The organism is Clostridia bacterium, assembly GCA_014360065.1.
Taxonomy (GTDB): Bacteria; Bacillota; DSM-521; order Neomoorellales; family JACIYF01; genus JACIYF01.
Genome location: JACIYF010000008.1, coordinates 1 through 48,674, shown reverse-complemented (window position 1 = coordinate 48,674; position 48,674 = coordinate 1). Strand labels below are relative to the sequence as shown.

Here is a 48,674-nt window from a genome sequence, read left to right as displayed (position 1 = left end):
ATGGATGCCCGAGGCCGGCAACTGAGACAGGAGGTCGAATTTGCCGGGAAGTCCGCCGGAGCTTGAGGCCGAGCGCTAGTTTGGCCCGTGAGGGTTTCTGGAGCGAGCGTAAGCCAAAGCAGGCTGAAAAGTGGGGATACGCCAGGAGGCGGAGCTTGAGTAACGGACGAGTTGCAACTTCCAGCACACGGTCCCATTGGTCAAATTGTCCATTCCATCTGACCTAGCTTTGGATGGTGCAGGTTCATCCCAATGGTATATACTATCCACCCCTCAGGTCCCCCAAGGCAGCAGATTGGTATATGATGGCCGAACAAGCCAACCTTTTGCGCATTATCACTGGCCAGCTCCAGCATTCGTGCGCTGCTGGGACGGTATATTGGTAGCCATTAGAAAGGAGCGAGTAGCTGATGTTTAGCTATCGCGATCAACAATAGCGTCAGCTAGGCTTAGCATCAATTCCTTGGCCGGAGAATCATATGCTAGATCACACAGGTATTCTTTGGCTCTTTGAACACTTAGGTAGGCCTGCTGGCGACACCAATCCAGAATACCTGAATCTTGTAACATACACCTTAAATCGTACAGTATGGACTGAAATAGTTGGTGACTCTCGCCTTTTTCCTTTGTATCCCGCCATTGTTCAATCAAGCATCGGGCCTTGCTTCCCAACTGGTCATGGCTCAGCAATTTAATTATCGGGAGAGTCATTATGCCTCGCCACAAATCTTGTCCGACTGACTTTCCAGTACGAATTTGGGGAGACGCTATATCCATGATGTCATCGGTGATCTGAAAAGCGTAACCAAGGTACGTGCCAAATTGCCCCATTTTTTGTTCTTCTGCGGCCGACACACCACCAATTCTCGCAGCTAAACTACAACTAGCAGCCAATAGTGAAGCAGTCTTTTTTTCGATGCATTGCCAATAATCCTGCTCACTTGCCCCAAGATCGAAAGTTTTGATCGACTGTGCAATTTCCGCATCACACATCTGACGTATAGCGCTAGTTATTAGTTCAAGAACATTGTATTCATGATAACGGGAGAATACCTCAAAAGCTGTCGCAAAAAGGTGGTCGCCGGCAAGAACAGCCACATGATTGTCGAACCTACTATTCAAACTGGGCTGGTTCCGCCTAGTACTAGCGCCGTCAATAACATCATCGTGTACCAAAGAGGCCAGGTGAACCAGCTCGATGGCAGCTGCCAGATCAACAGCTATGGCGCTGTTAACGCCGTATAGGCTGCTGGACAAAACCACCAGGACTGGCCTCAGACGTTTACCGCTTCTAGAGACAACATAGTCGATTACCTCAGCGGTTGGTCCTGTTACCCCTGCTAAAAGCTCTCTTATTTGTCGATCAACTTTCGCCAAGAGCGGAGAGATTATGTGGTCATTCTCCAAAGCCGCCCAAAAGCTATTTGGCGCCAAGCCCATTTGCCATTGCAATCTCCAGTCTTAGTTTTCAGAAGCTGATACTCCGTTACCTGTGATCGAACCAAACATTCGACTAAGTAGCTCCTGGGCATAGTATTGCCGAAGCCGGTAAGGGCTTATCCGAGGTGGGTCAAGGAAATATGACTGGAAATGGAGGCTAGCTTAAAAGGGAGGCAACCAGAGCCACCAAGAATATGCCGTCAAAAACCCCAGCACCACCGATACTTACCACTTGCGCCTCGAGCTTCCGGATGGCTCTCAAGTTTAATAGATCCGCTCCAATAAGCGTCCCTAGCGCTCCCGCAACATAAGCTACCGGTGCAGCGTTACCGGGCGATATAAGCACGGCGGACAAAGCTGCGACCAGAGGAGGAATAAAGGTAGGCAGGGAGATCCCCACCCCCGGCACTACCCGGGCCAAGGCTTTAGATACTAAAGTAACGACTAGGACTGCTACAATAGTTCGTCCTAGCGGGGCTCGGGTAAGGAGCAAGTAGAGAGAAAAAAGAACTGGGATAATTGCCCCTCCTACGTTTATACATAACACTTGATAGCGCACTTGAGGCGGGTAGTAAAAGAAAAAAGAAAAGAAAGGAATGGCCTCGGGCTGGCGGTAGGAAACCCGGCGGCGAGAAATAGGGATATTGATCAGGCCGCCAACAACCGAGGAGGTCAAAAGCAACAGCGCCCCACCGGCAGACAATCCCAGCCGCGAGAAAGAAAAAACGGCCAAGTTTAAAAAAATGGAAGCCAACAACATGGGAACGACCAGAAAGAGAAAGAGCAGAGGCCAAAGCAAAGCGGCTACACCTCTTTGGACTGACTAGTAATTCCTCGCAGATTTATCTCATTGTAGCACTTATGGCCTCGAAGCAGAACCCCATCCCATTGTTAATCGTTGCATCGAGGGTTGGCCGCAATTGATGTTTTGGCAGGCCCCATGGCCTGCCATTTTATGTGAACGGCGGGTCTGGTAGGCCGAACCTAACAAGGTTTTCTACTTGATTTGTTCCGCCGATTCTAAAATCCCTTCTAAACGTATCCGGTGCCGCATCAAGTACTGGCGGACCCTGCCGGCAGAGCTATTAAGAATCTGGCTTTGCTCTATACCTGCAGCCATGGCAACTTCCACTGCCCGGCCACAGACGCCCACAGCCGAAAATATGTGGGCATCACTATTTAATACCACCTGCCCGCCGTGCTTCTTGACCAATCGCGCCATTAGCTCACATCGCGATTTGCTGCCAGGCCGACTAACGGAAAAAGAGTTATTATTGATTTCCAGGGCCTTGCCCAAAGCTTTGGCCACCAATACTATTTTCTCCAAGTCGACCGGGTAGTCTGGATTGCCAGGATGGACAATAAAGTGGACATAAGGGTTTCGTAAGGCAGCAATCATAGCCCACGTATTCTCTTCGATGGAGCCCCGAACGTAGCCAGTACCATCGTGGAAACCTGCTCCCACCCAATCCAACTCTCTTAGCAGCCGTTCTGGCATATCCAAGTGGCCATCTTTATCAATTATGTTTGCTTCTACACCCTTGAGGATTTCCACTCCAGCTATACATCTTGGTACTGCCCGCAGGTTAGTAAAATAGTAATAATGCGGTCCCCCCGGCATGTTGAGCCCATGATCGGTGACCGCAAGGATCTTTAACCCCTTTTCCGCCGCCGCTTCTGCCATCTCCTTAATGGTACTGTAAGCATGACCACTGGCTACCGTGTGGGTGTGAAGATCGGCTTCAAGGTGCATATGCATTCCTCCTGAAAGCCCAGCCAAATCTTAGCTTCATTATACTAACCGGGTTCGTTTTTTGGACTAACTACCCCTTATTTTGTGGTTAAGTTTTCGTTAAAGGCTCTCTGTCTAGATGAACTGAATAACTGCCATCACTATTATTCCAGCGACTAGGGTTATCAATAAGTTTTGACTCACCCAAGCCACCACCATAGTCGGTAGTGCAGCCAAAAGGTAATGGTTGTTAGCTGTCAAGTCTAAGTGTCCTTGGGGCATAAGGAGCAAAGGCGCCAACAAAGAAGACAGTACTGCAATCGGTATAAAGCCTAACCACCTTTCTACAATTGGCGGTACCTTCCAGCGGCTCAGCAGAACTAGGGGCAACATCCGGGAAAGATAAGTAACCACCGCTGCCCCAACAATCACCATCACTACTCCTTTTGACACTCTTTATGCCCCCCTTTAGTAAACCAGCGCTGAAGAATTACTCCCAAGGTAGCGGCCACTACGGTCCCACCTAAAATATTCCAATTACCGCCGACCGCCACAGCTATCCCTAGAGAAACTAAGAAAGCTACCACTGCCACCACTACCCGTAAGTGTAGCTGAAGGCTTTTATTCCGACTAGGGCTCGCTTCTACTTTGGTTTTTTCCGATGAGGGAGGCCTTATTTGCATTAGTAGAAGCGCAATAAACATGGATGCCAGCGCAAAATCAAATCCATACCGGGACGGATCGCTCCAAAAGCTTCCTACCAAGCCGCCAACCAAGGAGGATAGAACCCAAGAAAGATGAGCCCCTATGTTTAGTGCCAAGTGAAGTTTTGGACTGGCCTGGTGATTAGCATAATAGTTAAATGCTACTGCGTATGTTTCATCGGTTATTTGCCCAGCAATAACACCCAAAAACCATGATGGGCACCTCCGTAAGTACGGCGCTAGAGAAGCACTAAATAACACATGGCGCAAATTAACTAGGAACACCGTTGAGATAATACTTGAAGGCGGAATGCCGGCGGCAATCATGCCTACGGCAATGTATTGAGCAGATCCTGCGTATACAAATATAGACATAGCCACTGTTTCTGTAAGGTTGAGTCCAGCATTTCGCGCCAACACTCCGTAGGCAAAACCCAACGGCATATATCCTAAAGCTACTGGCACTGCTAGAGCTAAACCCTCAAACCAAGGGTTGCTACGAAACGTCCCCGCCCACAAACCTCCAAATCCTCTCCCTCAGAGATTTAAGAATAGCTGGAAGTGAGAATGGCTACATGGCGGTAGTATACCAGATACCAACTGCTTATCCAACCCGAAACCTGCCGCTGACGGCCAAAAAAAGGGCCTCCCAAGGGGAGGCCTATGTTGGTGGGGTGAGAGTTTAGCATTTTTAAACCACGTATTTACCAGCCTCAATAACCTTCTCGGCAATTTGCCGTTTAATACCAATGACATTAATGGGCGAGTGCGCAGTCAACCTCTCGATAGTAGCTATTCGTTTAGCTAATGTTTCAGCATCAGCCTCTATTGCCGCCATACCGTTTTTGGCGAGGGTAGCGATTCTTGGCAAAGCATCATGAACATATGCCTTGGTATAGGCAATCTTCAAGCTGGCAGCCTCTTCCCCATCGCGCTGGATAGCTTTTAATGTCCTTAATAAGGCGCTTTCCATGGCAAATAGCTCGATACCTATGTCTCCTAGGAGTCGTAGGATCTCCTGTTCTTTTTCCAGGGCAGTTCCAAACTTCTGCACGGCATTTCCTGCAACCATCAACAGCACCTTTTTAACTCGATCAGTCGCAACTTTTTCTTCCCCTAAAACGCTGCCATCCGGTTCCGCTGCCAGGGCCGCCCTAATGTCCTCGCCCAAGCGACCAATAGCTCCCATGAGGTCAAGCTCGCCTTTCATAGCTTTACGTACCATGGTGCCAGGAATAAGCAAGCGGTTAACCTCATTTGTACCTTCGAAGATGCGGTTGATGCGGGCATCACGGTAAGCTTCTTCGACCGGGTATTCGTAGGTGTAACCGTATCCGCCAAAAATCTGAACTCCTTCATCAGCCACATAATCTAAGGTCTCAGAGCCTAACACTTTATTGATGGAGCATTCAATAGCGTAGTCTTCAATAGCCTTCAACGACTGTTGGCCCGCATCCTCTGCAGTCACATCAACAGTATGCAATTTAGCATCGATCAAACCGCTAGCACGGTAGACTGCGCTCTCAGCTGCATAAGTTTTTATGGCCATATCGGCAATTTTCTCCCGAATTAACCCGAACTGGGCGATAGGAACACCAAATTGTACCCGCTCTAAAGCATACTTTACTGCTAGCTCGATTACCAGCTTACAAGAACCAACACAACCAACAGCTAGCTTTTGACGCCCGATGTCAAGAATGTTGAAGGCAACTCGGTAGCCGCGGCCAACTTCAAACAGGACGTTTTCTACTGGCACTTTAGCATCCTCAAAAATCAAGGAACAGGTAGAAGAACCTTTGATGCCCATCTTGTGCTCCTCGGCACCAATACTAAAGCCCTCGGTCCCCTTTTCTACAATAAAGGCAGTGAATTTTTCACCGTCGACCTTGGCAAACACAATAAATACATCAGCAATGGCTGCATTGGTAATGAATTGTTTGGTTCCATTAAGGATGTAATACTTGCCATCAGCACTTAAAGTAGCCTTGGTTTTGATATTCATAGCATCCGATCCAGCGCCCGGTTCGGTCAAAGCATAGGCTGCAATTTTCTTCCCCTCGGCCAAGTCAGGCAAAAAGCGCTGTTTCTGTTCCTTATTCCCAAAGTAGACTATTGGTAAACTACCAATTCCCGTATGAGCCCCAAAGGTAACACTATAAGAACCTCCCCCGTATACCAAGTACTCCGTAATCACCATGCTGCTAATCTTGTCAAGCCCTGAACCACCGTATTCTTCTGGTACATCGGCACCCAAGAGCCCTAACTCACCTGCTTCGCGAATAAGCCGCTTTAACAAATCGTAATCCTTTTCGTTAATTTGGTCGCGGTAGGGCCATACCTTCTCGAGGGTAAAGTCCATGGTGGTCTTGGCCATCATTTTATGTTCGTCAGTGAAATCTTCCGGGGTAAAGACCTTTTGGGGATCGGGCATTTCCAGTAGAAAACTTCCGCCCTTGATGATGTCTTCGTCAGCCATTTTGGTCCTCCTCTCAACATTAGGAGCCGGCCGCTGCGGGTGGCGGGCTAACCTCCGCAGCGGCTACCCCTGCAAATCCGGCGTTCCGGCAAGCGGGCTCTAATTTTTAGTTGATCCCCCGCTCGGCCTCGCCGGCACCGGAATTCCCTCCTCTTCTTAACTCCTAGATCCGTTCGAATATCCCAGCTGCACCCATCCCGCCACCAATGCACATAGTCACCATTCCATAACGAGCGTTTCTCCGGGCCATCTCGTTGAGGAGACTCACAGTCAGTTTAGCACCAGTACAACCCAGGGGATGACCTAAAGCAATGGCCCCGCCATTGGGGTTGATTTTATCCATGTCAAGTCCTAAGATACGAATTACTGCCAGGGACTGGGCTGCGAACGCCTCGTTGAGCTCAATAATGTCGATCTGGTCTACGGTTATTCCTGCCAGCTTAGCAGCTTTGGGAATGGCTACCGTGGGTCCGATGCCCATAACATCGGGGTCCACTCCACCCACCGCAAAGGAGCGGAAAACCGCCATGGGTTTGAGGCCTAATTGCTGGGCTTTCTCGGCCGACATCACCATCACCGCAGCCGCAGCATCATTGGTCTGGGAGGAATTGCCAGCGGTAACAGTTCCGCCTTGCTTGAACACGGGTTTGAGCCGGGCTAGAGCCTCCATGCTAGTATCCCGGCGAACACCTTCGTCAGTGTCAAAGACGATTTCCTTGGTTTCCACCTTGTCGCCGATAAAGTCAAATTGCTTGACAGTCAAGGGGACAATCTCATCCTTAAACTTGCCTTCGTCCTGGGCCTTGGCTGCCTTTTGATGTGAGGCCAAGGCAAAAGCATCCTGGTCTTCGCGGCTAATATTGTAGCGCTCCGCTACTCGTTCAGCCGTTAGACCCATACCCATATAAGCTTCAGGCAAGTTCTCTGCCAGCCAGGGATCAGGTACCTGCTTATTGCCACCCATTGGCACTAGGCTCATGCTTTCCACGCCACCAGCAATGCAGATCTCGGCAAAGCCACACATAATCTTTTCGGCCGCAATGGCAATAGCTTGTAAACCTGAGGAACAGAAACGATTTACAGTCTGGCCTGGCACGGAGGTGGGCAGCCCGGCTCTTAGTACCAGGATTCGCGCCAGATTCATGCCCATTTCCGCTTCAGGAAAAGCGCAGCCAATAATAACGTCATCGATTTCCTCGGCCTTTACAGCCGGTACCCGCCTCAGGAGGTCTTGGATTACAGCTGCCCCCATATACTCCGGCCGGGTATGCCGCAACGTTCCTCGGGGTGCCCTCCCGACCGCGGTCCTAGCCCCAGCAACAATAACCGCTTCTCGCATGTTATCCCTCCTATCGTCTCAAACCAGGTAGCCGATCTCTGACTCAACTCATGCTCAATTTCGGAGCGGTCTGTTGTTCATCAGCATGTATTGCATCCGCTCTTGGGATTTAGGCTCCCCGACCAAGCTCAGGAACGCCTCCCGCTCCAGATCCAGCAGGTACTGCTCGGTAACCATGCTCTTATACGGGATAAGCCCGCCACAGAGCACATAGCCAATCTTCTCGGCAATCTTCACGTCATGCTCAGTGGCATAACCACCCCAGTTGAGGGTCCTTACAAATACCTTGCAGGCAGCATAGCCAGTCTCGCCAGCAACCATGATTTTCTTAGGCTCTGGAGGCACAAATCCCATTTGCGCCATAGCTAGCACTGCCTGTTTGGCATCGTGGATTAAATGATCTCCGTTTACCGATACTCCATCGCTTTTGCGGAATAAGCCTAGTTTCTGAGCTTCCCTGGCACTGGTGGCCACCTTGCCCATAGCGATAAGTTCCATAGCTTTAGCTACGTAAGGAATAATGTCGACGTTTTGAACTCCTTCCGGAATTCCTTCCATCATCCGAATTAATACTTCCTTATTGCCGCCCCCACCTGGCAATAACCCTACGGCTACCTCTACCTGCCCAACGTAGGTTTCGGCATCGGCCTGGACTCGGTGGCAATGCAGGCAGATCTCACAACCACCGCCCAAAGTCATGCGGAAAGGAGCGGCTACCACCGGCTTCGAGAAGTACTTGATTGCCATGCATGCGTCCTGGAAACTCTTAACCGTCTTTTCTAGCTCATCCCAGGCGCCGTTTTGAGCCGCCACCAGTACCAAGAAGAGGTTGGCTCCGACGCAAAAGTTCTTGGCCTGGTTGCCGATGACCATCCCTACAAAGTTTTTGTCCACTTCCTCCAGGCTTTTCCATATCATCTCAATGAAGTCGGCGGTTATGGCTTGGTTGGGGGAATGCATCTCCAAGCAAGCAACCCCATCGCCAAGATCAATCAGGCTAGCATCCGAATTCTTTATAATTTCCTTGTTCTGTTCCTTGAGGTGAGGCAAAATAACGACTTCGGGCAAGAAAAGAACCGGTTGATAGGACCTAGTCCGATGATCGAAGTAGTATAGTTTTCCGTTTTCCTTTCTATAGAAGCTGTCATATCCCGAGTCGAGAAGGGTCTCAACCAGCGGCGGAATGGTCTCGCCTTCACTCCGCATCCGGTCGAGCGTTTTTCTAACCCCTATCAGATCCCACTGTTCAAAGGGTCCCAGTTCCCAAGCAAAACCCCAGCGCATGGCTCGATCAATACTGACAATATCATCAGCAATCTCCCCCACCTTGGAGGCTGCATATAGGGCTGCTTTTTTGGTGACAAACCAAGCAAACTGGCTGTATTTATCCTCACCCCAGATTAGAGTATTGAGCTTGTCCTTCATATCGCTTCGAGCTTTGGCAGCCGAAACGATATCCAGCTTGGCCTTTTCTCTGGGACGATATTCCAACGTGTTATAATTTAGAGCCAAGGTCTCGCGTCCCGCCTCAGTCTTTTTACGCTGGTAAAACCCTTTGCCTACTTTATCCCCAAGCAGACCAGCATCCAGCATTTTTCTCAAAAGCTCTGGGACCTCAAAAGCTGCCTTCTCAGCTGGGTCGCTGACACCATCATGAACGTTGCCAGCTACATGAACAAAAGTATCTAACCCAACCATGTCCAAAGTCCGAAAAGAAGCGCTGTTGGGATGACCCATCACTGGGCCCGTCAAGGCATCTACCTCTTCGATAGTCAATCCTTGCCGGATCATTTCCCGGATAGTCTCGAGCATGGCAAAGGTACCAATGCGGTTAGCAATGAAGTTAGGTGTATCTTTGGCAATCACAGTTCCCTTACCCAGCACCTTTTGGCAGAACTCACTCATGAATTCCATTACTTCCGGCAAAGTATCCTGGCAAGGGATAAGTTCCAAGAGCTTCATGTAGCGAGGCGGGTTGAAAAAATGAGTCCCCAGGAAGTGTTGCCGGAATTCCAGCGACCGGCCCTCGGCCATAGCATTGATAGAAATTCCTGACGTATTGGAGGAGACAATGGTCCCGGGCTTCCGGTACTTTTCTACCCTCTCGAACACCTGCTTCTTAATGTCCAGCCGTTCTACTACCACCTCGATGATCCAGTCTACTTCCCCTAGCCATTCCATATTGTCCTCCAAGTTGCCAGGTGTGATTCGATCAGCATATTCAGGTACATACAATGCTGCTGGCTTGGCCTTAACGACATTCTCCTTCCCAGCAATTGCAAGGCGGTTTCGGAAGGCAGGACTTTCCTTGCTGAGTCCCTTTTTCTTGTCTTCTTCGCTAAGTTCTGGTGGTACAATATCCAAGAGGTAGCATGGAATGCCTACGTTGGCAAGATGCGCGGCTATGCTAGCGCCCATTACTCCAGCGCCCAGTACCGCAACCTTCTTGATCTTACGCCCCATCACTTGACCTCCTTTTACATGGAAGTTTAGATGTACAGAAAAGTCTTTCCTCCGTACAGTTTCTGGACTATTGGTCTATTCATCCCTCCCCCACCGGTAACAATTTTGTTCTTATCATCACAGCTGTAAGCAAAGGTAGATAGCACTTACAATCAGAAACTCGGTCCTGGTGAATGAGGATTCATTCAGATTAATACGTTTTAATTATACGTAAATTTGCGTCTTTGCGTCAAGACATAATTAAGCCATTTTTATAATAACTCTTTTGGCCCCAGTCTGTGGATCACAGGCTAGCCCAACGTATATAATGGTACTTGGTACGCTCACTCTTCTTCGCCCTTGGTCATAACGGAAGACTAGTAGGAAAGGAAACGTCTTATGGAAACGCCTTCCCAGAAAACAGCCAAGATAACCGTCGATAGATTCGAAGGTGATTGGGTAGTAGTAGAATACCGGTCTAACTGTTTCAATCTTCCTCGCCAGCTACTCCCAGCTGGGGCAAAAGAAGGCCATGTCCTGGAAATAACGTTACTAATAGACCAAAAGACCACTGCCGCCAAGAGATTAAAGGCAGAACACTTGCTAGCTTCACTTTTCCAAAAGTAACCGTTACAAGGATGGTCAATTTGTTTGCGAACTTATGTAAACCTCGAACGACGGCCTGGATGATTCTCGCCCTCCTGGTAGCCCTAGCTTTTGGTCTAAGCGGGTGTCAAGCTCTAAGTAACAGTCCGTCACCCCAGGGCAGCTTTAAGCCCGCAACGGACTTGGCTGATTTGCCTAACAATCAAGGCCAACTTCGGGTTACGTTTCTGGACGTTGGCCAAGCCGACAGTATTCTGGTTCAGTTGCCTAACCAGAAGGTGATGCTGGTTGATGCCGGTAGCAATGAGGACGGTCCAAGGGTAATAAGTGAGTTAAAAAGAGCCGGGGTAAAACAAATTGACTACTTGGTAGGTACGCACCCGCATGAGGACCACGTCGGGGGAATAGATGACGTCATCCGAGCATTCCCAATAGGTACTGTAGTAATGCCCAAAGTACCTCATACCACTGACACTTACTTGGATGTGCTCCGGGCATTAGAGGCAAAGAAGCTGAAGGTCGCTCCGGCCGGGGCTGGGTTAGTACTTTTAAACGAACGCGTGCCTTTAAAGCTACCCGCCCAGAGCCCTGTCAGTGGCCCCCGTGACCTTCTGCTAAGGGTCCAGCTGCTGGGACCAGTAGGTTCGAAGTATGAAGACCTCAATAACTGGTCTGCTGTTGTCCGCGTCCAGTACGGGGAGACAGTGTTCCTGCTAATGGGGGATGCCGAAGCTACCGCCGAAAGTGAAATCCTCGCCGCCGCCAAGGCCGCTCGCTACGGATTTACTAGCCGAGATCTACGGGCCAACGTCTTAAAAGTCGGTCACCACGGCAGCAGCTCGGCCTCCACCAAAGCCTTTTTGGAGGCAGTGCAGCCGGAGTATGCGGTCATTTCTGTAGGAGCACATAATGATTATGGGCACCCTCATCGAAAAACTTTAAGTCGCATCCGAGCCATGGGAACCCGGGTACTGCGCACAGATGAGGACGGAACCATAGTTTTCCTTTCTGACGGCAGAAAGCTTACCTATACAGTCAGCCAATAGGCCTTTAGGCCGTGGTGTTTTCAATGCGTTCCAAGCCACCCATGTAGACCCTCAGGACTTCGGGAACAACTACTGAACCGTCTTCCATCTGATAATTCTCCAGAATGGCCGCTACCGTCCGTCCAACTGCTACACCGGAGCCATTGAGCGTATGCACAAATCTTACTTTGCCACGCTCCTGGTCTCGGTAGCGAATGTTGGCCCGACGGGCCTGGTAGTCTTCAAAATTGCTACAAGAGGAGATCTCGCGATAATCGTTGCTAGAAGGCAGCCATACTTCCAAGTCATAAGTTTTGGCCGCAGAAAAGCCCAAATCCCCGGCGCACAGCGCTACCACCCGATAAGGGAGCCCCAGAAGCTGCAGCACTTCTTCCGCATCTTGAGTAAGTTTCTCCAGCTCCGCATAAGAATCTTCCGGCTTGGTGAACTTGACTAGTTCCACCTTATTGAACTGGTGTTGGCGGACAAGTCCCCGAGTATCACGTCCTGCCGCTCCCGCCTCAGCCCGAAAACAAGCGCTATAAGCCACGTGATAAATAGGCAAGTCTTCCTCGCTTAAAATCTCTTCCCTATAGAGATTAGTAACAGGAACTTCAGCAGTAGGAATGAGAAAGTACTCGGTTTTTTCTACTTTAAACGCCTCTTCCTCAAATTTTGGCAGTTGCCCGGTACCGATCATGCTGTGGCGATGCACCATGAAAGGCGGAAAAATCTCGGTATATCCGTGCTTCTGGGTGTGGAGGTCGAGCATGAAATTGATTAAGGCTCTTTCTAGGCGAGCCCCATCCCCTTTGCTAAAGCTAAAGCGCGAACCGGTCACCTTTCCCGCCCGCTCGAAATCTAAAATATCAAGCGCCTCGCCGATTTCCCAGTGCGGCCGAGGGGGGAAGGTAAACCTCCTCGGCTCGCCCCAGTAGCGGATCACTTGATTATCCCGATCCGATGCACCATCTGGTACCGTCTGGTGCGGAATATTAGGGATCCTTAGCAACTGCTGGCGTAGGCTCTCCTCAATCTCACCAATTTGGTTGTCCAGTTGCTTTATACGCTCGCCCACCTCGCGCATCTGTTGGCGCATATTATCGATCTCAGCTTCAATCTCAGGACGCTGGGTTGGATCTTGGTCGTATTGCTTTTTAAGCCGGGCAATCTTTTGCGAAACAAGGTTGCGTTGGCTCTTTAACCTTTCCGCTTCGACCAGCAGTTCCCTTCTTTTCGCATCCTGCTCCAAGAACCCGTCTAGGGCTACAGTTTCGCCCCTGCGCTTTAGAGCTTGACGGACTATTTCTGGGTTTGATCTTATCATTTTAATGTCCAACATGTCCCCAGCCTCCCTCGCGCCCTAAGAAACCTTTTCTACAAGTAAACATACCGTACACCGAACACCCCTGGTATTTTCTTTATCTCCTCCAAAGTGGCAGCCGGTACCGGTGAGTCCAACGATAAAAGCATAACCGCGCGCCCACCAATAGTCTTCCGTCCCACCTGCATGCCGGCAATGTTAATATCGTGGGCACCAATGAGATTGGCCACAGGGCCAATAATCTTGGGTTTATCAATATGAGGCACCACCAGCATATGACCCTGCGGAACTGCATCTACGCTATAGCCATCAATCCTGACTATTCGAGGCTCTTTATTGCTAAGCAAGGTTCCAGCAAGTGAGCGCTCCTCACCTTCCTTGCCCTTAACCACCAAAGTGATTAGGTTGGCAAAGTCCTCCATTTGGACTGATTTCTTCTCAGTAACCAAAAGGCCCCGGCTTTTCGCCACTACAGGAGCGTTAACATAATTTACCGCATCCTGGAGCATAGGACGCAAAAAGCCCTTAAGCAGAGTATTGGTAATAGGGGTGGTTTCCAAGGAAGCCAATTCACCATTATATCGAACCTCAATAGCCTGGATATTGTCTTCCACAATTTGGGCCATGAACCGCCCTAATCTCTCTGCCAAGTCTAAGTACGGGCTAATAGCTGCCATTAATTCCGGTTTCACCGTGGGAATGTTGACCGGGTTTTTAGCTGGTTCGCCCCTGAATACTCGCAAGAAGTCTTCAGCCACTTCTATGGCCACACCCACCTGGGCTTCCTCGGTCGAAGCACCTAAATGGGGAGTCACCACTACCGAATCCATCTCAAACAGGGGGCTATCGGTGGCCGGCTCATGTTCAAATACGTCAATGGCGGCTCCGGCTACATGCCCCGACTTGAGGGCCTTAACTAGGGCCTCTTCGTCGATAATTCCACCCCTGGCCACATTCAGAATTCGAACCCCCGGTTTAGTCTTAGCTAATTGTTCTTCTCCAATCATATGAAAAGTGCTAGGGCTTAAAGGCAGATGAACTGACAAGAAATCAGCCTCGGCTAAGACTTCTTCAAAAGAAACCAATTTTACTCCGATACGCTCTGTCCATTCTTGAGAAACATACGGATCATAGCCGATGACTTTCATCTCCAAGGCTCGGGCCCGCTTGGCTACCTCACTTCCGATCTTACCCAAGCCGATTATTCCCAATACCTTGTTTCGGAGCTCTACCCCCATGAATCGCTTTCTTTCCCATTTGCCCATGCGCAGCAAACGATCAGCTTGGGGAATGTTGCGAGCAAGCGCTAACATCAGACCTATAGTGTGCTCCGTAGCGGCAATGGTGTTGCCTTCAGGTGCATTTACTACCACTACCCCCTTTTCAGTAGCGGCAGAAACATCTATGTTATCGATGCCTACACCCGCTCGACCAACAATCTTCAACTTGTTGGCCGCCTCAAATATCCGCCTAGTTACCTTAGTCTCACTGCGCACGATCAGCCCGTCATAATCGCCGATGATGCTGACCAACACGTCCTCGGGCTGTTTAGTCCGGACTTCTACCTGTACTCCCGCATTTCTCAACATTTCAATTCCCTTATCAGAAATAGGATCGCTAACTAGCACCTTGAAGCTATTCATATCAGCCATCTCGCTCCTTCAGCAGTTTCTACCGGATAAATGATCTGGTTAAGCACTTTTTCACAAATTGCTAATTGCTTTGGGCTATTACTTCCTGGGCTGCCCTCACCCCTGCTCCTCTCTCAATGGTTAACCCGCACTCCTCAAGGACTAGTTCCAGCGCCGCTATGGCAGCTAGCAAATCAGTAACCTGCACGTATCCTAAGTGCCCGATGCGAAAAGTAGTATCTTTAAGTTTACCTTGTCCGCCGGCGATAACTACGTTGTACTTCTCTCGCATCAACCTAGTAATAGTACCAGGACTAATTCCTGACGGAGCCCTAACTGTAGTCACGGCAGGAGAAGCTACTGCATCGGAAGCAACTAGCTCGAGTCCCAATGCCCTTACCCCAGCTCGAACCATAGCCCGATAGAGTGCATGGCGCTCCTGCGCCTTGCTTAGCCCCTCCTCTTTTAGCATCTTTAACGCCTCATAAAGCCCGTATATAGTAGCTACGGCTGGCGTAAAGGGGGTTTGCCCAATGCTGTAGAATTCCTTATAAGCCTTAAAATCAAAGTAGAAGCGGCTGTTGCGACACGCCTCTATCCGTTCCCAAGCCCGGGAACTAACGCTAACCATGGCCAAGCCTGGCGGGATCATAAAGGCCTTTTGAGCTCCGGTTATGACAACATCTAAGCCCCACGCATCGGTTTTGATGTCAGCGGCTACCATACCGCTTACCGAGTCCACAATCAACAAGGCCGGATGATCCCCGCGGGCTTTGCTGATGGCTTCCAGGTCATTGAGCACGCCAGTCGAGGTCTCATTGTGCTGGACCAAAATAGCTCTGATCTCATGACCCTGATCCTCTGCCAGCCGCCGAGCAATATCATCTGGATTAGCAGCCGTGCCCCATGGGTAGTCTAGTACTTCCGCTTGTACCCCATAGGCTTTGCAAATCTTGGCGAAACGCTCGCCAAAGGCACCAATACTGATTACCAGCGCCTTATCCCCTGGGGAAAGGGTGTTAGCCACGGCCGCCTCCATGCCGCCCGTCCCCGAGCAGGTAAGGATCAGTACATCATTTTGAGTCTGAAAGATCTCCTTTAGCTCCCCCGTAATTTCCTCCAGCATAGCCTTGAAAGCTGGGCCCCGATGGTTGATCATGGGAGCACCTATGGCGCGCAACACCCTAGGGGGAATCGGTGTAGGGCCCGGCAATAGGAGAATCTGGCTTTCTGACCTTGCTGTCCCCATTTTAGATCTACCTCCTTTAGTTCAAAAACCCCTCGCCCCATACGTAGGGACGAGAGGTTTTCTCCCGCGGTACCACCCTCGTTGACCCAGGCACAAGCTACCTCAACCTGGATCCCCTCTCGATGCATAACGGACATCACCGGATAAACTTATTCCCTCTCCAGGGACTTCGTTTTCCCCTTTGGGGTGCCTTTCTGCAGGCTCGGGTTGGTTTGCACCAGCCACCAACTCTCTGCTGATACCGAGTCCGTGCTTACTCCTCCCCAGCATCGGGTTCACCCATGAATTTAGCATAGATGATAACATATTTAACTACGATAGACAACGCCGAGGAATAACTCGGCGGCCAACCTTTCCAGCTTTTCCTGCAAGGCCTACCCTGGCCCCTTAACCTCTCGACTGGTCTTCCCTATGTTCTTTAATGACTAAATCCCCCACCTTGCAGCCAATATCTCGAGCAATTATCGGACACTTAGCCTTGAGCAAAAAGAAGATATGCTGCTTGGCATCGCTGAGAGTCTCATAATTGGCTTGCCCCTTGGCAATAACCAAATCAACCATTTCAAATCGGCGGCGGAATTCTGGTGAGCAGTCGGCTAGGATAGTTCCCGGAGCGTCAGATCCGTTATCAATAACTGGATACTGTTCAGTTATCTCTGCTGCCTTGGCATCCTCCATGGTAGCATCATTTAAAGTTGGGCGCCCTTTGACCACCACCGTGATGGCGGGCCGGCCTAGCCGCTTGAGCTCACCCAGTAGCAAGCGGTCAAAGACAATTTCTCCCGCATTATCAGCCAGATATAAAATTGTTTGGGCTCTGGCTGCTGCCTCCCGAAAACGATTCAGTGCCACTTGATCCAGGTCAGCCTGGAAACACTCTTGGACGGCCTCAAGAAAGGTGTCAACCTTCAAGTCCGCGTTAACGCCAAAATCAATTACGTTTCCAATAATAGCTATTCGAACCGCAGCTCCAAATCGATCATCGGCCTGCTCGACCCGGCTTTGGAGCTCGGGATAAATGGATAGGGCAAGCTTGGTGAAGTCCCGTTTTACCTGGGCATACGGGTCTACCTGATTGACAACTGAAACTAGCTCTCCCTGCACGGCCTGGATTGCAGCAGGAGGAGGCTGGCACCAATCAATCTTGCTTAAAAGAAGGAGCACTTGGCGAAGCACTTGTTCCTGAATTGCAACATCCTCGGTAACCAACCTGGTTCCGCCCAAGGCTTGGCGAATTATACAAGGAATACATTCTAGATCCATCTGCAAGTAGTCCAGCTCCCCTTCCGTACAAAAAGCTCAGGAACCAACCGGCGAGATCATAGCGGCGCTAGCAATGACTACATCGGTCCACCCAGAGAATTCTTCTTGGGTGAAGGCACCAGTTAGGACGCCTACCGTCAATCCTACCCCTGCTGCCTTCCCCATCCGCATATCCAGTATTGAATCACCCACTACAGCACACTCATGCGGGCTAATGCCTAAACGACGGCAAGCCAGCTCAACCATGTCAGGCGCAGGTTTGCCATCTGATACTTCATCGCGGCAAGCGTACGCGGTTATATAGGGATCCAGTTTAGCTGCTACCATGAGTTGCCGAGCGCGCTCAAGGCTGTCGTTGGTAGCTAGGGCTACTTGGCACCCTTCCTCGGCCAGTCGCCGCAGCATTTCCGGTACTCCGGGAATGGGTATTGCCTGCCACTCCACCCCCAACTCCTGATCGCATGCAGAAAAGGCCTTTAGCACCTTATTCATGGCTTCGTCCCAAGGTAACCCCAGGTCTAAATATAAGACCGTGCTTACCGCTGCAGCCGTTTGCTCCCGAGTACCCAGCACGATGGGACTACGCCTCATTACCCAGCACTTTTCTCCAGCCGTAGCCCACCCCATAGCCTGCGCCACCCGCAAAGATTGTTCAGGTCCTAGCGATATTTCGCGACTCAGAAATTCCAAGCGTCGCTTAATTAAACGTGGCCAGATGGCAAAAGTATCGAGCAAGGTTCCATCTTTGTCAAAGATGATAGCTTTACATTCATGGAAGTATGTTCCAAACCGTATTAAGGCCATGTCCACTTTCCACCAGTTCCAACTTTCATGGCAGTAATTGACTTGCCATCAGCGGTGGGCAACCTCTAAGCTTGGTTTGGATGCATTTGAATCGGCAGTGTCGGGCATGTCACCCCGCAACAGGGAAATGCCAGCCGCTACCAAGCTTATCACAAACGATATCATGAAAGCTAGGTGTAGACTATGAACAAAGCCACCAACAGCCGCCTGATCTACAGTTATCCCCGTATGGGCAAAGAGTCCTTGCATAACTTGGGCATTAACGGAGGAAGCCGTTAGGGCCATGGTCATGGCTATGCTGACCAGCATACCGGCATTGTTCATCATGGTGCGCGTTCCCGCGGCTATGCCTCGCCTTTCAGCCGGGACAGCCCCCATAATAGCGTTGGTGTTGGGAGAAAAGAATAGTCCCGATCCTGCCCCCATTATTAGCATCCAGATTACGATTTCTGCCATGGAGGTCGTAGGCTGAAGTCGAGTCAGACCTAGGAGGCCTATGGCCGAAATAGCTAAGCCAGCTGAGCTTAGCCCTCTTGAGCCTAAGCGATCCGATAGCATTCCACTGAGCGGACCTACTACCATCATTACCAACGCAAATGGAGTCATGGCTATTCCAGCCTGGAGGGGCGACAAGCCCTTTACCCCCTGAAAGAAGAAAATCAGCAAAAAAGTAACTGCCCCTCTGGCTAAACCATTTAAGAAGTTGCTGGCATACGCTGCCGCAAGAAAGCGGTTTCTGAAGAGCGTTAGATCCAGCATAGGCTGATCCACACAGTTTTCAATCCAAATAAACAAGGCCAGCAAGCCAAGCCCGACCAACATGGCTGACACAATGGGAAAGCTCAGCCAGCCAATCATGCTGCCAAAAGTCAAGCCTACCAGAATAGCCAGTAAACCTAAGGTGAAGCTTATCGTCCCTGGCCAGTCAAAGCGTTGGCCCTCCGGTAAACATACCAACTCTCGCAGCCGAGTGCCTGCCCAAACCGTCCCCAATACACCTAAGGGAACGTTAAACCAGAAAACCCAACGCCAACCCATGGAGGTAAGGAACCCTCCCAGAATCGGCCCTACCACCGATGCGGCCGAAATGACCATAGCATTTACGCCCAAAGCCTTACCCAGCTCACCCCTAGGAAAAGCATCGGTAACGATGGCGGTACTATTAGCGAGCATTAGAGCCCCACCCACCGCCGATAACGTGCGCGCCACCAGCAGCTCGGTTCCAGTACGAGCCCACCCACCCAAGAATGACATTAAGGTAAATATGCCAAAGCCCCATACATACAAGCGTTTTCTGCCAAATATGTCTGCCACCCGGCCGATGGATGGGACCAGAATAGTTATGGCCAGCATGTACCCCATAATGACCCAGATTACAACTTCCATGCTTGCGCGCAATTGGTGAGCAATTTCTGGCAAAGCGATCATCAGGGTGCTACCGTTTAAGACCGATAGCAGTGCACCCACAGTAGTACAAGATAGAGCTATCCACTTATAACCTGGCCCTACCCTTGAGCCAATTTCTTTAGTCAATCGTTACCCCTCCTTCCGCACAGTGATCAAAAAGAAGCTTCGAATACGAAGCATTAACTGAATGCATATCCTAGAGTAAGTGGTACGTCATGTCAAGGGCGTCGGTTTGCAAGAATTAAGCTTGCCGGACCTGCAAGCGGCGAAAACGGTTGACGGCTGCTGCTATTTCAAAGCGGCGAGGCATAGCGTATTCGCCGGGATGCTGACCCCGAAAAGGGGAAATAATTTCTAAACCATGATCCCGACAGTCTTTTAGGAGGGCATCCAAAACCTGGCTCAAGGTTCTACTGCCATCAATGTAGTGACGGTCCACAGCATAGCGTATCATGGCCGCAATGGCGTTGGCCTGAGCTGGGTCCACCAGTTGTTCTAGGTTGCTTAAATCCAGCTCCTCGTGCCCCCAAAGCACCACATCTGTTCCCTTGGCTTTGACTTTGTGCCGGGAGTCCAAACCAAAACTAGCTGGCAGCGGAATGCGCGACCTAACGGACATAGGCTGGTTGGGTTCAAGCTGGCGGCCAGTAGGCTCAAGTTTTGCCACTTCCCGTGCCCGATCAGTAACATCGTAAGGCAAGAAGTTTTGCATCATTAATACCCGGTCAGCAACATCTAAGTAGTCTCCAGCCCCACCGATAACTAGGATGCTAGAGACCCCAAAGTTGTGGTATAGCTCTCGTACCCGGTCAATAAAAGGCGTGATCGGTTCGTTGTTCTTTGGTACCAGCCGCTGCATCCTGCTATCCCGCAACATAAAATTAGTGGCGCTAGTATCCTCGTCCAGAAGTAGCAATTTAGCCCCAGCTTCTAAGGCTTCGATAATGTTGGCAGCTTGGGATGTGCTCCCGCTGGCGTTGGGAGTAGAAAAATTTTCAGTGCCTTGACCAAAGGGTAAGTTATTGATAAAGGAGCTAATGTCCACACCGCTTACGCTGCGTCCGTCTTCAGCTCGGATTTTCACAGCATCGCCCACGGTAATCGCCAACTCACGCCCATCACCAGGAATGTGATTATATACCCCACGTTCAATAGCCCTTAATAGGGTAGACTTGCCGTGGTAGCCTCCTCCCACAATTAAGGTAACTCCGGCAGGTATGCCCATCCCAGTCACCTCGCCCCGGTTAGGAAGCTTCAGGCTGACCTTGTATTCCTCTGGAGCACGAAACGAAATAACTCTCCCCTGGCGCAGAGGTCGGTCGCTAGCACCACTTTCCCGGGGCAATATCGATCCGTCGCCAATGAAAGCCACCAAACCCAACTTTGGCAATTGGCTCCGCACGAACTCGGCATCTTCTACGTTTTCTACGTGCTTACGTACTTGTTCGGCGGGTAGATTACGGTAGAGCAGGCTAGCTTCCACCAATCTCGGAACTAGGTCACAAAGGATGCTAATGGCCGCCCGCCCCAAGATGCGCCGCCCCGCCGCCGGCAAACCAACTACAAATCTTGCCTCAACCATATCTTCAGTGACGCGTACCGAAGTCCTCTCGAGCACTTCCTGGCCACAGCGTTGGATGGAAACCATACCGCTATGACCGGTACCCTGGCGATTCCCAGCACTTCGTCGAGAGATCTCCGCAAACGCTCTGGTGAGATAATCCTCTAGACCCAAACGCCGCGCGCGATTGGCCCAAAGTTCCGCCGGAAATCCTGCTACCCTCTGGCTAACGCGGGCCCTAAGGCGCGACGGCGGCGCAAATGGGTCGCTCTGCGCATGGTCAACATATAACGTAAAGAAACCAAAGTCATAAGCCCCCTCAATATCCTGGTAAGCTTTATAACCTTTGCCATCAATACTGGCTAGCCGTAACCTCAAGTCTTCGCGACCGGATATCCGCACCAGCTTGCCCTCTCCTTCCGCCTATTTGATTAACTGCAGCCAGTTACTATTTTAACCAAAATTACCGGACCAAAAGAAAGGCCCCGGCCTCCTGTACCGACCAGGGCCATTCTTGCCCTTAAAGAACGCCACAATTAAGTTTTATCTGCCCTTACCACCAGCCACCTCGCGCAGCGGTTTATCCTCTTCCCCAATAGGCATAAACCGATTCGCCAGCTTGCGTAATACTTCCGGCATGGTGGTATATTCCATCTCCCCCAACCCTAAACGGTGGGGCTCAAATGGGCCCAAGCGCCTCAGATAATCAGCGACTTCATTAGCAGTTTGGCGAGCCCGATCAAAGGCCGGATCAGCAAAAAGATCTTGGGGCCCGACCAGCTTGCCATTGGCAATTTGGAACCCTAAAGCTACAACCCGGGGTGGGCCATCAAAGCGAGTAGGTGTGGATTGATCTACCGATACTGGCATCAATGGCCCATGGTGCGAACCCCGCATCCATCCTGCAACCAGGTGAGGGAAACTGAAGGGTTCTAGAACCTCTCCTAAAGCAGGAAGACCGCTCTGGCAGCGAACAATTAGCACCGGGTCGTCTTTTCCCACGTAACGGCCAGCCATAAGATTGAGACGCTGGGTGCTAGAGCTAGCAGCAATTTCGCCGTTCTTAGTGTAGACTGCCTTAATACAATAATGCCCAGGAGCACCTATGAACACCAATAAGTCATAAATTTCCTCCGGCGTGTTAAACAGCACTTTTTGGCTATTAATTAAGTCATGTACCTCAAAGCAGAACCCTTCGTGCATTTTGGGATCTATAACTAATCCAATAGTATTAAAGGGGTCGGCAAACATTTTATAAAGCGGCAGGTTCCAAGCTCCAGGCTCAGTCTTGTCAGCCATAAACACTACTACCGGCTCGCTCTTTCGTTCTTCGAATTCCATCTCTGCTACTCCAGGACCCATGCCCTTGACATTTCCAGAAAAAGCATCACTTAACAGATCTTGCCCGGCCCCATATAGTTTCAGCTCTTTGGCCGTGCTAGTACAGGCAGTAAACGTATTCCAAGCTAACTCATGAATCCGGGCATCATCCATTCCATATTTATGGGTCATTATCAAATTTAAATCGTCTCCAACATGGGTAACATAATAATCAACCAGTAGATCGCTGGCGCTGAGGACTTCCTGGGCGCGCTCTATCAATGCTGGGTGCACTCCTGAATGGCCCACGTAACCACCTACGTCAGCCTTTATAACTGTAAGCGTTATTTTGCTCAAGCTTCATACCCCCTAAACTCAACAAGAAATGTGTTATACTATATGTTTTTCTATTCGATATAGGATAACCTTTTCCTGTCATCGGGGGAATTTTTTTGCTTAAAATGGACAGCGGCCAATATCACTCTGGCTTTGTTTCCGCTGCGTTTGTGGGATAGATGAGAACGCCGGAACCGCCGCAACTGACGAACCAGCACTTTTTGGACGATGGTAGAAAAACCCCTGCACATAGGTGAAGGGGCAAATAGTTCCTTAGGGTTGCAAATCTAGTTATCGATTTTTGAAAGCGACTAGATTAAGCAGTGCTTTCTAAGGCCCAGCCTCGTCCAAAGGCTTTTAGATTCACTTCCCGAGTGCTAGGGGGAACAGCCTCGGCGATCACTTCCTCCCACAGGGTCCGCGGGAACCCTAAAGAAGGAGCAAGAATGCCCAGAAGCACTAGATTCATAGATCGAGGGGAACCGCATTCAGTCGCTAGCTTTACGGCCTGCACGACGCGAAGTTGGTGGAGCTGGCAACATAGTTGGCCAATTATACCAGCCGGGTATACGGCCTCCCCGGCCAAGACCGGTAAAGGCATGACTTCCTGATCGTTGACAATCATCCACCCCTGGGAGCTCAGATAAGGAATCCACCGAGCTGCCTCCAATTTCTCAAAGGCTATAATCGCATCCACTTGCCCCCTGGAAACAACTGGCGAAGAAACTGAAGAGCCCAAACGAACCTGAGTAACTACGCCACCTCCGCGCTGAGCCATGCCATGAATCTCGGAGACTTTGGCAGCTAATCCAGCCTTAACTCCCACCTGGGCTAGTATTTTGCCAGCTAGGACTGTACCCTGGCCGCCTACCCCTACCAAGAGTATATCTTTTTTGCTTATCCTCTCTTCGCCCAAAGTCACCCCTCCTCCGCGCCCTGGCTTTTTGGCACCTCTGCTATGGCTTGGTGGTTACATACTTGCGCGCAGAGTCCACACCCTCTGCATTGATCAGGATCGATCCTGGGCAACAATCTCTCAGCGCTAGACGACCCTGTCTCTGGAAGCAACGAACGTAGCTCAAATATCAGTCCTGGACATCCTAAGTCTCGGCACAGACCACAGGAGACGCATTTATCGGGTATAACTTGATATAGACGATCCTGGAAAGGATTTTCCAGAAGAACGCAAGGATGGCGAGCAATGATCACGGAGGGTTCGTCAGCTTCAGTTGCTTTACGAATACCCTCGCGCAACTTATCCAAGTCCAGTGGATCTAGCACCCAAATCTGCTTAACGCCTAATGCCCTACACAAAGCCTCTAGATCAACAGCCCAAGTAGGCTCTCGGCGGATAGTAAATCCAGTTCCGGGGTGGTCCTGGTGGCCAGTCATAGCCGTAGTACGATTATCGAGAATAATAACCGTGCTAGAACCTCGGTTATATACTACATCCATTAACGGAGCGATGCCCGAGTGCAGAAAAGTTGAGTCACCGATAACCGCTACCGTCCTTTGGCCCGTATCCTTTCCTCGGGCTTTCTCCATTCCATGGGCCATGCTAATGCTTGCCCCCATGCAAAGGCAACTGTCCATGCTACTTAGCGGGCGCAATGCCCCCAAGGTATAACAACCAATATCGCCGGTAACGGTCAAGCGCAAACGCTGCAAGGCGTAGAATACCCCTCGGTGAGGACACCCCGGGCAAAGAACCGGCGGCCGGCCAGGAATAGCTTGGAAGCACCAGTCTATTGTCGGTGTTACTGCATCTGGTTCTTCTGCCATATCCATTTCCGGATCAGAAGGTTGGGAAGCTGGGACCGGGAAAGGCACATCGCCCTTGTTTGTGGGCCCCAACTGTATTACAAAGCTCTGGTGGATTATCTCCGGAGATAACTCCCCCACTCGGGGAAGCCGGGATTTGCCCTCTACCTTTATCCCCCAAGCTTTTAGCTGATCTTCCATGAAGGGTTCTAGTTCCTCAATCACGTAGAGCTCATCCACCTGGGAGGCGAACTCCTCGATCAGTCGCCTTGGCAAAGGATAGGTCATACCCAGCTTCAGGATGGAGGCTTCGGGAAATGATTCTCGAACGTATTGATAGGCTACTCCCGCACAAATAAAACCAATATGCCGCTTTCCGACCCCCCACTCCACCTTCTGTAAGTCACTGGTATTACTAAATTCTCCCAGCTGCTCCATTCGCTTTAATAACAGTGGGTGCCGCTCTCGGGCAAAGCCAGGCAGCATAACGTATTTCCCTGTATCCTTGATATACGATCTTAGCGGTATTTCCGCCCGCTCCGCCAGTTCTACCAAGGATTTGGAATGGGCTATTCGGGTGGTGATTCGCATTAAAACCGGGGTATCGTATTGCTCGGAAAGATCCAGTGCTACTTTGACAAAGTCCTTAGCCTCTTGGCTATCGCTTGGCTCCAGCATCGGTACTTGGGCTGCCCGCGCATATAAGCGGTTGTCCTGCTCGTTTTGGGAACTATGCATTCCTGGGTCGTCGGCCGAGACCACTACTAAGCCACCGTTGACACCGGTATAGGCTAAGGTAAAGAAGGGGTCGGCGGCTACATTCAAGCCTACGTGTTTCATGGCCACTAAGGCCCGGGCCCCTGCCATGGCCGCTCCCGCTCCTACTTCTAGAGCCACTTTTTCGTTGGGCGACCACTCAGCATATATTTCCGGGTATTCGGCTATGTTCTCCAGTATTTCCGTACTGGGCGTCCCAGGGTAGGCCGCAGCGACTCGTACTCCCGCCTCATAAGCTCCCCGAGCTATCGCCTCATTTCCAGACAGCAATTGCCGCATCCTTCTCCGCTACCTTCCCTTCGTAATCGCCAGCTCAGCTGATTATGCGCCTTGCCCCTACCCGCAGCGCCGTATTTGCCTACAGGCTAGACCAGCCGTAATCTTGGGCTTCAAACCGGTGCGGCCAGTGGGTAATGGGTGCGCTGTTTTCCTTATCGGTCCTTCCAATTCGCGAAAGCATCCCATAAATCCTGCCTTAACCGTTCATGATCTTATCCAACATCATCAAGAGCCGTTCCGTCCTTCCTAAATCTACCCCTATCGCCAAATACTCAAGATAAGTGCTCTTCTCTCAGCTTATTGGTAACCCAGCTGATCAGCGGCACCACCACTAAGGGAACTATCATGGCCACCGAACCTATAGTAGGGATCAGTTTATCATCCATATGGTAGTACCAAGCCAAGCCTAACGAGAGCCCTAGGCCGGTAACTGCTCCTGCCCAAGCTCCGGCTCTAGTGGTACCTTTGTAATACAACCCGTACAGATAGGGAGCAAGGAATACTCCAGCAACTGTACCCCAAGAAATGGACATCAAAGTGACAATGAAAGTAGGAGTAAGAGCAATTACAACCGATAGCAGAGTAAACAACAGGCAAAAGGTGCGAAGAAGCAATACCTGTGCCTTCTGGCCGATGCGCGGAAAAAGAGCTCCCTTTACCAAATCCAAGGATATAGCGGAGCTTGAGACTAACACTAAGGAAGCCAGGGTAGACATGGATGCAGCCAGGACCAATAGCAGAACTATCACCGACAGGACTTCTGGAAGCGCTTGGGCTATTACATGAGGCATAACCAGGTCCGGGTTGGGGCGCCCGTTCCAGACCGGCATATGGTTATTAAGAAAGAGCCGCCCCAAAGCGCCGGTAAAATAGGCAGCGAAAGTAATCACGAGGGCAAAAACGCTAGAGACAACCGTGGCCGGCCGAATACCCCTTTCGTCTTTAATGGAATAGAACTTCTGAACCATCTGAGGAAGACCCCAAGTCCCCAAGCTAGTCAAAATTACCAGAGAGAAAAGCGGCACTGCTCCGGGAGGCCCTACTACTTTGACCAAACCGGGATCATAACTAGCAAGTCTGCTAATTCCTTGGGCTAGGCCGCCTACACAAGGATGGGCCAACACATGACTTATTAATAGCACCGATCCAACCAGCATGATGAGGCCCTGGATAAAATCATTCAAGGTTACCGCAAAGTAACCGCCCAAAACCAAGTACAGAGCGGTCAACCCTGCGATCAGGGCCAAGGCTCCAAAATAAGGAACACCAAATATTCCCTCCAGGAGATAGCTTAAACCCATATACACCGAGGCCGAGTACGGAACCAAGAAAATAAAGATAACCAAGGCACCCAGGATCTTAAGGCCGCGGCTTTGGTAGCGAGCCTCAAGAAAAGCGGGCATAGTCAAAACCCCTAGTCGAGCCGTCATCTCCCGAGTAGGTCGGGCCAATACCTTCCACGCCAAATAAGTTCCCAAGAAAACATTGCCAGCCACGATCCACAGGTCACTGAGGCCAAAACCCCAGCCTATCTTTCCAGCATAACCGATAAAGATTACCGCCGAAAAGTAGGTGGTACCGTAAGCAAAAGCTGAAATCCACGGGCCAATAGACCGTCCACCCAAGAAGAAATCACTCACGCTTTTGGTCTTGCGAGCACTAAGCAATCCTACCGTGACCAACACACCCACATACAATAAAATTGCTGCCCACTTCATCCTACCGTCCTCCCGTACTAAACTGAGCCGTAACCAGCCCCTGCGACATGGCAAGGCTGGGTAGTTGGGCTTGAGGCAGCTCAAGCTGGCATTCCAGCCAGATCATCAAGTCCTGCCTGCTTGGCTTTCTCCTCCTTCCATTTTCGAAGTTCGGCTAGGCGAGAACGTAGCCGGCCAATTTCTGCTATTGTGGCCTCTGGAGCCGGGCCACCAATAGTCCGGCGCCGATTCACAGCCGTCTCCACCTTAATAACCTGAAAAATGTCTTCATTAAACACTGGCGAAAACTGCCGCCATTCACCCAGGTCGAGCTGGCTCAAATCCCGATTGGTTTTTAACGCGTATGCAACTATCTTTCCTACTACGGCATGTGCTTCCCGAAAGGGGATCCCTCGAGCTACCAGGTATTCGGCCACGTCGGTAGCACAAGCAAAGCCCTGGCTGGCCTGTCCGTACATGTGCTGCTTATTGAAGCGCAAGTGGTTTAGCATCTGCGTCAAGACCGTAACACAAGCAAGGACGGTATCGATGGCATCGAATAAACCTTCTTTGTCTTCCTGCAGATCTTTGTTGTAAGCTAAAGGCAGTCCCTTCAGGGTAGTTAATAAACCAAGCAAGTGGCCGTATACCCTTCCCGTCTTGCCCCGGATCAGCTCAGCAATGTCGGGGTTTTTCTTCTGTGGCATCATGCTGGAACCAGTAGCATAGCTATCGTCAATTTCCACAAAAGCAAATTCAGCTGATGCCCAAAGGATTAGCTCCTCGCTAAAGCGGCTTAAGTGCATCATCAGTATGGAAACGCTGCTAAGGAATTCCACAATGAAGTCCCGATCGCTAACCGCGTCCAGGGTATTGGCTATTAACCCAGAGAACCCTAATTGATCAGCTACCATTTGCCGATCGATGGGAAGGGTAGTACCCGCCAATGCACCCGCACCTAAGGGGCATTGGTTGACTCGGTCAAACGTATCCCGCAAGCGCTCCAAGTCCCTCATCAGCATGGAAGCATAAGCACACAGGTGGTGACCCAAAGTAATAGGCTGGGCTCTTTGCAAATGAGTATAGCCGGGCATGATGGTTGACTGGTGCTGCTCGGCCAAAGTTAAAAACTTAGCGATCAGCTTGTCTACGGAAGTCATTAAGGTCAAGATTTCTTCGCGTAGATATAGCCGCAGGTCCAAGGCTACTTGATCATTTCGGCTGCGAGCCGTGTGCAGCTTTTCCCCTACTTTGCCGATCTTTTGAGTCAGCAGGTATTCAATGTTAAGGTGGATATCCTCTTGTTCTTCCGATAACACCGACCGTCCTGATTCAATGTCTAGCAGTACCTGCTTAAGGCCTTCGACAATCTGCTTAGACTCATCAGCAGAAATGATACCGCAGCTAGCCAGCATTTTGGCATGAGCTATGCTGCCCTGGATATCATGCCGGTACAAGCGCTGGTCAAAGGATATGGAAGCCTGGAACTTATTTGCCAAGCGGTCGGTTTCTTGTGAAAATCTACCAGCCCATAGTTTCAATCCTATCATTCCTTCCGCTGCCAAGCCCTATTTACCTGACTGTAACTTCTTGCCGGTCCGACGCCTTACCAAAGCTTGGACTTTAAGAGGTAATCCAAAGAGGTTAATAAAGCCTTCCGCATCCTTTTGGTTATAAACCTCGTCCGCCTCAAACGTCGCTAGTTCCGGGCTGTAAAGTGAGTAGGGGGAAGTGCTTCCTGCAGGCATACAATTGCCTTTATAAAGTTTCAGCCGCACCTTGCCGGTAACCGTTTCTTGGGTCCGCTCGACAAAAGCGTCAAGCGCTTCACGGAGAGGATGAAACCAAACCCCGTCGTAAACCAAGTCCGCGTACCGTTGGGCGACTATTTCTTTAAAATGCATGGTTTGCCGATCCAAAGTTAGATATTCCAGCTCCCGGTGAGCATACATCAGCAGAGTCCCAGCCGGACACTCATATACCCCCCGGGACTTTATTCCTACTAACCGGTTTTCAACCATGTCGACAATACCAATGCCATTTCGTGCACCTATTTCATTTAAACGCTCAATCAGGGGCACGGGATCTAAAACCTGGCCGTCCACGCTTACAGGCGTTCCTTTTTCGAACCCTATTTCCACATAAGTGGGTTGATCGGGAGCTTTTTCTGGCGGAGTAACAATCAGGTATACATCTTCAGGAGGCTCTTGGCTGGGATCCTCAAGTTTTCCTCCCTCATGGCTTAAATGCCAGAGATTACGATCCATGCTGTACGGATGCTCCTTGGTTACTGGAACTTCTATGCCCCGTAGGCGAGCATAGTCAATCGCTTCCTCTCGGGATCGGATATTCCATAGTCGCCAAGGAGCAATAATCTTTAGGTCAGGATTTAGAGCCTTAACTCCCAATTCAAACCGCACCTGGTCATTGCCTTTCCCGGTAGCCCCATGGGCCACGGCGTCTGCTCCTTCTACCGCCGCTATCTCTACCAGTTTCTTGGCTATTAAGGGGCGGGCAAAAGACGTGCCGAGGAGGTATTTGCCTTCATATATGGCTCCAGCCCGCAGCGTGGGGAATATATAGTCAGTTACAAATTCCCGGCGCAGGTCTTCCACGTAGACCTTACTGGCTCCGCTTTTGAGAGCCTTATCTTTTACTCCTTCTAGTTCCTGACCCTGGCCCAGGTCAGCGGTGAAGGCAATTACATCATATCCATAGGTCTCCTTAAGCCAGGGTATTATTATCGAAGTATCCAGTCCCCCAGAGTATGCCAGCACTACCTTAGCCATAAAACCAACCTCTTTCTAGAAAATTGCTGCCCTGAGCTTACATTACTAGAGCCAAAAGCGCTTTCTGAGCATGAAGGCGATTCTCAGCCTGGTCGAAGACCACCGATTGTGGTCCCTCAATAACCTCATCGGTGATTTCCTCGCCCCGGTGAGCAGGAAGGCAATGCATCACCATGCAGTCTGGCTTCGCCAGCTTAAGGAGATCAGCATTGAGTTGATATCTGGCGAAAGCCCTTTGTCGCTCGGCCTGTTCTCCCTCTTGGCCCATGCTTGCCCAAACGTCAGTATAGAGAATATCCGCATTGCGGGCTGCCAACAGAGGATCATCGGTTATGTTGATCGCAGGTTTTGGCCATCCCCGCCGCTCGGCCTCGCTCTTAGCAATCCTCCTCGCTTCCTCTACCACCGTGGCTTTCGGCTCATACCCAGGCGGGGTAGCTACCGTAATATTCATCCCCACCAAGGCCGCCCCATGCAACAAGGAATGGGCAACATTATTGCCATCACCCACATAGCCAAGCTCAAGCCCTGCCAACCTTTGCTTCTTTTCTTGAATGGTAAGCAAGTCAGCCAGAACTTGGCAGGGGTGAAATGCATCGGTAAGTGCATTGATCACCGGTACGTCAGCAAAGCGAGCCAGTTCCTCAACCTCCTGCTGCTCGTAAGTACGGATGACAATCCCGTCGACGTAGCGGGCCAAAACTCGTGCGGTATCAGCGATAGACTCTCCCCTACCCAGCTGTAGTTCGCTGCCGCTCAGGAACATGGGGCGGCCGCCCAGTTGATACATGCCCGCTTCAAATGAAACTCGCGTGCGAGTGGAATGCTTTTGAAAGATCATGGCCAGGATCTTGCCTGGAAGCAATTGGTGGGGCTCACCCTGACGTTGCATTCTTTTAAGTTCAAAGGCTACCTCCAGGATGCGACCCACCTCAGCACTATTGAGGTCGGCCAGGGACAGTAAATCCCGCCCCTTAAGCCCGACATCTAATTTAGTCGTACCGATGCTTAGCACTCAGTGTTCCTCCTTGCTATTGGATTGGGTTTCCTCCTCCAACGCTTCAGCTAAAATGGCAGCGGCCGCATCGATTTCAGCAGCGTTAACTATGAGGGGAGGCAAGAAGCGAAGCACGTTCTCGGCCGTGCAGTTAATGAGCAACCCCTTTTCTCGACAGCTATCTACGACTCGAGCCCCGGGAATAGTTAGTTCCATAGCCAGCATCAGCCCCATTCCCCGGACGTCCTTAACTAGAGGTCGAAATTGCGGCAAACTAGCCAACTCCTTAAGGCGCCTTAAGAAGTATTCCCCCTGCTTACGAGCATTTTCAATTAGGCCTTCCTTCTCCAAGGTTTCAATGACTGCCTCGGAAGCTGCACAGGCAACTGGATTGGCCCCAAAGGTCGATCCATGGCTTCCGGGCCGGAAAGCTGAAGCTACTTCGGTAGTAGCCAGAATTGCCCCTATGGGCAGACCCCCACCCAAAGCTTTGGCCAGAACAACTATATCTGGCCTGATACCAAAATGCTGAAAGGCCAAAAACTGACCGGTTCGCCCCAAACCACATTGTACTTCGTCAACAATCAGCAGCAATTGGTGTTGGCGACATACCTTTTCCAGCCCAATTAGGAAACCAGGTTCAGCCAAGTTCACCCCGCTTTCCCCTTGCACCGGTTCTACCATAACTGCACAAGTTTCAGGTCGGATGTTGGCCTCTACCGCAGACAAGTCGTTGAACTGCGCATAACTGAAACCCGGCAGCAAGGGCTCAAACCCGTGATGAATCTTTTCCTGGGCCGTAGCTGTTAGGGCTCCCATGGTCCGGCCATGGAAGGATCCCGTCATGGTAATGATATGATAGCGGTTGGGCCCACGGCGTTCCTTGCTGTACTTCCGCGCCAGCTTAATGGCCGCTTCATTAGCCTCAGCGCCGCTGTTACAAAAGAAGACCTGATCTAGGCCGGAATGCTTGGCCAGGAGCTCAGCCAGCCTTACTTGTGGCTCACTCCAATATAAATTGGAACAATGGATCAGCTTCTCGGCTTGATTTTTAATGGCTTGAACTACGTTAGGGTGGCAATGGCCTAAAGCATTGACCGCGATTCCGGCTACAAAATCTAGATATGACTTACCATCGGCATCCCAAACTCTGACCCCTTGGCCCTTAACTATAGCCACCGGCGGTCGAGCATAAGTTGACATAATATACTGGGTACCCAAACTAATGACCTCGTGATTATCCAAAGTAAACCCCCCGCCGTGCCTTTATTCGCTAGCAAGCTTTTCTCGTGTTACCATAGTCCCAATGCCTTCATCGGTGAAAATCTCCAACAAGAGGGAATGGGGGATGCGTCCATCGATGATGTGAGCTGAAGAGATGCCATTCTCCAAAGCTTCAACGCAACACTTTACTTTAGGAATCATCCCCCCTCTAATAATCCCTTCCCTTATCAAGGTAGGCACTTGGGAAGTGCTAATAGATGACAAGATTTTGCCACCTGGCCCCTTGATTCCTTCCACATCGGTTAAGAGCACCAATTTGTCTGCCTGCAACGCCGAAGCCAAAGCTCCGGCAACAAAGTCGGCATTGATGTTGTACCCTTCCCCTTGATTTCCCACGCCTACCGGAGCAACTACCGGTATATACCCTTGATCAATCACGGTTCGAATAATCTCGGGGTTTATATTTACTATTTGGCCAACAAAACCTAAATCAGCCTGATCTGAGCCAGACACTTCCTTCTTGCTGGCTTGAATGAGACAACCATCTTTGCCGCTTAGGCCAACTGCCTTGCCTCCAGCTCGGTTGATGAGAGCCACTATTTCCTTATTAACTTTACCCACCAGCACCATTTCCACGATCTCCATGGTGGAGGCATCAGTTACTCGCTCCCCGTTTACGAAAGTTGACGGTATATGTAAGCGCTCCAGCATAGCTGTGATCTCAGGTCCGCCGCCGTGTACTAATACTGGGTGCATACCTACAAATTTCATCAAAATCACGTCCCGAATTACGGCCTCTTTCAGTTTGCAGTCGGTCATGGCATGCCCACCATATTTGATTACAACCGTCTTTCCATAAAAGCGGCGTATGTAGGGAAGTGCCTCTATTAGTATTCCTGCTTTTTCCAAGGCCGTAAGCACCATTTGATATCTTCCCCCCAACGCGCTTCAGCTGCGATACTCGGCGTTTATGCGCACATAATCGTAAGTTAAATCACAACCCCAAGCCCGAGCTTCTTTCTCGCCCTCTTTCAGATCTACGACTATGACGATTTCTGAGTTACCGAGAATTTTCTTGGCTTCTGCTTCATCAAAATCCAGTCCGACCCCATCACCGGCCACCTTAATTCCGCGGCTCGCCCAACCTGTGGGGTAGCTTCCTGAATCCTGCAACCCAGCGCCGGGTGCCGAAAGGAAGATGTCAACTTTACCTGGATCAAAGACAGCGCCTGAGTAACCTATAGCCGCCAGAATACGCCCCCAATTGGCATCGCTTCCAAATATCGCGGCCTTCACTAAGTTCGAACCAGCAACTGAACGCGCTGCTAAACGAGCATCATCGATGCTTCTTGCTCCTTTGACCACCACTTCAATCAGTTTGGTAGCGCCCTCACCATCGCGGGCAATGCATCGGGCTAAATAAGTACACACGTACTTTAATGCTGCCTGGAAGCTAGACCACCCCGGTACGCCTTCCTTGAGTTCGCGGTTACCGGCCCACCCGTTGGCCATCACCAGCACCATATCGTTGGTACTGGTATCGCCATCAACGGTAATCATGTTAAAGCTATCGGCTACCGCAGTACGCAAAGCCAGATCCAAAGCTTCGGAGTCAACCTGGGCATCGGTAGTAATAAACGCCAGCATGGTAGCCATGTTGGGATGGATCATGCCCGACCCCTTGGCCATTCCCCCGACAGTGACTAGCCTTCCATCCACGCTCACCTGAACCGCGGTTTGTTTGACAAAAGTATCAGTAGTGAGGATAGCTTGAGCCGCCTGCTCTCCCCCGGTATCGCTTAACTGGGCTGCAGCTAGTTTTATTCCACTGACCACCAAATCTACCGGTAGCGGCACCCCGATAACCCCCGTGGAAGCTACGCCCACCAGGGAGGCAGGAATACCAAGGGCCGCTCCTGCCACATCAGCCATAGTGGTCGCCGCTTCCAAACCAGCTTTTCCAGTGCAGGCATTAGCATTACCGCTATTAACTACAATTGCCTGGAGCTGACCATCATCCAAGTGCTTCTTGGTGATGGTGATAGGAGCGGCTTGGACAAGGTTTTGCGTAAATACCGCTGCTGCCCGACTCTGGGTTTGGCTGTAAATCAGTGCCAAATCCGGTTTGCCACTCTTCTTCAACCCTGCATGGACGCCGGCAGCTTTAAACCCGCGAGCAGCAGTTACTCCCCCCGGAACGAAAACAAATTCTGGTGACATGATCTCCACTTCTGGTTCCATCGCCATAGTCTTAGCCTTTCCCCCTAGTTACACCCTAATTTGAACACCTGATCAAGGCACCAGCCCCGGCATCAGCAGACCGGTGGTTTCCGGTAGGCCAAACATAATATTCATATTCTGTACAGCTTGGCCAGAAGCCCCCTTGCCTAAATTATCAATGGCAACTGCTATGATGGCCCGCTGCGTGCGTTGGTCAACGGTTAATCCCACCAGCACCATATTGGACCCATATGTCCAGCGGGTGTGAGGCCAGTGTCCCTTTGGCAGAACTTGTATAAAAGGCTCGTCTTGGTAATGCAAATAGTAGATTTCCCAAAGTTCCTTACTGCCAATTGGTTCCTTAAGTTGGGCATAAATAGTTGCCAGTATCCCCCGGCTCATGGGCACCAAGTGGGGGGTAAAAGTAATGGTCAAGCTTCGGCCAGCCAAAGCCTCAAGTTCTTGCTCGATTTCAGGAGTGTGACGATGCCGACCGGCTTGGTAGGGGTGAATGCCTTCATTCACTTCTACATAATGGCTGGAAAGGCGCAGTTCTCGCCCGGCTCCAGAGACGCCTGATTTAGCATCCACAATTATAGAATCTAGATCTAGGATTCCTTCTCGAAGGCCGGGCAATAACCCCAGGATGGTAGCGGTTGGGTAGCAACCGGGATTAGCTATTAGATCAGCGTGAGCAATTTTGTCCCGGTGGATTTCAGGCAACCCGTAAACGCTACGGGAGAGAAACTCTGGCGCCTCATGGGTCATCCCGTACCAGTCCTGATAGGCTTGCGGATCCCGCAAACGAAAGTCAGCTCCTAGGTCGATGACTTTTGGAGCTAGCCCACCTGCATCCTGGCCCACCTTTGCTTGCCAACTGGCAATACCTTTTACTATGGTTGCTGCATGCCCTGCAGGCAGAGCGATGAAAACAACATCGCAGCCACAAAGCATCTCCAGGGTAGCCTCGGGCTCGCAAATTAAGTCTACATACCCGTTGAGGTTAGGGTATAGTTCTGCCAACCTTTTCCCCGCATGACTTCGTGAGCTTATTAGCTGTATTTGTACCTCGGGGTGCATGCATAGGAGCCGAACCAACTCGGCCCCGGTATACCCAGTTGCCCCTATGATTCCAGCCTGAATCACGTTTTCGCCTCCAATTAGTGACAATGTCTTAGGCCCTGCCCAGCTCCATACTCGATAATTATACATCCAGATGCATAATTATGCAATCATAAAAAGAGGAAAGCCCAGAGGGCCAGGGGGGCAGGGAAACTTTATTAGATCGGATTTTTGGCTAACCTCTTAGGCACAATAATAAATAAAGAAAAAGGTCAATACGGGAGGTAATTCTCGTGCCACAACGAACCGGAAGAGACCAGCATCGACCTTCTGGTCACCCTCAGCCTAGGGAATACAAATCCCAAAAAGCCCAACTTATTAGTATGCCCCATGGGAACCAAAAAGACGTAAAGCGCAGCATTGCTTATAAGACGGGGCTTGTGGACTGGGAGAGAAAGGCGCGCCAGAACCACAACCGGGAGTTGGGGGGAGATTTACAAGACCGCATCCAGGCCCTGCTAAATAGCGACAAGGACCTTCGAGGCTACGGACTTAACGCCGAGGTAACAGACGGACATGTTTTGCTCACTGGCATAGTAGATGCTCTAGCAGAAAAAGAACGACTCACTGATTTAGTCAAATCTATCCCTGGGGTTAAAAGCGTAGAAAACAGTGTCGCCATCAGCACCGATGGACAAGTTAGCGATGCAGACATTGACACGGAGGTAGCCCAAGAACTAGGAGCCGATCCCCGTCTTAATACCGCTAAGGTCTATCCTAAAACTACCAAGGGTACTGTAACTCTCCAAGGCCATGCAAAGGATCGCGAACAGGTTGAACTTGCAGGCCAAGCAGCCAGCAAAGCCAGAGGAGTAAAACAGATCATCAACCGGATCCGGACAACCAGGCCTCGCCCTCTGAGCTTAGCGGCCATCTTCCACAGCCAGGTAAAGAACGATCGGGAATGATCAGACAGGGAGCATCCCATTTACATGAATAATGGCCTTGTTCACAGTCCGCTGCAAGTAATCATCAGCATGAACTCCAAAACGTTCAGCTAGGTTGGGGCTTTCCTGGCGCAACCTTTCTACCACTTCTTGGCGTGACAGCCCCATGCGAATAAGGTGGCAAGCATACCGTAAGTCGCTAACAGCAAGGTCAGTGGTAGCAAAATCTCTCCACTGTGTACTATTTGCCGCCCGCCTCTCCTCCTTGAGGCGCTGCCTCAAGGCTGATGAGGTGGAATCCCTCCCCTGACCCAAGTAGCTCCAACGTTTTCGCTGTGGGCTGCCGCTCCAAATGGTGGGAACTGAAAGTACTTCCCAATTGGCTTTAATAATGACTACCTCGGGAAACTTGCCATCGCGTTCATGCTCCGGCTTCCAGTTTATAAATCCGGGCAAACGGCACCAAGGCTCACCATCAAAACGGGGAGGAGTCCCCCGATACCGCTTAGTCAGGCTCTCTTGAAGCCGGGCTTTCTCTTCGGTACTCAACTCACGATCCAGAACTACCAAACTTTGGCAGCGATCCCAACTAGTCTGCAATATGACTCCCTCGGGAACCATGGCATCATCAATTACAGTCACTTGGCCGCTCTTTAATCGACAGTAAATGTCCTCCCTACGAGCATTGCGGCGCTTCAAAATTGGCAACCTCACCCAGAAGTCATCCCAGGACAGAAGACCTTGAACCAAAAAACCATCAGGCCCTTTAGAAGCTACCTCCAGAAAGCCTCCGCCATGTTTTCTTACCAACCGCCAGAATTGCCAGATCTGATCTTCTACCCGTGCTTCGACCATCCTCTCAACTCCTCTGCGTTACACCCCACCAAACTGAAGTCTCTCTGGTTAAGCCAATTCTAACAAAAGTAAGCACTTAAATCCACCCCTATGCCAGAAAAATGGGAAAAATGTAAGAGCAAGCGGAATAAGCGGCCAAAGCATGGTGGCAACTGCAACTACAAAAGATGGATGCAGTAGTGGTTCAAAAGAAGGAAAAACTGGTTATCCCAGTCGAATTATAAATTTCGACCAAAGTGGTAACCGCTAAGAAGTCGGTCACCGAACCTCAAGGAGTGGTCAACTTGTTGAGCCCTGATATAATCGTAGTCGGAAGCCTTAATATGGACCTAGTAGTCGTAGCTCCCCGCCTCCCTTCTTTGGGAGAGACTGTGTACGGCGACAGCTTTAGCATGTTTCCCGGAGGGAAAGGGGCTAACCAAGCCTTAGCTGCAAGTAAGTTGGGATCCACGGTAGCGATGGTGGGGAGAATAGGCGATGACGCCTTTGGCCGGCAGCTGCTGGCTAGCCTTTCAGGGGCCGGAGTTAATACCAGTTCTATCATAGTAGAACACGAAGCGCCTACGGGTACTGCGCTCATTGAAGTAGATTCTACTGGAGAGAATCGCATTATTGTCGTTGCCGGGGCTAATGCCCACCTGAGCCCTGATGATATCGATGCCACAGCCGCTTCCTGGGGTGAAGCTCGGATTTTGATGCTGCAGCAGGAAATACCGCAGGAAACAGTACTCTATGCCGCCCGCAAAGCTAAAGAAAAGGGGTTGACGGTTATTCTTGACCCAGCTCCAGCTCGGCCTCTCGCGCCTGAACTAGCTCAATTAGTTGACATAATAACTCCAAACGAACATGAAGCTGAAATTCTGCTCGGGCAACCAGTGGGGGAACCAAAAGAGGCTCTGGCGGCCGTATCTCGCCTTCGCCAACTAGGGTTTCCCGTTGCCATTATTAAGCTAGGTGCCAACGGTGCCGTGGTGGCTTGGGACCAAGGGTGTAAGTGGGTTAAGGGATATGCCGTGACTGCCATCGATACGACCGCAGCCGGCGACGCGTTTGCCGGTGGGTTGGCTACCGCCCTCGCTAGGGGCCAAGATGTCTTAGAGGCCTTATCGTTTGCCAATGCTACTGGCGCCCTCAGCACCACTCGCCCCGGTGCTCAAACCTCAATGCCTACAAGAAAAGAAGTTGAAGCCTTTTTCGAACAGCATGGAGGAATCCCTCATGCGGCAAGCCGCACAACTAGGTAATGAAAAAACCTGCCTGGCCGAGCGAAATTTGATCGACTTCACCCAAAGGCTACCGCTGACAAGGTCGACTTCTCACTGGTGGACCGAGGCCGAGGACGGAGTGTGACCCGGGTGGCTTTGGGTACAGCTGATTGTCGCCGCCGAAAGGTAAGCACGCAGAGGAGGAGGGAATTGGCAGTGAACTTACCTATTAAGGTTATTATTGATACCGACCCGGGAATTGATGATGCTGTGGCATTGGCTTTAGCAGTGCGTTCCCCTGAGCTTGAGATCGTCGGGGTGACAACCTGCTTTGGCAACAATACTGTTGATAACACTTTCCAAAACGCTTGCTACATCCTGAGCCTTTTTCGCCCAGACAACCAAGGTGACATACCTGTTTACCAAGGAGCCTCTGCTCCCCTCAGCCGTCCGGCTCAAGTTGCCAAGGAGACCCATGGCGATACCGGGCTGGGATATCTTAAAGTCCCCAGTCGGGTGGCAGTGCCTGCCGTTCCTGGGCCTTTAGCTATGCTACACATGCTTGAGGCCTCAGAAGGCCAGCTCTCTGTGATTGCCCTGGGTCCACTGACCAACCTGGCACTAGCCTTGGGGCTCAACCCCAGCTTAATGAGAAAAAAGATCAAAGAAATCATCCTCATGGGCGGTTCAGCCCTGGCGCCAGGCAATATTACCCCGGTCTCTGAATTCAACTTTTGGGCTGACCCAGAAGCGGCTCAGGCAGTGTTTGCCTCCGGCATTCCCATTCGGATGGTAGGTTTGGACGTAACCAGAAAAATAATATTTAGCCAAGCCTTGGTAAGCAAACTAGTTAGCATCAAGGACAATTCCGCCGCACAATTCCTCGGCCAGCTAGTACGCTTTTATGTCGATTTTCACCGAGAACGAGAAGGGCTTGACGGCTGTGTGGTAAACGATGCCTTGGCTATTGCCCTAGTCATTCACCCGGAATGGGGCCAAGCTCTACCTCTATATGTGGAGATTTGTACCTACGGTGACCTCACCCGCGGTCAATCAATTGCCGACTACTTCGGCGTGCTGCATAAGGAACCTAATGCCATGGTGTATCTTAGCACTGACGCATTGGAGGTAATCCAGTTTATCCTTGATCGCACCGTAGGGCCGGTAATCTCTAGGAACGATATTGCCCTTACTTATCCTTCAGACGCATCGACCAAGCCCGCATCCCTCCGCTCAAGTTTTTAATGGACTTGAACCCGTGTTGCTTGAGGATGCGGTAGGCAAGGTATGCCCGGTAACCAATTAAACAGTAAACAACCGTAGGTTGGTTGGGGTCCAGCTCGCCCAACCGCTCCCTTAAATGTTCCAGCGGTATGTTTACAGACCCGGGAATATTACCGTGTCGGTACTCGTCCGGAGTACGCACATCCACGATCTGCGGCAAGGACTCGGCGTTTACTTGTTGGCGATTCTGATCCGACTTGAATACCCCGGCCGCCCTGAGCCAATCTCGCAGTTCGCCAGGGGTGATAACCTCCATATCTCCCCTGGCAATATTGGCTCCTACCATCCCGGCCATTATTACCGGATCTTTGGCGGAAGAATAGGGTGGAGCGTAAGCCAGGTCCAGCTGCTCTAAATCCTCGGCCGTAAACTGGGCACGGATAGCCGTGGCCAAAACATCGATACGCTTGTCAACTCCCTTGGTGCCAACAATTTGTGCTCCCAATACTCGGCTATCATCCCGGCTAAACAAGGTCTTGATCATCATGATCTCAGCTCCGGGGTAGTAAGTCGCATGGTCGGGCGAAGGTGTATAGGATACATAATACCTAAGTCCAGCCCGCCTGGCCTCCCGTTCGCTGAGGCCCGTCTTGGCCGCAGTCATTTTTCCCACCTTAATAATCGTGGTCCCCAGGGTTCCCTGAAAATGCAAGTAAAGGCTTTCATCCTTTACCCCTAGCAGGGCTAGGGCTGCGTTGGCTCCTGCTACTCGGCCTTGCTTGTTGGCCGGACCTGCTAGCGGGGCCCATACCCTTTGTCCGGTTATCCAATGCTTGGATTCAACCACATCGCCAGCGGCGTAGATATCCGGGTCGCTAGTTTGCATTTTCGAATTTACCAGGATGCCACCGTGCTCCCCCAAGGCGATCTCGGCTGCCCTAGCCAAATCAGTGTTAGGCCTAACTCCCACAGCTAAGATTACTAACTCGCATGGCAGCACAGTCCCATCGTCCAATACTGCGCTCCCCACTCTAGCCCTGTCACTAGGCTCGCGAGCCCCGCCCAAGCCCTGGCAAGGCTCAAACCGTTCTACCCTGGTCTCCAGTAGAACGTCAACCCCTAGTTCTTCCAGGTGCCTAGCTAGGGGTAGGGTCATTTCCTCATCTAGAACCGGGAGCACCTGCGGCAGCGCTTCAACCAGCGCTACCTTGCAACCCCGGTCAAGCAGCGCCTCTACCATCTCTAGTCCTACAAACCCTGCCCCTACCACCAAAGCCCGCTCCGGCCTTTGTACTTGTATGTAACGCAGGATAGCATCCATATCGGGAACAGACCACAAGGTAAAAATTCCCTCGAGGTCGGTACCGGGTACCGGCAATCTGGTTGGCCGGGCCCCTGGTGCCAGAATCAGTTTATCGTAGCTCTCCTCGTATTCACGATCCTGGTTGAGGTCATACACCCTAACCGTATGCCGGGTCCTATCGAGGCTCACAACCTCACAGTTAGTACGTACGTTGACCCGGAACCGTTCCCAAAATCGTTCTGGCGTAACCAGGAACAATTCGTCGCGGTCCTTGATTTGTCCGCCTATATGATAAGGCAACCCACAGTTGGCAAAAGACACATAACCTCCTTTCTCGAAGACAACGATTTCAGCCGCCTCATTGACCCGCCTAGCTTTAGCAGCGGCACTACCACCAGCCGCTACTCCACCCACGATTACTATTTTCCCTTTACCGTTTACCATCATGAAGCACCACCATCAATTAGTGTCGTTCGTTCATAGCACGAAGCCTGCTAAATATTAGCCTAACCGTAGCCTCAGCAATTACCATGGCCAACCCCAGAAATGCGCACCAAAATGGTTCGATTGGCCGCAGCCCCAGATATGGGAACAGTGCAAAGCAGCCCGTACTACACCTTGCTCCTTTCTACGATTGCCAGCTATTACCCCTGCTAGTAATCATGCCGCTAGCCTTTTGACGATCGTCCCCACCGCTTCAAGTGGAACTGCATAACACTCGATCCGACGAGGATCGGTACCGGCAGCCACCAGGACCCCAACCGCTTCCCCCTTAGAATTAACTACCGGGCCACCGCTCATACCCGGATAGGCTTGAGCTCCAATGGCAAAGGTCCCAACTTCCAATTGATTTTGGCCCTGCATCTTCACCGGTATGGTTAAGTTGACATAACTCACTATACCAGATTCCACCAGTATTCCTTTTTTTTCCGGGTATCCGGCCAAGCAAACTATATCCATGGGCGCTACACTCCTATCAGCCAGTTTAAGGTAGGGCAGGCCGGAGCGAGGCCGGCTTAGCTCGAGAATAGCTATGTCATGCTCGGGAATAGCCTTGATCAGCCGGGCACTTTGTTTCGGTCGCCCCCGAAATTGGATGGTAATAGTCCCGGGCCGGACATCTTTGACTACATGATAAGCAGTAACGATAATTCCGCTGGGCGATATATTGAAACCAGTGCCATCGGAGGTCCTATAATAGATGTAGTTACCTTGGCGCTCTCGGGAAAGCTCGCCCTCAACAACTACCGAAGCCAACAGCAGTTTTGAGACTAAGGTTTGATTCTGGGTAAGATCCTGCATCAAGTTTTGCTGCTGGGAGGTAACCGGCACCTGCTCTCCAGGTTGGCGCTCGCTCAACATTTCCGACGGTTGAAATAAGAAGAAGATATAGGCTACCAAGACCAAAGAGGCCAGCCCAAATAACCGCTTCATCCTACACCCCTTCTTGGTTGGGCAACTTGTCTTCCAAACGGCCACAGCTTAGTGCTTGTTGATAGCTGGTGGCCGATCTCAATTGCCGCTGATAAAGTTCCCGCAGCCTTAGGAAAAACTCCAGATAACTCTGGCTGCGATAGTCCATATAGGTCCAAGGAAGCGCCTGCCATCCGCCTTTTCGGTAGATTAAAGTCACTTCTCCATAGATTCCGTGACCTAGGTATAATCGGTGCGAATAGTCCTTGGTAGTAGCTAGAACCAACTTAGCCAAGTTTACATAACCTGGATCAATATTTACGCGCCGCTTACCTTCAACTGCCAAGTCCCATTCAATTTGATTAGTAAGTATTTTAATCCTCGGGAGCTCCTCCGGAGACTGCAAGTGACTAAAGCTTACAAACTGCCGCTTCAGCTTTGGCCCCATTTCCTTTTGATAGTAGTCGGTGAACTTGAAGTCCCAAACTTCGCTTTCCAGATCTATGGGACCTAAATGAGCAACCAGCCTTACTTTGGCTTCCGCCAGCAAATCAGGATGCGAAGTTAAAAGGCCAGCAAAGATTTTAGCTGGGTCTGGCCACCTAACTTTGCCCACAGCCACCGCCTCTGTAACAAGCTTTTATGCATAAACCACAGATGTATTGTCCTATATTACGTTCCCGACTAAGCTGCCTGAGCTCTTGAAAGCAAGCCAAGTGATCAAATCGGGAGACGTCTCTCTTTATTGCGCCAGCCGGGCAGACTCTAACACAAGCATAACAGTTCCCGCAGTCCCGGTCCAGAGGTAATCCTGTTGCCAATGGAGCATCGGTAAGAATGCTAGCAAGCCTGACCGCAGCACCCCATTTTTCTGTAACTAACAAGTTGTTACGGCCGCGCCACCCAAGGCCAGCCAGGCGAGCCAGCTCCTTGTGCGAGACATAGGCCCGTTGACTTTCCCAGTCCACGATCTGCGAGGCAGCTATTGGGATGGATTTATATCCGGCTTTTTCAAGATAAAGGCCTATTTTTAGGGCTACTTGATCCAGGAGCAGATTGATCTGGCGGTAGTGATGGTAATAAATATGATTGGGACCATCCTTCAGGGTGTCCAAGACTGATCGCAAGACTGGAACGCCAATTACGACGGCCCTGGGAAAGACTTTAAGTTCAGCAGACAAAATGGGGGTGCCCCACCTGGCAATCTGGGGCCTTCCAGGGATAAAAGTGGGGGCCGCTGTCGTTTCGCCCTCAACCTCAGCAGTGGCAGCGACCCCTACTAACTGAGCCCCATTCTCTAAAGCTATGCACCTGATGATTTTATCGATATCTTGCATAAACCATCCCAACCTTGACCAGATGCGATCGAGGCAAGTTAATAGTTCGGCCAAGGTGGGCAAAATCCTCTCCCCAGGTTAAGCGGTCAACGCTGTACCCGGCCAGAAGCATCTCCGCGTGCCAGCAGCTCCACTTCTTCTACGCCCACGAGGTTGAAATCTCCAGGAATGCTATGCTTCAGGCAGGAGGCAGCAACCGCAAAATTCAGGGCATCCTGCGGGTCCTTGCCAGCCAGTAGCGAATAGATCAAAGCGCCTCCGAAGGAATCGCCACCGCCAACCCGATCAACAATAGGAGTAATGTTGTATCGAGGGGAACGATAAAATGAACCCTGGTGGAACAATAGCCCGGACCAGCCATTCTGGGAGGCAGACAGGCTCTCCCGCAAAGTTATAGCCACGTAGCTTAGACCAAACCTATCTGCCAACTGCCTGGCCACTTCTCGGTACCCCGCCTCGCTAAGTTTCCCAGCGCTGACATCGCTAGATGAAGCCTTAATGCCAAACACCTTCTCGGCATCTTCCTCGTTAGCTATAAGGACATCCACATATTGCATGGCTTCGGTCATTACTTGATTGGCTCGCTCAGGGCTCCAAAGGTTCTTGCGGTAATTAAGGTCGCAGCTGACTGTCGCCCCCTGAGCCTTTGCCGCTTTGGCAGCCTCGACCGTAGCTTGAGATGCGTTGACTGATAAGGCCGGGGTAATCCCAGTAAAATGGAACCAAGAAGCTCCTTTAAAAATGTCCTGCCACTTGAACTCCTCAGGCAAAGCCTCGGATAAAGCCGAGGGTAGGCGATCATATACGATCTTGGATGGTCGCTGAGCCACCCCCGATTCTAGAAAGTAGATACCCAGTCGGGGCCCACCCCTGAGAATGTAGTCGGTGTGAACCCCGTACCGGCGAAGGTGATTCAGAGCTGCTTGCCCAATCGGGTTAGCTGGAAGCTTGGTTACAAAATAGGCATCCAATCCGTAGTTAGCCAAGGAGACAGCTACATTGGCCTCGGCTCCGCCGTAAGTAACTTCAAAGCTTTGGGCCTGAATGAAGCGTTGATTCCCTGGTGTAGAAAGACGAAGCATAATCTCTCCAAAAGTGACTACCTTGGGCATCGACGTATCCTCCTCCGATAAATCATTTTCTCCTAACTGAAACACTGGTCCTTTGCTCCGCCCAGCACTCAACTGTTGGCATACGATGACCCGACAGGGGATATCTGACCCGGGCCAAACTCCGCCCTTACGGCCCTTAAATTGAGTGCTGAGTCGCTTTTAGATCATAGTCCGATAGCGGTGTTTATACCTCGCTAGGCTCGGGCCCGCCCAATAGCCTCCACAAACTGCCTGGCCGTCATGGTTACTTGCTCGAAATCTCCTGTCTTGGCCCCTTTGGTGAGTTCGCTGCCTACTCCCACTGCTACTACCCCAGCCTTGATCCAATCAGCAACGTTGTTTAAGCTGACCCCTCCCGTGGGGCAAAGAGGAACCTGGGGCAGTGGTCCCCGGATAGCTTTTACTGCAGCCGGACCAAAAAGGTTGCCAGGGAAAAACTTGACGATATCGGCTCCTGCCTCCATGGCTTTTACCATCTCGGTTACTGTCATTGTGCCCGGCATAACAACTTTCTGATAACGGTGGGCCAGGCGTATAATCTCCTCATCCAAATGGGGACTTACCACGAATTCAGCCCCGTTGAGAATAGAGATTCTCGCTGTGGCTGCATCCAAAACCGTGCCCGCTCCAATTACTATCTCCCCTTTAGAATAGGCTTGGGCCAAGGCCTTAATAACATCAGGAGCCCCAGGTACCGTCATGGTGATCTCAATAACTTCTACTCCGCCAGCCTTCACCGCCTCAGCAATTTTTAGGGCTACTTCTGGATTTTCCGCTCGTACCACCGCGATAATTCCACAGTCAACGATTCGCTTTAAGGTCTCAAGCTTTGGAAACATAGCACCTACCTCCGCGCTGTTAGTGAATCAATTTGTTGCTGCATAAGCAACGTAGTTGCCACCTACTTCTATTTTCGCTTTTGATGGCTCGATTTGTGCACCACTGCTTTTAGCCTGAGAGTATTTCCCTTGAAGCTATACGACTATGTCCGCTTTTCTTCCACAGCAGCTACACTCCTTTCCTTTCAGACCTACCACCGTAGTATGGTACCCAAGCCTCCGAACTAGGGTTTGCCCGCACTGAGGGCAAATCGTATCCGACCCCTCGCCCCCAGGAACGTTCCCTAGGTATACGTAAAAGAGCTTCTCCTGGGCTCGTTTCCTAGCTTCTTGCAGCGTACTCACCGGCGTTGCTGGGCGATCCATTCGATACTGAGGAAAATACCGGGAGAAATGAAGGGGAATGGTAGGGTTAAGACCAGAAAGCCAATCCACCAACTGGTCAATTTCCCCCCAGTTATCATTGAGCCCGGTAACTAATAAAGTAGTTACCTCCACATGCTTCCCAGCCCGGACTGCCGTTTCCACCGTCCGCAGCACTGGGTCCCGTCGGCCGTGCACAACCCCCCGGTAAAAATCCTCCGAAAAGCTCTTTACGTCGATATTTAAGGCATCCACCCAAGGTATCAGCTCTTGAAAAGGTTCGGGCTCGATATAACCATTGGTTACCAATACATTGCGCAACCCTTTCTGGTGGGCTTTGCGGGCAACATCCAGTACGTATTCATACCAAACCAGCGGCTCCGAATAGGTATAGGCTATGCCTATGCAACCTCGATCCTGCTCCTTTTCTGCAATCCTAACTAAAGTATCAGCTGGAAGATAGCGGTCCGGAGCATCGTCCTCAACAACAGTAGCCTGGGAAATTTCCCAATTCTGGCAGAATGCGCAAGCAAAGTTGCAACCCACCGTACCTACCGATAAGATCATTGCACCAGGGTAAAAGTGGTACAGCGGTTTCTTCTCGATGGGATCCATGGCCAGAGAGGAGCAATATCCGTACCCCAAGGCTGTCAGCCGGCCATTCTGGTTCTCGCGTACACGACAAATCCCCCTTTTCCCCGGACGAATTAAGCACTGGTGAGGGCACAATAAGCACCGGGTAAGTCCTCCATCCAGTCGTTGGTAATAGCGGGCCTCCATGGCTGTAGGCTGCTTTTCCATCTTCACCCCCCTTTGCAACCTTTTGCCCCCACCCACTCTTTTTAACCTAGCTCAGGGTCAAAGGCATAAACTTAGTCCACAAGGTAAACTAGCTCAGGTGAGTTAGTGGTAGCGGCGGACTTCAAATCGCTCTAGCTCGCAAGGCTCATCTTCGCCAATCCCGGCCTTCCGCTTAGCAATGGCTATTTGCTCTTCTACTGTATCGACTCCTTCCAAATCCGGCAACAATAAACCCGAACGTAAGCCACTGCGAACGATGATACCGTAACGCTTGGGATCAAGCTGGTCAGTACTGAAGACCTTCTCGGGCGGCTCTAAGACGTCAACTGAATAGACTAGGTAAGGAAGCTCTTCGGCCCGAACCGGAGGAAACCTGGGATCCCTGGTTCCAGCGCTAATGGCATTTTCGATTACCTCTTCCACCACATGCTTCTGGGTAGGGCCAACGGTACCAATGCAACCTCGCAACTGGCCATCTACGGTATGGATGGAGACAAACGCTCCAGCTCGCTTGTAAAACTCATCAGGCAACTTTGGTACCTGAGAAGCTGCAATTTTGGTTCCATGGTTTACATAATATTCCAGACTCTGGCGGGCTAGCCTGACAATTGGGGATTCCCGGGCGCGAATATCGGCCACACTCTCAGCTTGGCTGGCTAACAACATGGGTAAGAACGACCGGGAAGCATCCGGGCCTTGGGGAAGAAGTTCTGCCACCAAGTACCCAACCCCGAAAGGGCCTTCATAGGAATACACTCTTGGCTTTATAGCCAATCCATCCAAGGCGCCAAGGGCCATGATTAGAGAGCGTAGTCCGCATTCCCCGGCCCTTTCAGCTAGGTGGGACTCAACTTTCAATACGGGCAAAGGGTCGCCTTTTTGTAGTGCTTCCCGGATAATGCGGTCAAACTCTTCACCCTTAGGGTCGTACCCTGCAGGAGCCCCTGGAATTAAACGGTGCGACATATCCCCGGATGCTACCAAGGCCACCCTCCGCGGTGAATTGGCAATGGCTTTACGCAATCCCACCCCGAAACGGTATAACTGCTCTCTACCCAGTAGAGACATGCCTAAGGCCACCAGCCGAACCTGCGTAGGCAGCCCGGCCCGGCGCAAGTAGTAAAGTGGCACCATCATGCCGTGATCCAGAACCGCATCTACTCCATACCACCGGCTGGACGAACCATCAATCCCTACCATAGGGATTCCGATGGCCTGAGCTTCTTCTTCTATACAAGCTATCAGCTCTAAATCATTTACGAAACTAAACTCCACTTGGGGAGCGCGAAAGTCCTTAAGGCTGCCACTGAGCTTCTGCCCCTTTAAGTAGGCAACTGCATCACGAAAAACTGGACCATGAGGGCTAATGATCAATACCGTATCAGGGGTAGTGTCGACTAAAGCCTTGCTGGCTTTTTTCATACCCTCAACGGTAGCGCTAACAGCAGTTAAATCTCGGCCTCCCACCTCGGGCACGATTACCGGGGGGTGAGGAAGAAGGCAACAGTAAACAAGCTCACCCATGATCAGTCCCCCATTCAGCAGTTATACCTAACCTTCATTGCGGCTAAGTCTATTCTGTCTGGATGTCAACTTCCTATTCCTAGTTGACCTGTCAACTTATATGCCTACCAAACTCTTGATCCCTCAAGGCGTAGAAGCCTTGCCTTCATCTCCAGACCTAGTCGGTACCCACCTAGCCCTCCTCGGGCAGCCACAACCCGGTGGCAAGAAATAATAATAGAGGTCAAATTCTTGGCCTCTGCTCCTCCTACCGCCCGAAACGCCTGAGGCCTGCCCACAGCTGCGG

Annotated in this window: 41 protein-coding genes and 1 other annotated feature; of the genes, 5 read left to right on the top strand and 36 right to left on the bottom strand. The window is 51.0% G+C overall.

The genetic code is table 11. From position 1 onward, the window contains the following. Window positions 1-414: 414 nt before the first annotated feature. The 8 genes from H5U02_02805 to H5U02_02770 form a co-directional block, all read right to left on the bottom strand. Complete coding sequence (locus H5U02_02805; GenBank protein ID MBC7341371.1) at window positions 415-1,440, bottom strand: polyprenyl synthetase family protein; 1,026 nt, start codon at window positions 1,438-1,440, stop codon at window positions 415-417. A 157-nt stretch (window positions 1,441-1,597) separates the two neighbouring features. Next, window positions 1,598-2,200, bottom strand: a complete 603-nt coding sequence (locus tag H5U02_02800; GenBank protein ID MBC7341370.1) for a DUF1614 domain-containing protein — start codon at window positions 2,198-2,200, stop codon at window positions 1,598-1,600. 237 nt (window positions 2,201-2,437) lie between these two features. Next, entirely contained in the window at window positions 2,438-3,193 is a 756-nt protein-coding gene (locus tag H5U02_02795) for a phosphatase (GenBank protein MBC7341369.1), read from the bottom strand. 114 nt (window positions 3,194-3,307) lie between these two features. After that, a complete protein-coding gene (locus H5U02_02790) occupies window positions 3,308-3,607 on the bottom strand; it encodes an AzlD domain-containing protein (protein ID MBC7341368.1) in 300 nt (99 codons plus the stop codon). Between the two features lie 2 nt (window positions 3,608-3,609). Continuing rightward, window positions 3,610-4,395 carry an AzlC family ABC transporter permease gene (locus H5U02_02785; protein MBC7341367.1) on the bottom strand — a complete coding sequence of 262 codons (786 nt, stop codon included), beginning with the start codon at window positions 4,393-4,395 and terminating at the stop codon, window positions 3,610-3,612. A 172-nt stretch (window positions 4,396-4,567) separates the two neighbouring features. Then, entirely contained in the window at window positions 4,568-6,352 is a 1,785-nt protein-coding gene (locus tag H5U02_02780; protein ID MBC7341366.1) for an acyl-CoA dehydrogenase family protein, read from the bottom strand. 163 nt (window positions 6,353-6,515) lie between these two features. Further along, window positions 6,516-7,691 carry an acetyl-CoA C-acyltransferase gene (locus H5U02_02775; GenBank protein ID MBC7341365.1) on the bottom strand — a complete coding sequence of 392 codons (1,176 nt, stop codon included), beginning with the start codon at window positions 7,689-7,691 and terminating at the stop codon, window positions 6,516-6,518. Window positions 7,692-7,745: 54 nt separating this feature from the next. After that, a complete protein-coding gene (locus H5U02_02770; protein ID MBC7341364.1) occupies window positions 7,746-10,154 on the bottom strand; it encodes an enoyl-CoA hydratase/isomerase family protein in 2,409 nt (802 codons plus the stop codon). 378 nt (window positions 10,155-10,532) lie between these two features. On the opposite strand from H5U02_02770, the gene H5U02_02765 reads away from it, so the two are divergent. Together H5U02_02765 and H5U02_02760 are read left to right on the top strand one after the other, a co-directional pair. Then, on the top strand, window positions 10,533-10,760 hold the full coding sequence (locus tag H5U02_02765; GenBank protein MBC7341363.1) for a DUF3006 domain-containing protein: 228 nt from the start codon (window positions 10,533-10,535) through the stop codon (window positions 10,758-10,760). 59 nt (window positions 10,761-10,819) lie between these two features. Beyond that, a complete protein-coding gene (locus tag H5U02_02760; GenBank protein ID MBC7341362.1) occupies window positions 10,820-11,785 on the top strand; it encodes an MBL fold metallo-hydrolase in 966 nt (321 codons plus the stop codon). 4 nt (window positions 11,786-11,789) lie between these two features. On the opposite strand, the gene serS is transcribed toward H5U02_02760, so the two are convergent. From serS to H5U02_02670, 18 genes are all read right to left on the bottom strand, one after another. Continuing rightward, the gene (serS, locus tag H5U02_02755) at window positions 11,790-13,106 is read right to left on the bottom strand and encodes a serine--tRNA ligase (protein MBC7341361.1); all 1,317 of its coding nucleotides are present in this window, start codon (window positions 13,104-13,106) and stop codon (window positions 11,790-11,792) included. A gap of 35 nt (window positions 13,107-13,141) precedes the next feature. After that, entirely contained in the window at window positions 13,142-14,731 is a 1,590-nt protein-coding gene (locus H5U02_02750) for a phosphoglycerate dehydrogenase (protein ID MBC7341360.1), read from the bottom strand. A 70-nt stretch (window positions 14,732-14,801) separates the two neighbouring features. Then, complete coding sequence (locus H5U02_02745) at window positions 14,802-15,968, bottom strand: alanine--glyoxylate aminotransferase family protein (GenBank protein MBC7341359.1); 1,167 nt, start codon at window positions 15,966-15,968, stop codon at window positions 14,802-14,804. Window positions 15,969-16,010: 42 nt separating this feature from the next. Beyond that, window positions 16,011-16,247 (bottom strand) — a binding site (T-box leader). Between the two features lie 108 nt (window positions 16,248-16,355). Continuing rightward, complete coding sequence (locus H5U02_02740; protein ID MBC7341358.1) at window positions 16,356-17,237, bottom strand: DUF89 family protein; 882 nt, start codon at window positions 17,235-17,237, stop codon at window positions 16,356-16,358. 30 nt (window positions 17,238-17,267) lie between these two features. Further along, a complete protein-coding gene (locus tag H5U02_02735; protein MBC7341357.1) occupies window positions 17,268-18,035 on the bottom strand; it encodes an HAD family hydrolase in 768 nt (255 codons plus the stop codon). Between the two features lie 48 nt (window positions 18,036-18,083). After that, entirely contained in the window at window positions 18,084-19,556 is a 1,473-nt protein-coding gene (locus H5U02_02730; protein ID MBC7341356.1) for an MFS transporter, read from the bottom strand. Between the two features lie 127 nt (window positions 19,557-19,683). Beyond that, window positions 19,684-21,399 (bottom strand): ABC-ATPase domain-containing protein, encoded by a 1,716-nt coding sequence (locus tag H5U02_02725; GenBank protein ID MBC7341355.1) that lies wholly within the window; start codon window positions 21,397-21,399, stop codon window positions 19,684-19,686. Window positions 21,400-21,546: 147 nt separating this feature from the next. Beyond that, a complete protein-coding gene (locus H5U02_02720) occupies window positions 21,547-22,680 on the bottom strand; it encodes a fructose 1,6-bisphosphatase (protein MBC7341354.1) in 1,134 nt (377 codons plus the stop codon). 295 nt (window positions 22,681-22,975) lie between these two features. Then, window positions 22,976-23,560, bottom strand: a complete 585-nt coding sequence (locus H5U02_02715; protein ID MBC7341353.1) for an indolepyruvate oxidoreductase subunit beta — start codon at window positions 23,558-23,560, stop codon at window positions 22,976-22,978. Between the two features lie 17 nt (window positions 23,561-23,577). Continuing rightward, window positions 23,578-25,476 (bottom strand): indolepyruvate ferredoxin oxidoreductase subunit alpha, encoded by a 1,899-nt coding sequence (iorA, locus tag H5U02_02710; GenBank protein ID MBC7341352.1) that lies wholly within the window; start codon window positions 25,474-25,476, stop codon window positions 23,578-23,580. Window positions 25,477-25,748: 272 nt separating this feature from the next. After that, entirely contained in the window at window positions 25,749-27,194 is a 1,446-nt protein-coding gene (locus H5U02_02705) for a sodium:solute symporter (GenBank protein MBC7341351.1), read from the bottom strand. Between the two features lie 80 nt (window positions 27,195-27,274). After that, complete coding sequence (gene argH / locus H5U02_02700; GenBank protein MBC7341350.1) at window positions 27,275-28,714, bottom strand: argininosuccinate lyase; 1,440 nt, start codon at window positions 28,712-28,714, stop codon at window positions 27,275-27,277. Between the two features lie 27 nt (window positions 28,715-28,741). Beyond that, entirely contained in the window at window positions 28,742-29,962 is a 1,221-nt protein-coding gene (locus H5U02_02695; GenBank protein MBC7341349.1) for an argininosuccinate synthase, read from the bottom strand. Between the two features lie 37 nt (window positions 29,963-29,999). Continuing rightward, window positions 30,000-30,968 (bottom strand): ornithine carbamoyltransferase, encoded by a 969-nt coding sequence (gene argF, locus H5U02_02690; protein ID MBC7341348.1) that lies wholly within the window; start codon window positions 30,966-30,968, stop codon window positions 30,000-30,002. A gap of 9 nt (window positions 30,969-30,977) precedes the next feature. After that, the gene (locus tag H5U02_02685; GenBank protein ID MBC7341347.1) at window positions 30,978-32,204 is read right to left on the bottom strand and encodes an acetylornithine transaminase; all 1,227 of its coding nucleotides are present in this window, start codon (window positions 32,202-32,204) and stop codon (window positions 30,978-30,980) included. Window positions 32,205-32,225: 21 nt separating this feature from the next. Next, complete coding sequence (gene argB / locus H5U02_02680) at window positions 32,226-33,107, bottom strand: acetylglutamate kinase (protein MBC7341346.1); 882 nt, start codon at window positions 33,105-33,107, stop codon at window positions 32,226-32,228. A gap of 24 nt (window positions 33,108-33,131) precedes the next feature. Then, on the bottom strand, window positions 33,132-34,403 hold the full coding sequence (gene argJ / locus H5U02_02675; protein MBC7341345.1) for a bifunctional glutamate N-acetyltransferase/amino-acid acetyltransferase ArgJ: 1,272 nt from the start codon (window positions 34,401-34,403) through the stop codon (window positions 33,132-33,134). Between the two features lie 72 nt (window positions 34,404-34,475). Continuing rightward, the gene (locus H5U02_02670; protein ID MBC7341344.1) at window positions 34,476-35,549 is read right to left on the bottom strand and encodes an N-acetyl-gamma-glutamyl-phosphate reductase; all 1,074 of its coding nucleotides are present in this window, start codon (window positions 35,547-35,549) and stop codon (window positions 34,476-34,478) included. A 299-nt stretch (window positions 35,550-35,848) separates the two neighbouring features. Here H5U02_02670 and H5U02_02665 point away from each other — a divergent pair, with 299 nt between their 5' ends. After that, window positions 35,849-36,433: a BON domain-containing protein gene (locus H5U02_02665; GenBank protein MBC7341343.1), complete on the top strand. Its 585-nt coding sequence runs from the start codon at window positions 35,849-35,851 to the stop codon at window positions 36,431-36,433. Here H5U02_02665 and H5U02_02660 read toward each other — a convergent pair whose 3' ends face one another. Continuing rightward, window positions 36,434-37,267, bottom strand: coding sequence for a hypothetical protein (locus H5U02_02660; GenBank protein MBC7341342.1), 834 nt, complete (start codon window positions 37,265-37,267; stop codon window positions 36,434-36,436). Window positions 37,268-37,590: 323 nt separating this feature from the next. On the opposite strand from H5U02_02660, the gene rbsK reads away from it, so the two are divergent. After that, window positions 37,591-38,511, top strand: a complete 921-nt coding sequence (gene rbsK / locus H5U02_02655) for a ribokinase (GenBank protein MBC7341341.1) — start codon at window positions 37,591-37,593, stop codon at window positions 38,509-38,511. A 171-nt stretch (window positions 38,512-38,682) separates the two neighbouring features. Then, on the top strand, window positions 38,683-39,717 hold the full coding sequence (locus H5U02_02650; protein ID MBC7341340.1) for a nucleoside hydrolase: 1,035 nt from the start codon (window positions 38,683-38,685) through the stop codon (window positions 39,715-39,717). Here the strand turns inward: H5U02_02650 and H5U02_02645 are convergent. From H5U02_02645 to H5U02_02605, 9 genes are all read right to left on the bottom strand, one after another. After that, the gene (locus H5U02_02645) at window positions 39,662-41,443 is read right to left on the bottom strand and encodes an FAD-dependent oxidoreductase (protein MBC7341339.1); all 1,782 of its coding nucleotides are present in this window, start codon (window positions 41,441-41,443) and stop codon (window positions 39,662-39,664) included. The two genes, H5U02_02650 and H5U02_02645, sit on opposite strands and share 56 nt — an antisense overlap. A gap of 216 nt (window positions 41,444-41,659) precedes the next feature. Next, window positions 41,660-42,433, bottom strand: coding sequence for a trypsin-like peptidase domain-containing protein (locus tag H5U02_02640; protein MBC7341338.1), 774 nt, complete (start codon window positions 42,431-42,433; stop codon window positions 41,660-41,662). Between the two features lies 1 nt (window position 42,434). Next, window positions 42,435-43,028 (bottom strand): DUF4416 family protein, encoded by a 594-nt coding sequence (locus H5U02_02635; protein MBC7341337.1) that lies wholly within the window; start codon window positions 43,026-43,028, stop codon window positions 42,435-42,437. Next, a complete protein-coding gene (locus H5U02_02630; GenBank protein MBC7341336.1) occupies window positions 43,015-43,749 on the bottom strand; it encodes an epoxyqueuosine reductase in 735 nt (244 codons plus the stop codon). Before H5U02_02630 ends, H5U02_02635 begins: the two co-directional genes overlap by 14 nt. An 86-nt stretch (window positions 43,750-43,835) precedes the next feature. Beyond that, on the bottom strand, window positions 43,836-44,861 hold the full coding sequence (locus H5U02_02625) for a sugar kinase (GenBank protein ID MBC7341335.1): 1,026 nt from the start codon (window positions 44,859-44,861) through the stop codon (window positions 43,836-43,838). Window positions 44,862-45,055: 194 nt separating this feature from the next. After that, window positions 45,056-45,700, bottom strand: a complete 645-nt coding sequence (locus H5U02_02620) for a bifunctional 2-keto-4-hydroxyglutarate aldolase/2-keto-3-deoxy-6-phosphogluconate aldolase (GenBank protein ID MBC7341334.1) — start codon at window positions 45,698-45,700, stop codon at window positions 45,056-45,058. 135 nt (window positions 45,701-45,835) lie between these two features. Beyond that, a complete protein-coding gene (amrS, locus tag H5U02_02615; GenBank protein MBC7341333.1) occupies window positions 45,836-46,843 on the bottom strand; it encodes an AmmeMemoRadiSam system radical SAM enzyme in 1,008 nt (335 codons plus the stop codon). Between the two features lie 123 nt (window positions 46,844-46,966). Next, window positions 46,967-48,388 carry an AmmeMemoRadiSam system protein A gene (gene amrA / locus H5U02_02610; GenBank protein MBC7341332.1) on the bottom strand — a complete coding sequence of 474 codons (1,422 nt, stop codon included), beginning with the start codon at window positions 48,386-48,388 and terminating at the stop codon, window positions 46,967-46,969. A gap of 104 nt (window positions 48,389-48,492) precedes the next feature. Continuing rightward, a partial coding sequence (locus H5U02_02605; protein ID MBC7341331.1) for a methylated-DNA--[protein]-cysteine S-methyltransferase occupies window positions 48,493-48,674 on the bottom strand: 182 nt, incomplete at its 5' end.

Bases quoted from the DNA above. Each gene is read 5' to 3' on its own strand.
- H5U02_02750 (MBC7341360.1), bottom strand. From the start codon at position 14,731: ATGAATAGCTTCAAGGTGCTAGTTAGCGATCCTATTTCTGATAAGGGA.
- H5U02_02805 (MBC7341371.1), bottom strand. From the start codon at position 1,440: ATGGGCTTGGCGCCAAATAGCTTTTGGGCGGCTTTGGAGAATGACCAC.
- H5U02_02775 (MBC7341365.1), bottom strand. From the start codon at position 7,691: ATGCGAGAAGCGGTTATTGTTGCTGGGGCTAGGACCGCGGTCGGGAGG.
- rbsK (MBC7341341.1), top strand. From the start codon at position 37,591: ATGGACCTAGTAGTCGTAGCTCCCCGCCTCCCTTCTTTGGGAGAGACT.
- H5U02_02800 (MBC7341370.1), bottom strand. From the start codon at position 2,200: ATGTTGTTGGCTTCCATTTTTTTAAACTTGGCCGTTTTTTCTTTCTCG.
- argJ (MBC7341345.1), bottom strand. From the start codon at position 34,403: ATGTCACCAGAATTTGTTTTCGTTCCGGGGGGAGTAACTGCTGCTCGC.
- H5U02_02790 (MBC7341368.1), bottom strand. From the start codon at position 3,607: ATGGTGATTGTTGGGGCAGCGGTGGTTACTTATCTTTCCCGGATGTTG.
- H5U02_02760 (MBC7341362.1), top strand. From the start codon at position 10,820: ATGATTCTCGCCCTCCTGGTAGCCCTAGCTTTTGGTCTAAGCGGGTGT.
- H5U02_02660 (MBC7341342.1), bottom strand. From the start codon at position 37,267: ATGGTCGAAGCACGGGTAGAAGATCAGATCTGGCAATTCTGGCGGTTG.
- H5U02_02665 (MBC7341343.1), top strand. From the start codon at position 35,849: ATGCCCCATGGGAACCAAAAAGACGTAAAGCGCAGCATTGCTTATAAG.
- argB (MBC7341346.1), bottom strand. From the start codon at position 33,107: ATGGTGCTTACGGCCTTGGAAAAAGCAGGAATACTAATAGAGGCACTT.
- H5U02_02695 (MBC7341349.1), bottom strand. From the start codon at position 29,962: ATGGCTAAGGTAGTGCTGGCATACTCTGGGGGACTGGATACTTCGATA.
- serS (MBC7341361.1), bottom strand. From the start codon at position 13,106: ATGTTGGACATTAAAATGATAAGATCAAACCCAGAAATAGTCCGTCAA.
- H5U02_02780 (MBC7341366.1), bottom strand. From the start codon at position 6,352: ATGGCTGACGAAGACATCATCAAGGGCGGAAGTTTTCTACTGGAAATG.
- H5U02_02795 (MBC7341369.1), bottom strand. From the start codon at position 3,193: ATGCACCTTGAAGCCGATCTTCACACCCACACGGTAGCCAGTGGTCAT.
- H5U02_02640 (MBC7341338.1), bottom strand. From the start codon at position 42,433: ATGAAGCGGTTATTTGGGCTGGCCTCTTTGGTCTTGGTAGCCTATATC.
- H5U02_02735 (MBC7341357.1), bottom strand. From the start codon at position 18,035: ATGGCCTTAATACGGTTTGGAACATACTTCCATGAATGTAAAGCTATC.
- H5U02_02745 (MBC7341359.1), bottom strand. From the start codon at position 15,968: ATGGGGACAGCAAGGTCAGAAAGCCAGATTCTCCTATTGCCGGGCCCT.
- H5U02_02770 (MBC7341364.1), bottom strand. From the start codon at position 10,154: ATGGGGCGTAAGATCAAGAAGGTTGCGGTACTGGGCGCTGGAGTAATG.
- H5U02_02620 (MBC7341334.1), bottom strand. From the start codon at position 45,700: ATGTTTCCAAAGCTTGAGACCTTAAAGCGAATCGTTGACTGTGGAATT.
- H5U02_02765 (MBC7341363.1), top strand. From the start codon at position 10,533: ATGGAAACGCCTTCCCAGAAAACAGCCAAGATAACCGTCGATAGATTC.
- H5U02_02625 (MBC7341335.1), bottom strand. From the start codon at position 44,861: ATGCCCAAGGTAGTCACTTTTGGAGAGATTATGCTTCGTCTTTCTACA.
- iorA (MBC7341352.1), bottom strand. From the start codon at position 25,476: ATGCGGCAATTGCTGTCTGGAAATGAGGCGATAGCTCGGGGAGCTTAT.
- H5U02_02705 (MBC7341351.1), bottom strand. From the start codon at position 27,194: ATGAAGTGGGCAGCAATTTTATTGTATGTGGGTGTGTTGGTCACGGTA.
- amrA (MBC7341332.1), bottom strand. From the start codon at position 48,388: ATGGGTGAGCTTGTTTACTGTTGCCTTCTTCCTCACCCCCCGGTAATC.
- H5U02_02645 (MBC7341339.1), bottom strand. From the start codon at position 41,443: ATGGTAAACGGTAAAGGGAAAATAGTAATCGTGGGTGGAGTAGCGGCT.
- H5U02_02630 (MBC7341336.1), bottom strand. From the start codon at position 43,749: ATGCAAGATATCGATAAAATCATCAGGTGCATAGCTTTAGAGAATGGG.
- amrS (MBC7341333.1), bottom strand. From the start codon at position 46,843: ATGGAGGCCCGCTATTACCAACGACTGGATGGAGGACTTACCCGGTGC.